We start from the raw sequence: 48296 nt of genomic DNA on the forward strand, positions 1-48296 counted from the left end.
GGCGCCGACTTCCGGATTCGTTTGTCAGTGGGTTGCACCACAATGGGGCAGGCGTGGAGCAATGCGTGGTCTGCGGCCGGGCGCCCACGCACCCCGCACGGCACGACGGAACGGCACGGACAGGAACGGCGGACAGCGATGGCGGTATGGGACGACGTGGTCGGCCAGGACCGGTTGACGGCTCAGCTGGCCGCGGCCGCGCGCGATGCGGACGCCCTCGTGACCGCGGAGCACGCCGGAGCGGGGCCGCGGTCCGGTGAGCAGCCGGAGCCGCAGACGTCCGCCGACCGCAGCAGCGCTTCCCAGATGACGCACGCCTGGCTGTTCACGGGCCCGCCGGGTTCCGGCCGCTCCACCGCGGCCCGCGCCTTCGCCGCCGCCCTCCAGTGCGTCAGCCCGGACCGCGCCCTCGGAGGTGCCCCCGGCTGCGGCTTCTGCGACGGCTGCCACACCAGCCTGGTCGGCACGCACGCCGACGTCGAGATCGTCCGTACGGACGTGCTGTCCATCGGCGTCAAGGAAACCCGCGACCTGGTCCGCCGGTCCTCGCTCTCCCCGGCCGGCGGCCGGTGGCAGGTGATCGTCCTGGAGGACGCCGACCGCCTCACCGAAGGCGCCGGCAACGTCCTCCTCAAGGCCGTCGAGGAGCCCGCTCCCCGTACGGTCTGGCTGCTGTGCGCGCCGTCCGTCGAGGACGTCCTGCCCACGATCCGCTCGCGCTGCCGCCATCTCTCCCTGCGGACGCCGCCGGTCGCCGCGGTCGCCGACGTCCTCGTCCGGCGCGACGGCATCGAGCCGGAGGCCGCCGACCGGGCCGCCCGCGCCACCCAGGGGCACATCGGCCGGGCCCGCCGGCTCGCCACGGACGAGCGTGCCCGCGCCCGTAGGGCGGCCGTGCTCAAACTCCCGCTCCGCACCGACGACATCGGCGGCTGCCTCAAGGCGGCCCAGGAGTTGATCGATGCCGCGGGGGAGGACGCCAAGCAGGTCGCCGAGGATGTCGACACCAAGGAGACCGAGGAGCTGCGCGCCGCGCTCGGCGCCGCTGCCGGCACGGGCGGACGTCTGCCGCGCGGCACGGCCGGCGCCATGAAGGAACTCCAGGACAAGCAGAAGCGCCGCTCCACCCGTACCCAGCGCGACAGCCTCGACCTGGCCCTGGTCGACCTCACCAGCTTCTACCGCGACGTCCTTGCCCTCCAGATGGGCGCCTCGGTACCCCTCGCCAACGACGAGGTGCGCGACAGCATCCACCGCATCGCCGGGTCCTCGACCCCCGAACGCACTCTCCGCCGTATAGAAGCCGTGATCGCCTGCCGCGAGGCCCTGGACCGCAATGTGGCCCCCCTCCTCGCGGTCGAGGCGATGGCGGTCGCCCTCCGCGCCGGCTGACCACCACGCCACCCACCGCAGCACACCGACCCCGCCGGTCACCCGGCCCCGCACGCAAGGAGACGCACACGCAACGTCCCCCTCCGGATACTCTCCGTTCGAACGGTCGCGGCAACCGTCGCGGCAACCGCCTCGGCATCCGTCGCCTGACACCCGCCACATCGACAACCGCCACCTGACAGCCGTCAGCTGACACCCGCCACCGGCCATCCACCACCCGCCACCCGCCCCAATCCCGGGCCCGACTTCCCACCCGCCCCCGCGCGCTCTCACCACCAGGGCCGGCGTCCTGCCACGGCGGCAGCCGCAGCCCAGCAAGCACCACCGCCGACACCAGCACCACCAGCCCCGCTGGCACCTGCACCACCGCCGACACCAGCACCACCGCCGACACCAGCACCACCGCCGACACCAGCACCACCGCCGACACCAGCACCACCGCCGACACCAGCACCACCGCCGACACCAGCACCGCTGCCGACAGCAGCACCACCAGCCCCGCCGCACCGCACCGCCGCCCCCGCACCGCCACCCGCACTCCACCTTCCAGGGACCGACACCGCCTCCACTTCCAGGGACCGAGACCAAGGACCGCCCATGGCCACCAGCCGTCTGCTCCGCACCTCCGCCGCTCTCCTCGCGGCCACCGCTCTGCTGATCTCCGGCTGCTCCTCGGGGAGTTCGTCCCCCGATGCCGAGGCGTCCCCGGGCCCCACCACGGAAGCCGGCGCCCAGCGCCCCGCCGCCGACGCCACCCTCGCGCCGCTCCCGTCCGCGACCCCGGCCGGCCTCCGCCCGTACTACGACCAGAAGCTGAGCTGGCATCCCTGTGGGGGGAGCGGCTTCGAATGCACGACGATGAAGGCGCCCCTGGACTACGCCGACCCCGGTGCGGGCGACATCAAACTCGCGGTGGCCCGCAAGAAGGCCACCGGCCCCGGCAGCCGGATCGGCTCCCTCCTGGTCAATCCGGGCGGCCCCGGCGCGTCGGCGATCGACTACCTCCAGCAGTACGCGCCCCAGCCCGCCGCGGTCCGGGCGCGCTACGACATGGCGGCGGTGGACCCGCGCGGCGTGGCCCGCAGCGAGCCGGTCAAGTGCCTCAGCAACAAGCAGATGGACCGCTACACCCAGACCGACCAGACCCCGGACACCCCGGCCGAGGTCAACAAGCTCATCAGCGCCTACCGCACCTTCGCCAAGGACTGCCAGACCCGCTCCGGCAAGGTGCTCTCGCACGTCTCCACGATCGAAGCCGCCCGCGACATGGACGTGCTGCGCGCCGCCCTGGGCGACAAGAAGCTCTACTACGTCGGCGCTTCCTACGGCACCCTCCTCGGCGCGACCTACGCCGGCCTCTACCCCTCCCGCGTCGGCCGCATGGTCCTGGACGGCGCGATGAACCCGGCGATCGACTCCCGCACCACCAACATCGACCAGACCGCCGGCTTCGACACCGCCTTCACGGCCTTCGCCGCGGACTGCATCAAGCACAAGAACTGCCCCCTCGGCACCAAGAGCACCGAGGACGCAGGCAACCAGCTCTCCGCCCTCTTCAAGAAGCTGGACGCCCACCCGGCAGCAACGGGCGAGGACCGACAGCTCACCGAGTCCCTGGCCACCACGGGCGTGATCGCCGCCATGTACGACGAGCGTGCCTGGCCCCTCCTGCGCGACTACCTGGCCCAGGCCAAGGCCGGCAACGGCCGCGGGCTGCTCACCCTCTCCGACAGCTACTACGAGCGCGATCCGAACGGCTCCTACGCCAACCAGATGTACGCGAACCCCGCCGTCAACTGCCTCGACCTCGCGTCCGCCTTCACCACCCCCGACCAGGTCCGCGCCGCGCTGCCCAGCTTCCGCAAGGCCTCCCCGGTCTTCGGCACAAGCTTCGCCTGGGCCGCTCTGAACTGCGCATACTGGCCGGTCAAGCCCACCGGCACGGCCCACCGCATCGAGGCCAAGGGCGCCGCCCCGATCCTCGTCGTCGGCACCACCCGCGACCCGGCCACCCCCTACGACTGGGCCAAGGCCCTCGCCTCCCAGCTCTCCAGCGCCACCCTGCTCACCTACGAGGGCGACGGCCACACCGCCTACGGCCGCGGCAGCGACTGCATCGACACCGCGATCAACAACTACCTCCTCAACGGCACTGTCCCCCCGAAGAACAAGCACTGCAAGTGACCCGCCTCACACCCCTTCACCCCCCTCCCCGCCCTCCCTTGACCAGCTCCTAAACGGGTTACAGAGCACCCCTCTGTGATGTGTAGACTGGGCCGCGCACCACGCCGCCTTAGCTCAGTTGGCCAGAGCAACGCACTCGTAATGCGTAGGTCTCGGGTTCGAATCCCGAAGGCGGCTCTGTGGAAAAGCCCAGGTCAGATATCGCTGACCTGGGTTTTTTGTTGGGTGCGTTCAGCAGTGCGGGAGTGGCCGGTGCAGAGGCCACCGGCGGACGGTGTGAGGCCGTCGGCGGTCGAGGTCGCGGTGGTTCAGGTGTGCTCGGGTGTCAGGTGGACCGTGGCCAGGGCGCCGCCGGTGGTGGGGTTTTCGTAGGTGACCTTGGTGTTCAGTAGCCGGGCCTGGCCGGTGACGATGGTGAGGCCCAGGCCGATGCCGGCGCCGCGTTCGCGGGCGCCGGTGCGGAAGCGCTGGGGGCCGTGGGTGAGCAGTTCGGCGGGGAAGCCGGAGCCGTTGTCGTGTACGCGGACCGTCGTTCCGTCGACTTCCAGGGTCACCGGCGGGGCGCCGTGGAGTTGGGCGTTGGTGAGCAGGTTGGCGAGGATGCGCTCGGCGCGGCGGGGGTCGGTCGAGACGGGCGTTTCGTTGTGGACCGTGACTTCGACGTCGCCGCCCGTCAGTGCGACGGCCCGGTGCGCCAGGGTGCTCGGGAGGATCTTCTCGTGGTGCGCCTGCTCGACGCCCGGCACGTCCAGCCGGGCCACCTCCAGGACGTTCTCCACGAGAGTGCGCAGGGTGTCCACGCCCCCGCTGACCAGTTCGGCCGGGCGGCCGGGCGGCAGGAGTCCGACGGCGGTCACCAGGCCGGCGACGGGGGTGCGGAGCTCATGGGCGATATCGGCGGTGACCTGCCGTTCGGCCTCCAGGCGGGCGCTCAGCGCGTCGGCCATGGTGTTGACGGCGGCGCCGAGCCGGGCGATCTCGTCCTTGCCCTTGGGCCGGACCCGGTCGGTCAGATCGCCGTCCGCGATCCGCTGCGCGGTGTCCGCGGACGCGGTGATGCGCCGTCCCGCGCCGGCCGCCGCGACGACGCCCAGCACACAGCCGAGCGCGGTGACGGACGCGCCGGAGCCGACCAGCACCCGGTCGAGATCGGCGAGGGCGCGGGCCTGCGGGGCGTAGGAGCGGCGGACGGCGAGGAGGTCGTGGCCGCTTCGGGTGGCGGCCCACAGCACCGGGGCCCCGGAACCGCCGGTGTTCTGGAGGCAGGTGGCCCGCACGGGGCGGTCGGTGACGGTTCGGCGGAGCACGGCGGGCAGGTCCGGTGGATTGACCAGCGCGCCGCTGTCGATTCCGGAGGAGTAGGCGCCGACCGCCGCCACGAGCCGGGCGTCGGCCGCACGGCCGGCGTTCTTGCGCTGGTCCTCGGCGGTGAGCTGGTGCACCAGCAGACCGATGAGGGTGGCGACGATCGCGGCGGTCCCCGCGATGACCAGGGCGGTCTTGGTGCGCAGCCCCATGGTGGTCAGGGCGCGAGCTTGTAGCCGAAGCCGCGGACGGTCACGATGCGCCCGTGGCCGATCTTGGCGCGCAGCCGTTGCACATGGACGTCGACGACACGGGGGTCGCCGCCGCACGCGTAGTCCCATACGCGCTCCAGCAGCGTGGTCCGCGAGAGCACGATGCCGGGCTCGGCCGCGAATTCGAGCACCAACCTGCGCTCGGTGGGGGTGAGTTCGAGCAGCCGGCCCGCCCGGTGGATGTCCATGGACGCGGTGTCCACCGTGAGGTCGCCGAACCGCAGCAGCGTCGGATCCTCCCGCGGGCCGGTCTCGGGGAAGTCCGCGGTGCGGCGCAGCGCCGCACGTATGCGAGCGACCAGCACCGGAATGTCGTACGGCTTGGTGAGGTAGTCGTCGGCGCCCGCTTCGAGACCGAGGACGACGTCCACCGGATCGGTGCGGGCGGAGAGCATCAGCACCGGCAGCCGGCTCACCTCACGGATGCGGCGCACCACGCTGACCCCGTCGAGGCGCGGCAGCATGACGTCCAGGAGGGCGACATCGGGGGCGCGGTCGCGGAACTGCGCCAGCCCGGCGTGGCCGTCGGCGGCCGTGCGCACCTGGTATCCGTAGCGTTCCAGGGACAGTTGGGTCGCCTCCCGCAGCAGGGGGTCGTCCTCCACGAGCAGCACATCGGTCATCGCTTGCGTTCCTAGGGCTCGGGGACGGGCAGCCGGACGTCGCGCAGCTCGGCTGCCCGGTCGGGAGGGAGGTGGTGGGAGGAACGTACGACCGCGCGGCTGTAGTACGAGACGTTCTCTTGATGCTGTAGGCGGCTGAGTTCGACGGTGGCGGGATATCCGTTGGCGGGGCAGTGGGGGATGCACCACATGCCTCGCACCCGCCCGGTGGCGACGGCTTTCGGCTTTCCCCAGGAGCGCCAGCTGAGCCCGGAGACCGAGGAGAACTCGGTGAGGGCGAACTTCGTGGGGCGGGTCAGCGGATGGCCCAGGGTGTCGGAGACATAGACCGGTCCTGAGACCTGGGTGGGTCTGGGTGCGGGGCCCTCGACGTGGGGCTGTTCGGGGTTGCCGCACCCGGTGAGGCCCACGGCCGTCAGCACCAGCGCGAGGCCGGCGGCCGCGGCCGTGGGCTTGTTCATCGGGAGGGTCTCACGTCAGCTGGTGGCGAGCGGGCGCTTGCCCTGGAGGTCCTCGGAATCGTACGCACCCGAGCCGTCGGCCAGCTTCAGGGTGAAGGAGGAGAAGACCTTCTTGCCGTTCACGGTCTTGGGGTCCGACAGCGTGAGGGTGGCCTTCAGCGGCTTGTCGAGGCAGGTGTCCAGGCACCACATGCCGGTGACCTTGCCGGTGGCGACGGCCTTCTTCGTGTTCCACTGCTTCCAGTTGAGGTCCCTGGCCGAGGTGAACTCGGAGAGCACCAGGCGCTCGGGGCTGCGCTCGGCCTTGCCCTGGTCCGCGTTCTCCTCGCCGTAGTGGTTGACGACGTAGGGGGTGTTGCCGGTCTGGGCGACACCCGCGCTGTGGGCGTGCGCGGCGTGTGCCGGGGCGGTGGCGGCGTTCGCACTGGTGGCGGTGGCGAAGGCGCCGAGGGCGGCGACACAGGCCAGGCCCGCGCCTATGGCCGTCTTGTGGCGCCGGATCAGGCTCGTGTTGCGGTTCATGATCTCGCTCCGGTTCCTGGGGATCGGTCGACGTGTCAGAAGCTAGGAGCGACGCTTCTCGATGGCCTGTCAGCCGTGTAACAGCCGTCCATCGACGGCTGTTACGTGATCTACATACGGGCCGGATCTGCAATCGGGCGGGATCTGGATACGGGCGGGAGGCTTCCTGGTCAGAGCGGTTCGCTCGCCGTCCCTGGTCACCGCGATGCCCTTGGGAACCTTGACCTTGAACCGGGCGTCACAGAGGGCGATGCCGGTGCGGCCGGCGTCGATGTCGGGGGTGTCGCCCTGGAGGGTCCAGGTCAGCCGCTCGCTGCCGGCGGCCGCGTCGAACCAGCGGGTGACCTTGCTGTCCTTGCGGTCGGTGGCGACCAGGTCCGTGGAGACCTCGTGCGTCGTCAGCTTCAGGGAGGTGCCGGTGTACGGGAAACTCTTCGATTCCGGTGTCGCCTTCGTGGCGTCCACCGAGCGGCCGGTGAGGCCGAGGGCGGCTACTGCGGCCGCCGCGACGACGAGGGGGACGGGCCGCTTCGGGCCGCCTCTCGGGAGCGGCCCCCGTAATCCTCCGGGGTCAGAAATGGGGGACGAGCAGGGCCAGGGTGCGGACGCGGCCCCACGGCGCTTCGGCGGCGCCACGTGCCCGGATGGAGGGCAGCCCGGCGACCCGCGCCACACCCGCCCGATCGCCCTCCCCACCCCACCTGACCTGGGAAAAGTCGACCGGCGTGGCGGAGTCGCGGACAGCGGCCGCAGGGATCCTCGCGTGGCGGGTGACAAGGGATGCGGGCATGTTGAGGAGACAGCCGCATTCCTGCACGGGAGGGCTGCACGGAAGGACCGGACGGAAGGACCGGACCGAAGGACGGGACGGAAGGAAGGGCCTCAGGGGGCACACCTGACGCGGACGCGGCCGTCCGCGGCCGAGCGGACCAGGAGGCTCCCGCATGCTTCGGAGATCGCTGCGGATCCCCGCGGCCGGCGTCGCCTATCTGGTGGCGGCCGCGGTGTCGTCGTCCGCGATGGCCTCCGGCCCGGAGGAGTACGCGGATGTCGCCGTCAGCAGCGGGACACGGGCCGGCCCCGGCACCGCGGCGACGCGGGTGATAGCCCACCGTGGCGCCTCCCGTTACGCCCCTGAGAACACCCTCGCCGCCGTCGATGCCGCGCACCGCCGCGGCCTCATATGGGTGGAGAACGATGTGCAGCGCAGCAAGGACGGCCGGCTGGTGGTGGTGCACGACGCCACGTTGAAGCGGACGACCGATGCCGCCAAGGTGTTTCCCGGGCGGGCGCCATGGCGGGTGGGGGACTTCACGGCTGCCGAGATCGCGCGGCTGGACGCCGGCAGCTGGTTCGGCAAGCGGTTCGCGGGGGAGCGGGTGCCGACGCTCGCCGCCTATCTACGCCGTCTGGACCAAAACGGGCAGCGCCTTTTGCTGGAGATCAAGGCGCCTGAGAAGTATCCCGGAATCGAGGCGCAGGTCATCCGTGAACTACGGGCACGCGGGTGGCTGGATCGCGCCCATGTCCGGAGCCGGCTGGTGGTCCAGAGCTTCTGTGTGCCGTGCGTAATGGCCGTGCACGAGAGGGCGCCACAGATACGTACGGGGATTCTCGGGGCGCCCGAGATAGGCAGACTGGCGGGCTATGCGCGGTTCGCGGATCAGATCAACCCCCGTGCGTCCGCGCTCAGTTCGCGTTGGCTGGCGGCCGTGCACCGGCTGCGGGGCCCGCACGGGCGCCCGTTGGAGGTCTATGCGTGGGACGTGGCGAAGAACACCAGCGCCCGGTCGGTGAGAGCGCGCGGTGTCGAAGGTGTTATTGAATAACGGGCAAGGGCCGGGGATTAGAGGGGCATTGTCCAGATCTTGTGGGGTGCCGCACTCCGCTCCGGGCCGCGCCGCCGCCCGCGGCACCGTGAAGGAGCTGTGGAGGGCGGATGCGCCGGGTGTGGCCGCCGCAGTCGGGGATTTACGTGATTCCCGCCGCGGGGCTAAGGTGCCTGAGATGTTCGACGCCGCCACACTCCCCGTAAAAGAACTAAGACGCAGGATTTGGCTTTTGGGTTCCGATTTGCGGCCCGGTGCGGGCCAGCGTTCAGCACTTCCCCTGGGATCGTTCCAGGAGGCTCCTTGACGAACGATTTTCCGTCGTACGGCGAACGGCGGGTGCCACTTCCCCCGCAACGGCAGACGCCGCATGACACGCTGAGTCCGGCGGGCGCACCGGCACCGGCCGGGACCGGCGGTGCGACGGCGACGATGGCACCGCCGACGGCGACCGCGCCCGGACCGGCGACGGCCCGTCAGCGGGCGGCCCCGGGCAACGCCTCGCATGCCAAGCCCCGAGGTCACGCCAAGGGCCGGGGCGCGGACCCGGGCAGGAATGCCGGTGCGGCCGATGCCAAGGCGAAGCCCCGCGATGCCTTCTTCGACAACGCGAAGTATCTGGCCATCGTGCTCGTGGCGATGGGCCACTCCTGGGAGCCGCTGCGCGACGGCAGCCGGACGGCGGCGGCGCTCTACGTCACCGTCTACGCCTTCCACATGCCGGCGTTCATCATCATCTCCGGTTATTTCTCGCGCAGTTTCGATATGCGCAAGGACCGGCTCCAGCGGCTGATTACCGGGGTTGCGGTTCCTTACATCCTCTTCGAAGTCGCCTACACGCTCTTCAAGAGGTGGGCGGACGACGATCCGGGTTATCCGATCAGCCTGATGGATCCCTGGTATCTGACATGGTTCCTGGCCGCCCTGTTCATCTGGCGGCTGACCACCCCGCTGTGGAAGATCGTGCGCTGGCCGGTGCCGCTGGCCCTGGCCGTGGCCGTGCTCGCGTCGCTCTCCCCGGACATCGGCGATGACCTGGACCTCCAACGGGTGCTCCAGTTCCTGCCGTTCTTCGTGATCGGGCTGTCGCTGCGGCCGGAGCACTTCAAGCTGGTGCGCCGCAAGAAGGCGCGGATGCTGGCCGTGCCGGTCTTCGCGGCCGCGCTGGTCTTCGCCTACTGGGCGGCGCCGCGGATGAACGCCGCGTGGTTCTACCACCGCGACGCCGCGCAGGAGCTGGCCGCTCCGTGGTGGAGCGGTGCGGTGATGACGCTGGCGATGTTCGGCTGTTCACTCGTGCTGGTGGCCTGTTTCTTCGCCTGGATCCCGGGCCGCACGATGTGGTGCACGGCGCTGGGCGCGGGCACCCTCTACGGCTATCTGCTGCACGGCTTCCTCGCCAAGGGGTCGCGCTTCTGGAACTGGTACGACGCTCCGTGGGTGCACACGCCCTGGGGCGCGGTACTGCTGACGCTCACCGCGGGCACCGTCATCACGGTGCTGTGCACACCCCCCGTACAGCGGGCCTTCCGGTTCGCCATGGAGCCCAAGATGACCTGGGCGTTCAAGAAGGATCCGGTGGGGATGGCCCGCGGCCGGAACTGAGCGGTCGCCAGCGGGGTTTCGAACAGCGTCAGGGGCGCTCGTTCCACCGGGAGACCGGTGGGGCGGGCGCCCCTGACGCATGCGGAGGGGGTTGCGGCCGACGCGCCGCCGGCGTCGTGAGGCAGACGGGACGGTGAAGACCGGCCCTAGCGGACGACGGCGATGCCTTCGATCTCGACCAGGGCCGTCTCGTCCCACAGGCGGGTGGCGCCGATCACCGCCATCGCCGGGTAGGCGCCGCCGACCAGGCGCTTCCAGACGGCGCCGAGGTCGCGGGCATGGCGGCGGTAATCGGCGACATCGACGGCGAAGACCGTGAGTTTGGCCAGGTCGGAGGGGCCGGCGCCGGAGGCCGCCGCGACGTCCAGGAGGTTCGTCAGCGCCCGCTCGAACTGCTCGACGATGCCGTCGCCGACGATCCGGCCCGATCCGTCGAGAGCGGTCTGTCCGGCGAGAAAGACCATGGTGCCCGGGGCGGCACGCACGGCATGGCTGAATCCGGTCGGCGGCGCGAGATGCGGCGGATTGATGCGCTCCAGCTCGCCGCCGCCCGTGCCACCGCCACCGCCACCGCCCGCGGCCGTGCCGCGCTCACCGTTCTGTGCACCCATCCCCGCTCCCGCGCTCGTCCCGCTCTCAGCACTCATTCCCGCCGGCCTCCCTCCGCCGCCAACTCGTATCGCACACCCAGGGATTGAAGCGCGTCCCGTTCCTCCTGGGGAAGCTCTTCATCGGAGATGACGAGATCGAAGTCGGCCAGCGGCGCGAGTTCGTAGAGCGCCTGGCGGCCGAACTTGGAGTGGTCCACCAGCAGCACCTTGCGCCGGGCAGCGGCCATCAGTGCCCGCTTGACCAGGACGTTCTCCTGCGCCTGGTGGTAGCAGTGGCCGTTGTCGACCGCGGAGGTGGACAGAAAGGCGACATCGGCGCGGAAGCTGCGGGCGCTGTCGGCGGTGGACATGCCGAGGAAGGCGTTGAACGCCGCGTGATACTCGCCGCCCAGCGCGATCACCCGGATGTCGGGCTCCTCGGCCAGTTCGTTGATGACCTGAAGGGAGTTGGTGATGACGGTGTAGGCGCCGCGCCCGGAGAGTGCGCGGGCCAGCGGCAGTGCCGTACTGGAGTCATCGATGATCACGGCCTGGCCGGGCTCGGCTATGGCCAGCGCGGCCGCGCAGATGGCCTCCTTCGCCGCCACCTGCTCATTGCCGCGCCAGCGCGCGTTGGACTCGAAGAGGGCGTTGGGCGCGGCCGTGGCGCCGCCGCGTACCTTCCGCAGCCAGCCCTGGTGCTCCAGGGTGTCCAGATCGCGGTGCACCGTCATCTGGCTGACGCCGAGCTCCCCGACCAGCTCCTCGATGGTCACCTGGCCCTCGGCCAGCACCCGGTCGGCGATCCGCTTCCGGCGGTCCCTGGGGCTCAGTTTGGTGACCGACGGATCAGTCGCGTCCGAGGCGTCGGCGGCCCCTTCGGTGTCGGTCAACGCTGGTCCCTTCCCGGATCACATCTCGGCCGTTCGCCCGTGGCAGGCCCCTACCCGGGGAGTTTAGGGCGTGCCCCCGCGGATCCACGCGGGCCCGCGGCGCTCCCCAGGGGCGCGGGCCGTACGCCGGGCACCGGAAGCCACCTGGCGCTGCACCGCGTCTCCTAGCGCGACGCCCTCACCGCCGCCGCCACCGGCTCATGGCCGTCCAGCGCGCCCCGGGCGCCGTAGGGGCGGAACCGCACAAACGCCGATTCATGGTGGAACGGATCCGCCCGGTCCTGCCTGACCGCTTCCTGGTGCGCGGGCCGGTCGGCGCCGTAGGCGTACTGGCGCATCGCCGACAGGCTCTGCCACAGGGAGAACGTGCCGACGAAGCGGGGCGGTCTGGCCAGCGCGACCGACGCGATCAGCGAAGGATCGGCCGCGGCCCGGCCGGAGGCGTGGGAACTGGCGCGCAGGAACGGCAGTGCGCGGCGCAGCCGCAGCTGTCCGAGGGTGAGGACGGCGACCGGCCCGTCCTCCTCGTCCCCCGCGGCACCGGGGTCGATCTCGACGGGCATCGCGGGCCACGAACCGGAGACCCGCAGCGGCTGAAGCCGCACATGCCAGCCGCCGGCCAGCCGCCGCGCCATCGGGTCCTCGGCGAGAAAGCGGTCGAGCGCGGCATCGTCCTCCCACGCGGCGAGCAGCCCGGCCCGGCCGGGGCGCACCCGGGGCGGACCGGCCGCGACGGCGCCGGTGAGCGTGGTCTGGGCGTACCGGAGGCCGGGGGTGTGGTCCGGCCGTGGACGCTCCCGGAGGACGGCACGGACAGCGCGGACACCGACGTCGGCGAAGTGGACGGAAACGATCACGAGGAGCCCCCGTTCCTAGGTTACTCATGCGTATACCAAGTGGTACACGATCCAGTATCCTTTATCGCAGCGGCCATGGCGAGCCGAAATCACCAGCCGGAACAAGCCAGATCGCAGGATGGAGCACATGAGCGAGATCGAGCGGAGCCGCGCCGCGCGCGCCGAGGCCAGGACGCGTATCGAGGACACGGCCGCCCGGCTGTTCGCGGAGCGCGGCTTCGCGGGCACGACCATCGGGGAGATCGCCGCCGAAGCGGGCCTGAGCAAGCCGATGCTCTACCGCCACTTCGACTCCAAGCAGGAGCTGCACCTCGCCCTGCTGGAGCGGCACCGCGACGAGCTGGCCGCCGCCCCGGTCCGCGAACTCCTCCACGGCGAGGGCGACCTGGCCACGAGGATGACGGCGATGTACGACGCCTGGTTCGGGTATGTGCAGAGCCATCCGTACACCTGGCGCATGATGTTCCGGGACACCACGGGGGACGCTCAGGTGGCGGCCTTCCACCATGAGCTCCAGCGCAGACAGCGGGAGACGGACATGGCGCTGCTGCGCGAGTTCGTGCCCGGCATCCCCGAGGCGGAGCTGGAGCCCCTCGGCGAGGCGATCCGCAGCTCGCTGTACGGGCTCGCCCTGTGGTGGCTGGAGCGCCCCGACCGCCCGCGCGAGCTGCTGGTCGCGGCGATGGTGCGGATCACCCGTGGCCTGATCTCCACTGTCGAGGCCCCGGGCGGCGAGCATCAGAGCATCGAGACGCCCACCGGGCAGGGCACCCCCGGCGTGCCGGACGGGACGAACTGAGCGGCCTCACACCACCGCCGGACACGTCGGATACAACGCCGCCTTCAGCTGCCCCGTCCAGTGCGCCGCCATCTCCTTCGCCACCCCGGTGTCCGCCGCGTACAGCTCGAAGCCGTGCCAGGCACCGGGCACATTGCGGACCGTGACCGGCACCCCCGCATCCATCAGACGCCGGGCGTAGGCCAGCCCCGCGTCGCGCATCGGATCGAGATCGCAGACCAGAACATGGGCCGGCGGCAGCCCCGACAGCTCCGTGGCGCGGGCCGGCGCGGCATACGCCTCCGCCGTCGCCGTCCCCTCCGGAAGGTAGTGCTTCCAGGACGTCTGGACGCCGCGCCCGTCGAGCACCCGCGCCTCCCCGGCCCCTTCCGCGTCCGCCGCCTCGTCCGCCCCGACCCGGTCATCCAGATCCGGTACGCACAGCGACTGGAAGGCGAGCGCAGGACCACCCCGGTCGCGGGCCATCAGGGCAACAGCGGCACTGAGCCCACCGCCCGCGGACTTGCCCGCCACAGCGATCCGCCCGGGATCGATGCCCAGCGCGGCAGCCCGCCCCGCCGCCCATTCCAGGGCGAGATAACAGTCCTCCACCCCGGCCGGGTAGCGGTGCTCCGGGGCGAGGCGGTATTCGACGGTGAGGACGACAGCGGGCAGTTCACGGCAGAGTTCGATGGCCACGCGGTCCTGGCCCGGCAGCGACCGGCCGAGGGCGAACCCACCACCGTGGAAGTGCAGCACGGCGGGCAGCGGGTCACCTCCGCTCCCGGGGGCGGCGCCGTTCGCGCCCTCTTCCGGGACGGCGCCCACCGCCCCCTCCGGACGGTAGACCTCGACCATCAGGACGCTGCCGTCCGCCCGCGGGATGCCGAACCGCTCGCTGCACACGCCCGTACGGTCGGCCGGGAAGGATGCCAGCATCTCGTGGAACTCCTGGCGCGTGGCCTCGATGTCCGCATACGGATCGGGGAGCCGCGGCAACGACGCGAATGCCGGGACGAGTTCGGGATGCACGCGTCTCGCGGTCCGGTCGGTCATCTCGGGCTGGACGCTCATACGGGGCGCTCCTCCTTCAGGACGGACGTACCAGGGCTTCTGCTCACGATCGCCACCCGCACGCCCGCACCGGCCCTGCGGTGCCGGCCGCCCGGATCACTTCGCGTCCGCATAGCACTCCACCACCGCCGTGGTGAACGGGAAGCGGACCGGCGTCTCCCCGAACGCGATCCGCCCTGCCGCCGCGGCCGCCTCCGTGACCGCCTCGGCGACCGTCGCCGCCTCCGAGGCGGGACAGTGCACGATCACCTCGTCATGCTGGAAGAAGACCAGCTCGGCGCGGAGCCCGCCCGCCGACAGCGCGCGGCGCAGCGCGGCCAGCATCAGCAACGCCCAGTCGGCGGCGCTGCCCTGGACGACGAAGTTGCGGGTGAAGCGGCCACGGGCGCGGGCGGCGGCCGAGCTGGAGCCGTACGCCGCGGACGGCTCCTCCTCCTGGGGCAGGCCCGCCTCGTCGGGCGGCGCCACGGACGCGGGCGGGCAGGTACGGCCCAGCCAGGTGCGCACCAGCCGCCCCTCCTCGCCCGCGCGCGCCGCCTCGTCCACATATGCCACCGCGGCCGGATAGCGGCGGCGCAGATCGGCCATGTGCTTGAGGGCGTCGCCGGAGGTCTGGCCGTAAATGGCGCCCAGCAGGCCGAGTTTGGCCCGGGCGCGGTCGCCGCCGAACGCGCGGGCCGCCAGATCCGCGTACAGATCCTCGCCGCTGCCGGCCACGTCCATCAGGCCCCGGTCACGGGAGACGGCCGCCAGCACCCGGGGTTCCATCTGGTCGGCGTCGGCGACCACCAGGCGCCACCCCGGGTCGGCGAGCACGGCCTGCCGGATCACCTTGGGGATCTGGAGCGCGCCGCCGCCGTTGGCGGTCCAGCGGCCGGAGACCGTGCCACCGGGCAGATACTCGGGGCGGAAGCGGCCGTCGTGCACCCACTGCTGGAGCCATGACCACCCATGAGCGGTGTACAGACGGTAGAGCGTCTTGTACGCCAGCAGCGGCGCCACAGCGGGGTGATCGATCTGCTGCAATTCCCATTTGCGGGTCGAGGTGAGGGAAATCCCGGCACGGGCAAAGGCCTTGATGATGTCGTTGGGCAGATCAGGGCGCACCCGCGCGCCCTCCCCGAAGGCCCGGGACACCTCATCGGCCAGCTCCGCCATCCGGCGTGGCTCCCCGCCGCCCGGATAGCGCTCGCCCAGCAGCCCGTCGAGCAGCTTGCGGTGCACATCCGCCCGCCAGGGCACCCCGGCCCGCCCCATTTCCGTGGCGACCAGCGTGCCCGCGGATTCCGCGGCGAGCAGCAGCCGCATCCGGTCCGGATGCTCCGCCTTCTCCGTACGCGCCACCTGGCCGGCGTAGACCTCCAGCAGCGCCGTCAGCTCGTCCGTGCCGGGCGGCAGCGGCACCGGGCCCGGGTCGAACAGCGACGGCTGGGTCTGTGCCGTACGGACGGGCGGATCCGGCGGGACGGGCAGGCCGTGCCGCCGGGCCCAGGCGGCGGCCAGCGAACGCGGCTGACCGGACTGGCCCTCCTCATGCCCGATCAGCAGCGCCTCCGCGGCCTCCACGTCGTAGCACCGCTCGACCCGCACCTCCGCCGCCAACAGCCTCCGGTAGATCTCCGCGGTGGACCGCCACACCCACCGCTCGACCTCGGGACGCGAGCGCACGGCCTCGGCGAGTGAGGGCTCCCGCAGCACCGGTCCGGCAGGCCTGCCGTCCTGGGCGAGCGGGCAGAGACGAGCACCCCCGTCGCCCGTCTCCACCACCGCCCATCTCATGTCCCTGAGTCTTCCACCAGGGTCTGACATTCACCCTGACCAGCGCGGACGACACGATCCCCGCCCGCGACGCAGCGAGCGCGCACCGGTCCCGGCACCGCCCGTGCCGTACGTACGGCGAGCGGGCGATCACGCTCTGTGTGGCGGGCGAGGTGAACGACTCCTGCCTCCAGGCGCCCCGGCACAACCTCCCCGCCCAGGCGCAGGGTTTGAGGACAGCGCCACGGCGAGCGCCGCCGCACGGTCACGTCATCCGGCATCTTCTGTCCAACGCCAGGGCCGAGTTCGGCGACGGAGCCGACCTGGCCTGCACCCCGGCCGGTCAGCGCCCGACGAGCTCCTCGACCGGGGCGCCCGTCCCTTGGCGCCGGACTCTGCTGCAAAAGACATCAGGAAAACACCTGTGCGCGGAACACCTTCATGGCGCCATTGCGCGCGAATCCCGCGACAATCGGCGCTGGCCGTAGGCGGGTTGGGGTGACGCGTCTCCATGAGGGACACGGAGTCGCCGCCTCCTTTCGGACAAGCAAGCGCCGTATTCACCCGATTGAACCGCTACTTTTGCCCGAGTTGGTGAGTTGAGCAGCTTGTCGCTCTAAGCGGCGCGTACAGATACCTGAATGCTGCTCAGTGAAGAGGTTCACCGTGAAGTTTGTCTCGAAGGCCGCCGTCCTGTCCGCTGCCGCGGGCATTGCCGTTGTGGGCGGGGCCGGTGTGGCCAGTGCCCATGGCGGTGCCGGCGCCGCGGGTGTCGCCCAGAACTCCCCCGGTGTCATCTCCGGCAACCTCATCCAGGTCCCGGTCGACGTGCCGGTCAACGTGTGCGGCAACACCATCAACATCGTCGCCCTGCTGAACCCGGCGTTCGGCAACACCTGCCTCAACACCTGATCCTCGCACAGCACTTGAGGCCCGGCCCGCAAGGTCGGGGCTTTCGATGCCAAAGGCCGGTACGGATTCTTCGTACCGGCCTTTGAAATGCCAAATGGCGCCCCGGAGGGTGAACACCGCCCGGGTCCAGTGATATGTATCTATGGTTTCGTGGCATTCGGGTGAAACGGCGAAACCGCACCCCCAGAAGCGAGTTGACCAGAGCGCTCCGTATACGGGCACTCCGCTTCTAGAAGGGTAAATCGTGATCAAGAAGGTCCTGGCCACGACGGCTGTAGCCGCGTCCATCGTCGGCATTTCGGCGGCGGTCGCCCCCCAGGCGATGGCTGTTGGCAACGACAACGGCACCTCCACGGTCAACGGCAACGGCGCCGCTTCGGCGTTCGGAAACTCCACCACCAGGGGCAAGATGAGCCCGCAGCTGGAGCTCGTCCAGGGTTCGCTGAACAAGCTGTGCCTCGCCCTGCCCAAGGTGAACGCCGGCATCGCCCCGCTGGCCGTGGTGCAGGACATCAACGTCCTGTCGTCGCCGCAGAACCAGCAGTGCGTCGAGAACTCGAGCCAGGCGAAGGGCGACGAGCCGCTGTCGCACATCCTGGACGACATCGCGGTGCTCTCCGCCAACGGAGTCGGCAACCGCTGACCCGGCCATCGGTCGCAGGCCCGGCCGCCGGCTCTCTCTTCCTGAGCGGTCCGGGCCCGCGACACCCCCTTACGAGCCGTAAGACCGAAGATTTTCCTGCCTTTTCCGGCGGGAATTGTTATTCGGCGGGTGCCTCGCACGTTCGAACTCCGGTGTTTTTTCCGCGTCGTATGCGCGGTGGCAATCTCCTGAAACGTTCTTGCACCCTTCGGGCGATTCCTCCGAAAACTTCCCGGTAAGAGTTTCGTCCACGAGGAGAAATCGTTACCAATATCGGCAGCGGCGTTACGGGCGAGCAGATCAGCGCCCGAGCGACACGACGGTCGTGTTCGCTACGGACCCGCTGCAGGAAGGGCTCAAAGTGAAGTACGCAAAGGTCGCAGCAATCACTGCCGGTACGCTCATGGCGGTGGGCTCGGCTGCGCCGGCGTTCGCCGACGCGGGTGCCGCGGGTGGCGCCAAGAACTCTCCCGGTGTGCTCTCCGGAAACGCCATCCAGGTGCCGGTTCACATCCCGGTCAACCTCTGCGGCAACACCGTCAACATCGTTGCGCTGCTGAACCCGGCGTTCGGCAACAACTGCCTGAACCACTGACTCGAAGAGATTCGAGCCGTGTTCATTTGATCCGGTCCCGGTGTGCGCTGTCGTCTGCGCACCGGGGCCGGTCGGTGTTCGGCCCCGGCCCCGGCCGCTGAAATCGCAAAAGCCCGCACCTTTTGAGTGGCGTGGTCAAGAATGCGGAACTTCAGAGTTTCTCCACGAGACGGCACTCGTTAGTCAGGGTGAATGCGGTGATCCGAGCAGTGAAGTGAATGCTCACGCGGCGCTTGTGCCGCGGCACCTTCAAGCACCGCCCGAGAAGGGACAGTTGAAAGTGAAGTACGCGAAGTCTGCCGCAATTGCTGTTGGTTCCGTCATGGCGCTGGCTGCGGCCGTGCCCGCTTTCGCCGCCCAGCCCGGCGCTCCGACCATGAGCCTCAACGGCGGTCTGACGGACGCGCTGAGCAGCAAGCAGCTGGACGGTCACCAGCTTGCACCGCTGGTCAAGACGGTCAAGACCACGACGGACAAGGTCAAGTCGACCAGCGCGAAGAAGCTGCTCGGGAACGTCACCGGAGCCGCCGCCAAGAACGGCAAGCTGCTCGGCGGTCTGCCCCTCGGCAAGTAATTCCCGGGCGCGCGGCCTCGTCCGCCGGCCGAGCGGGCACCGAGCAGTTCGCCGGTGCGGGACGTGATGTTCGTGAACCTCGCCTCACCGGCGGATTGCTCCCCGGCCGACCGGCGCGGATATTCACGGTTCATCGTTTCCGGATTCCGCAGTCGCCGAATGCTTCGCGAGCCCCGGCCGAAGCCTCTACTCGGGGGCCCGTGGCCCTTCGAATGCGTCCCGCCTGTATGTCCCGGGCGGTTCCCCTTCTCGGTATGACCGACCAGGGGCAAGCTCATTTGAGTGAATCAGCACAACCCAACTCAATTCTTTCGAGTTGGGCAGCGTGCCCGTCCCAGGGCAACCCGAAACACGAAGGACTATCAATGATCAAGAAGACACTTGCGACCGCAGCTGTAGCTGTGTCCATTGTCGGAATTGCCGCCGCTGCCGCCCCTCAGGCGATGGCCACCGGCAACGACCACGGAACCTCGACCGTCAACGGCAACGGTGCGAAGCAGTTCTACGGCAACTCCACCACGTACGGCTACATGAGCCCGCAGATCGGCTTGATCCAGGGCTCGCTCAACAAGCCGTGCCTGGCCCTGCCCAAGCTGAACCTCGGCGGCGCCGGAGCCGTCATCCAGGACATCAATGTCCTGTCGTCGCCGCAGAACCAGCAGTGCACCGAGAACTCGACCCAGGCCAAGGGCGACGAGCCGCTGTCGCACATCCTGGACGACATCGCGCTGCTCTCCGCCAACGGTGCCGGCAACCACTGAGCGGCTGAGTAAGGCCCGGGCCGCCCAGCCCTCCTTCTTCTGGGCGGCCCGGGTTTTTGCTGCCATGGTTGCGCGAATCGGGTGCGTCCGGAGCGGCAGCGGTGGACACCGGTGCGCGGAATTGTTATTCGCCCGTGACTGATATTCGGCGCACCGGATCGTTGAGAAGGATGTGTGGAGGGAAGCATGCCAATGCCCTTGTGAAATTGATGGGGTCGCCAGGGCATTGGCATGCCGGCCGAGAACACAGGGCAGGGCCTGCGTATCCGTTCATCGGCGGCGTGGGCCCTTTGTCATACCGTCCGCCCGGAAAGCTGCTCCCGGTCCGAGGAATGAAATTCGGTTCACCCGACCGGTTCGGAAAGGGTGACGCCGGGCGATATGGGTCCACTTAGTGCACGTGACGTCTTTTCCGGGAAAGCCATCGCCGTCTGTTCGGGTGATGATGCGGAACCCGTGCGGGTGTGACGGGTTATTCAAACAGGGCTCCCGTGCCGGGAGTTCGTTCTCCTGAAGGGTTTGCACGATGAAGAAGATGATGGCGGGTGCGGCAATTGCGGCCTCGCTCGTGGGAATGTCCGCGGCGGCCGCCCCGCAGGCCATGGCGATCGGCAACGACCGCGGCACGACCACGGTCAACGGCAACGGTGCCAAGTCGCTCTACGGCAACTCCACCACGACCGGCCAGCTGAGCACCCAGCTCGGGCTCGTCCAGGGCTCTCTGAACGACCTCTGCCTGGGCCTTCCGAAGGTCAACGCCGCTCTCGCGGGGCTCGTTGCCCAGGACATCAACATCCTGTCGTCGCCGCAGAACCAGCAGTGCGTCGAGAACTCGAGCCAGGCGAAGGGCGACGAGGCGCTGTCGCACATCGTGGACGACCTCGCGGTGCTGTCCGGCAACGGCGTCGGCAACCGCTGACGGCGATCCGGCTCCGGCCGGTCCACCGCTTGCGACTCCGGGGGGTCGGCTCCGCTCACGCGCTGCCGACCCCCCGGTCGCGCGAGCACCACCGGCGTGCGGGCGGCAGCTCGTACGCCATGACGGAGACGAGGGGTGAGAGATGCGACAGAGCCTGAAGACGTGCGTGTTCGTAGTGGCGGCGGCGTCGGGCGTGCTCGGCGCGGGCGGCGGCGTGGCGTATGCGGATGCCGGCGCCGGGGGCGGCGCGACGAACTCTCCCGGGGTGCTGTCCGGGAACAACATCCAGGTGACCGTGGACACCCCGGTCAATGTGTGTGGCAACTCGGTCGACGGGGGCGCGGCGCTCAACCCGGCCATGGGCAACACCTGCGGGAACGGTGCGCCGCCCGCGGCGGCCCTGCACCGGCCTCCGCCGGTGCAACGGACCTCGGTGGCCCGGCAGCCACTGGGGGCCGAGCAGGCCCCGGGGGTGCATTGGACGACCCCGGAGGCGGAGCACCGCGCGGAGCCGGAGCGGCGACCGGCCCCGGAGCGGGCCGAGCACCCTGCCGCAGCGCCGGTGGCGCCCGCCCCCGGGCCCGCCCCGCGGCTCGCGCAGGAGGAGCGGGCGGGAGCGGTGGCGCGGGCCGGGGCGTCGGCGGGCTCCGCGCTGCTGGCGTCCACCGGGCCCGGTGAGCTGGGCGTGATGGCCGGTGCGGGCGGCGGTCTGCTGGTGGGCGGGGCGCTGCTGCTGCGCAGGGGCCGTGCGCGCCACAGGTGAGCGCGAGGAGCCCAGGCGGCGGGCCGGGTGCTCCCTGGGGTCTCCAGGGGCTCGGCGGCCGGCCGAGCGGGTCCGGCGGGCCGCTCGGCCTGGGCCGCCCGGTCGAGCCGGCCGTCGGAATTTCCGGACGGCTCGACCGGGCCGTCGTACCGCTGTCGCCGGGCGGTGCTGCGGCTGGAAGCGGCCCTGCGGGGGGTACGACGGATCGTGCAGATCAACGCGCGGAAGCGGTGTCCGGTACGGGGAGGATCGTTCTTTCGCTCATTGGTGGGGACCCGTCTTCCGGGTGTTTGAACCGGTGCGGAACCGGGAGCGCCGCGGGGGCCGTGCCGCTCTCCTCAACCTCTGGCAAAATTGGGATGAAAGCCACAAAAGTAATGGGTCGATGAGGTGGGGCCATGCTCATTGCGCTGGCGCAGACGGACTGTGTGCTGGGCGAGGTGGCGGAGAACCTCGATGCCGCCCGTGAGCAGATCGAGCAGGCGGCGGCGCAGAGCGCGGATCTCGTCGTCTTTCCCGAACTGAGCCTGCACGGTTACCACTTGGGCGCGCTCAAGCGCGACGAGGCCCTGGAGGCCAGCGATCCGCGGCTGCTGGGGCTCAGTACTCTCGGCCCCGATGTGCTGGTCGGCTTCCACGAGCACACCAGCCTGCGGGCGTACAACACCGCGGCGCACTACTCGGCCGGCGAGCTGGTGCATGCGCACCGCAAGCTGTACCTCCCCAACTACCTGGCCTGGGAGGAGCGCAAGCACGTCAGCCCGGGGCAGTCGCTGCGGGCGTACGAGCTGAAGCGGGCCAGGAGCGGCGGCCGGGGCGCGACGCTGGTGTGCAACGACGCCTGGCAGCCGACGCTGCCGTGGCTGGCGGTGCAGGACGGCGCGGAGGTGCTGTTCGTCCCGACCAACAGCGCGGCGAGCCTGGATCCGGAGGCGATGGACACCGGCCTGTACTGGGACACGCTGCTGTCCTATACGGCGCGGATGCTCCAGTGCTGGGTGGTCTTCGTCAACCGGGTGGGCAATGAGCTCGGCGCGACCTTCTGGGGCGGCTCACGGGTGGTGGACCCGCGGGGCGCGGTGGTGGCGCAGGCGCCCAAGTGGGAGCCCTCGCTGGTCACCGTCGAGATCGATCTCGCCGAGGCGCGGCGGCAGCGGCGTGCGGTACCGCTGGTCGCCGAGGCCCGGCTGGGGCTGATCGACCGCGAGGTGCGGCGGCTGATCGACGAGGGCGGCGACCACTAGGGGTCCGGGCGGCGACCGCCAGGGCCCGTCCGGCGGGTCCGGGGCGGGCGGCGGCCCGGTGTCAGTGGCGGGCGGCGGAATCCGCGTGGGGTGTTCCGTCCGGGCGGTCGTCCTTGAGGGACTTGGCCTCGGACTTGAGGATGCGCATCGAGCGGCCCAGGCCGCGCGCCATGTCGGGCAGCTTCTTCGAGCCGAAGAGCAGCACGAGGACCGCGATGATCAGGAGCAGATGCCAGGGCTCGAAGGCGTTGCGGAGCATGAGCGCGCTCGCTTTCGTCGGGGATGCCGGCGGACGTTCTGTCCAGTATTACCCGAACGGTCCGGCCGTCCGGTCCAGGGGGGCGTCCCCGGGGCCGGACGGCCGGCGGCGCGTTACCAGCTCGACTTGCGGACCCCCGGCAGATAGCCCGCGTGCGCCTGCTCGCGCAGCCGTACCCGGGAGAGGCCGAAGGCGCGGAAGTAGCCGCGCGGGCGCCCGTCGACGCTGTCGCGGTTGCGTACCCGGGTGGCGCTGGCGTCCCGCGGCTGGCGGGAGAGTTCGCGCCGGGCGGCGGTGCGCTCCTGCTCCGGCGTGTGCGGGCTGCGGATGACGGCCTTGAGGACGGCGCGCCGGGCGGCGTAGCGGGCGACGGTCGCGCGGCGCTTCTCGTTCTTGGCGATCTTGCTCTGCTTGGCCATCAGACCTTCTCCCCTCGTGCGCGGATACGGGCCACGGCGGCCTCGATCCCGATCATGTCCACGGTCTTGAGGCCCCTGGCGCTCAGCGTGAGCCGGATGTGGCGGCCCTCGCTCGGGAGCCAGTAGCGCTTGCGCTGGATGTTGGGGTCGAAGCGGCGCGAGGTGCGGCGGTGCGAATGGGAGACGGAGTTGCCGAAGCCCGGCTTGCGGCCGGTCAGCTGGCAGTGGGCGGACACGGTGCGGTCCTTCCGGTCGGGGCCCCTGGTGGGAGCCTATTGAAAATGGAAACCATTTCCGTATACTAACCACATGGCCCGCAACGAACTACGCCCGGTCGTCAAGCTCCGGTCCACCGCCGGCACCGGCTACACCTACGTGACCCGCAAGAACCGCCGTAACGACCCCGACCGCCTGGAACTGCGCAAGTTCGACCCGGTGGCCGGCCGTCATGTCGCCTTCCGAGAGGAGCGCTGAGCACCGTGCAGTCCGGAATCCACCCCGCATACGAGCCGGTCGTCTTCCGCGACCGGGCCGCCGACTTCGCCTTCCTGACCTGCTCGACCGCGACCAGTGACGCGACGGTCGAGTGGACGGACGGCAACACCTATCCCGTCATCGACGTCGAGATCTCCTCGGCGAGCCACCCCTTCTACACGGGCACCGCCCGGGTGCTGGACACCGCGGGCCGCGTCGAGCGGTTCGAGCGCCGCTACGGCAAGCGCGAGGCCCGCTGATGGAACGGCTCCCTGTCGTGCTGGTGGGCGGCCTGCACGCGGAGGCGCGGCGGGCCGCCGTCGAGCGGCTGCTGCGGTCCGTCCCCGGCAGCGTCGCCCTCCACCACGACCTCGCCTCCGCCGCCGAGGGCACCGTGCGGCGCACGGTCCGCGATGCGGGCGGCATCCTCGACACCGGATCGGCACCGCTGGTCAACGACTGTGCCTGCTGTGCGCTGCGCGAGGACCTGGTGCCCGAGCTGGAGCGGCTGGCCGCCGGCCGCACCTGCCGGCTGGCCGTCGTGGAACTGTGGGACTCGGTCGAGCCCAAGGCGATGGCCGAGGTGGTCACCGCCTGCGGCAGCGAGAACTTCGCACTCACCGGTGTCGTCACCGCCGTCGACCCCGCGCTGCTGCTGCCCTACCTCGGCTGCGGCGACGACCTCGCGGAGGCCGGCCTCGCCGCCGCGGCCTCCGACCAGCGCACGGTCGCCGACACCTGGGCGCGACAGCTGGAGTACGCGCCGGTGCTGGCGATCGCCACGGGGGAGGAGGCGGCGGAGCCGGCCGACCTCGCCCTGCTCGACCAGCTGCATCCGATGGCCCTCCGGGTCCCCGTGGAATCAGGGGAGTTGGCGGCCGCGGCGACGGCTGGTTTCGATGTGGCGGCGGCCGCGGCGCGCCAGCACCCGGCCTGTGCGCTGCTGCCGCAGGAGGCCGACGCGGAGGGCGTCGGCACGCTCGTATGGCAGCAGACCCGGCCCTTCCACCCCGAGCGGCTCTACGGCGCGCTGGAGGATCTGACCTGTGCGGCCGCGCGCAGCCGGGGCCGGTTCTGGCTGGCCGACCGCCCGGACACCCTGCTGTCGTGGGACGCGGCCGGCGGCGCGCTGTGCGTGGAGAACGCCGGGCCGTGGCTGGCCTCGCTGCCGGACGCCGCATGGGAGATGGTGCCGCCGATGCGCCGGGCCGCCGCCGCGCTGGACTGGCACCCCGAGCACGGGGACCGCGCCCAGCATCTGGTCTTCACCTCGCCGGGCCTGGACCGTGAGGGACTGGAGTCCCTGCTGGAGTCCTGTCTGCTCACCGACGCCGAGTACGAGGGCGGCCCGCCGGCCTGGAAGAGCCTGCCGCCCGCCTTCGACGCACTCCTCGACCCCGTTTCGTAGGAGGGGCCGGGGCCGTCCGTACGGAACCGGTCGTTCCGGCACGGGCCGGTCGCCCCGGCGCACACATCAGCACCTCTCACCCCGCACGTACAAGGAAGTTCTCATGCCCCGTCGGCACGACCCGCGCAGGACGCCCACGCCCCGCCCCAATCCGCTGGACGCGGCGGGCATCACGTACATCGACTACAAGGACACCGGTCTGCTGCGGAAGTTCCTCTCCGACCGCGGCAAGATCCGCAGCCGCCGGATCACCCGGGTCAGCGCGCAGCAGCAGCGGCAGCTCTCCCGGGCGATCAAGAACGCGCGGGAGATGGCGTTGCTCCCGTATGCGTCACGGTGACGGTCGCCTTCCGGTGACGGCCGCCGCTCGGTGACGGGTGCCGTCCGGTGACGGGCGGGAGGTCCCCTGCGGGTGACGCGCAGGGGGCCTTCTCGTGTGTACGGGGCCACTCGGCAGGGCGGGCCGGCCGGGCGACCGCCCGGACCCTGGAACCCGTGCGGCGTGGCATACGTCTCTCCCTCGGCGATGAGGGCTTGGGCCCGGTCGGCCCGTACCAGGTGTAAGAGGCATCGGATCAGGGGCGATGGCCTGCGGCCGACGGTGCGCAGGGGGCCGGACCGGGTGCTCGACGAGCTGTGACGGCCTCGGCACCCGTTGTCGTGCACGTGCATCTGCGCATGCATCCGCATGAGAACGCAGCTATGCTCCCGGGCAGTTGACACCATTTATCACCGGGAGACCCCTGTGCTCCACGCATACAACGGCATGGCCGCCACGGATCTCCGCGATGTGGCATGGCAGAAGAGCAGGCACAGCAACTCCCAGGGCTCCTGTGTGGAGTTCGCCAAGCTGCCCGGGGGTGACATCGCGGTGCGCAACTCCCGCTTCCCGGACGGACCCGCGCTCGTCTACACACCGGCCGAGGTCCAGGCGATGCTGCTCGGCATCAAGGACGGCGAGTTCGACCATCTCGTACGGGACTGAGCGCCCGTCGGCGGCCGGGCGGCCGCCGGAGTGCGGGCCCCGTATGCGGCGCGGTGCGCGCACCGGGCGGCACAGCGCAACCGGGCGCCCGTAGGTGACGGTGCGCCCGGTGTGAGGAAGCGGCTACGGCAGCCGGAACTGCGCCCACACGATCTTGCCGTGTGCGGCACCGGCCAGCGGATGCCAGCCCCAGCTGTCGCTGAAGGACTCCACGAGATACAGCCCGCGGCCCGACTCCGCGGCGGAATCCGCCTCGCCGGCGACCGGTGAGTCATCGCTCGGGTCCCGTACGGCACAGATCAGCCGCGAGGACCAGCGCATCAGATGGATCCGGGCGGGCGGCGCGGCGTCGGGATGCTCCGGGGCGGCGAGGATCGCGTGCCGCAGGGCATTGGTGACGAGTTCGGAGACCACCAGGGCGACCGAGTCGAAGAGGTCGTCCAGATCCCAGCCCTGAAGGGTCTCGCGAGTGAACGCACGTGCACAGCGCACCGATTCATAGCGAGCCGGGAGTGTGCGGGATGCGGAGCCGGAGACAGCCAAGGGGTCGACGGGAGGAAAGCCCTGCCATAACGGCTCGAGCATGGTCAAAACCTTGGTCCCCATGCGAGGCACTCCTGGCGTTCGCGGACGTCATGACCCTGGCCGGTCAGCCGGATCTGGCGGATCTTTCACGAGCGTGCATGCGTGCGACGCCTATGGTTCCCAATGCGCGGGACAGATGCAAGGGCAGATGCACGTGCACGTGACGCGATTGCACCGGCACGGGATGATTCCTCCGGAATTCTTCCTGCCGCTTCGCGTGGAGGGCTTGCGGGAGCCTCACATATCAGTAACCGGATGAGCACTCAACGAAGCCCGAACGTGGCAGACTGCGGCCCACTGTTGGGACAGGGCGGGGTCACAGGAGGGTCTGAGAGGTGTCCGCAAGTGAGTCGAGCGGGTCGGTGGTGCGGCGGATCCTGCTCGGGTCGCAGCTCCGCCGGCTGCGTGAATCGCGTGGGATAACCCGTGAGGCGGCCGGCTACTCGATCCGTGCGTCCGAATCGAAGATCAGCCGCATGGAGTTGGGCCGCGTGAGCTTCAAGGCACGTGATGTGGAGGACCTGCTCACGCTGTACGGCGTCGGTGACGAGCAGGAGCGCGAGGCGCTGCTGTCGCTGGCGCGGGAGGCGAATGTCGCCGGGTGGTGGCACAGCTATACCGATGTGCTGCCCGGCTGGTTCCAGACGTATGTGGGTCTGGAAGGCGCCACGTCCCTCCTCCGCGTCTACGAAGTCCAGTTCGTGCACGGTCTGTTGCAGACGGAGGCCTATGCGCAGGCCGTCGTCAGACGCGGCATGCCGGATGCCGGGCCCGCCGAGATAGAACGTCGCGTCGCGCTCCGTCTGGAGCGCCAGAAGCTGCTGGTGGCCGAGCGGTCTGCGCAGTTCCACTGTGTGCTGGACGAGGCCGCGCTGCGTCGCCCGTACGGCGAACGTGCCGTCATGCGCGAGCAGATGAAGCATCTGATCGAGGTGTCCGAGCGCCCCAATGTGCGGCTTCAGGTGATGCCCTTCAGTCTGGGAGGGCATGCGGGCGAGAGCGGAGCCTTCACCATGCTCGGCTTCCAGGAGTCGGGTTTGCCGGACGTCGTCTATCTGGAGCAGCTCACGAGTGCGCTCTATGTCGACAAGCCCGAAGAGGTGGCGCAGTACGCGCGGGTGATGGACCGCCTCCAGGAAGAGGGGCCGAATCCGGCCGAGACCAGGGACCTGTTGCGTGGTCTACTCCAACTGATGTGACGCATCGGTAGGATGGCGCACCATCAGGAGTCAGCACCCCCCAATGCGGCGCCCTGAGCGCCCTGTTCTCCAGATCGGGATGGCATGTCCTACTTCGACGAGTTGGCGTATCAGTTCATCGACGGCGAGTGGCGGGCCGGCAGCGGCTCATGGGACATCGTCGACTTCAATCCTTATAACGGCGAGAAGCTGACCTCCATACCCGTCGCCACGGTCGAGGAGATAGACCAGGCCTACCGCGCCGCGGAGCGCGCGCAGCGGGAGTGGGGCGCCACCAATCCGTACGCCAGGCGGCTCGTCTTCGAGCGCGTGCTGCGGATCATCGACGACCGCGAGGCGGAGCTGGCCGAGACGATCGCCGCCGAGGTCGGCGGCACGCTCGTCAAGGTGGGCTTCGAGCTGCATCTGGCGCGGGAGTTCCTGCGCGAGGCGATCCAGCTGGCGCTGCGCGCCGAGGGCCGCATTCTGCCCTCGCCCATCGACGGCAAGGAGAACCGTCTCTACCGGCTGCCGGTCGGTGTCGTCGGGATCATCAGCCCCTTCAACTTCCCCTTCCTGCTGTCGCTGAAGTCCGTTGCGCCCGCCATCGCCCTCGGCAACGCCGTCGTCCTCAAGCCGCACCAGAACACCCCGGTGTGCGGCGGCGGTCTGGTCGCCAAGATCTTCGAGGAGGCGGGGCTGCCGGCGGGCGTGCTCAACGTCGTGGTCACCGACATCGCCGAGATCGGTGACGCGCTGATCGAGCACCCGGTGCCCAAGACCATCTCCTTCACCGGCTCCGAGAAGGTCGGCCGGCATGTCGCGACGGTCGCCGCCGCGAACTTCAAGCACTCCGTGCTGGAACTGGGCGGCAACAGCGCACTGGTCGTCCTCGACGACGCCGATGTCGACTACGCGGTGGACGCGGCCGTCTTCAGCCGCTTCGTCCACCAGGGCCAGGTCTGTATGGCCGCCAACCGCGTGCTCGTGGACCGCAGTGTGGAGCGGGAGTTCACCGAGAAGTTCGTCGCCAGGGTCGCGGCCCTGAAGGTGGGCGACCCCACCGACCCGCAGACCCATATCGGCCCGCTGATCAACGAGGGCCAGGCCGAGGCGATCACCTCGCTGGTGGACCGCGCGGTCGCCGACGGCGCCTCGGCGCTCCTGCACGGCGAGACCCGGGGCACGCTGGTGGCGCCGAGCGTGCTGAGCGGGCTGCCGGACGACTCCCCGCTGCTGCAACAGGAGATCTTCGGGCCCGTGGTGGTGCTGGTTCCGTTCGACGGCGACGAGGAAGCGGTGCGGCTCACCAACGCGACGCCCTACGGGCTCAGCGGTGCCGTGCACACCAGGGACATCGAGCGCGGGGTGCGGTTCGCCAAGCGCATCGAGACCGGGATGTTCCACGTCAACGACGCCACGGTCCACGACGAGCCGATCGTGCCCTTCGGCGGCGCGAAGAGCTCCGGGGTGGGGCGGCTGAACGGCGACGCGATGGTGGAGGCGTTCACCACCACCAAGTGGATCTCCATCCAGCACGGGCGGTCGCAGTTCCCGTTCTGAGAAGTGCGGGGATCCGGGGCGGTCCGCGGCGAGTTGCGGACAGAAGCTGACCGCAAGGGCTCCTACCTTGAGTGATGTCGAAAGGCGGACGGCGAGAAGCCGGCCGCCGACGGATGTCAGGAAAGGCGGATCCCATGCCCACTCACGTTCTTGCCGAGGCCCACGGCGACGAGGCCGGCGCGCTGCTGGCCTTTCTGGAGGCCCAGCGCGGCGGGCTGCGGCGCTCGGTCCTGGGGCTGACCGATGCCCAGGCGGCCCGGCGGCCGAGCGTCAGTGAGCTGTCACTGGCCGGACTGGTCAAGCATGTCGCGGAGACCGAGCAGACCTGGGTGGAGACCGCGCAGGAACGGCCGCACTCCATCGAGCGGAACGCCGAGACCTGGCACCTGAGCTTCGCGCTCGGGGACGGCGAGAGCCTGGCGGAGGTGCTGGCGTTCTGGGACAAGGTCGCCAGCCGCACGGAGGACTTCATCCGCTCCGTGCCGAGCCTGAACGACACCTTCCCGCTGCCCGAGGCGCCCTGGTACCCGCCGCAGGCCCGGCATTCGATGCGCTGGCTGGTGCTGCATCTGATCGAGGAGACGGCCCGGCACGCCGGCCACGCCGACATCCTCCGCGAGTCCCTGGACGGCAGGACGGCCTTTGCGCTGGTGGACGAGGAGCAGCAGGCGCAGCGGGGGTGAGCGCCCCGCCCTGCCGGGGCGTTCTAGGCTGACGGCAAGGGCGCGTGAGGGATAGAGGAGACGATGTCGGCGATCCGGCTGTTGGTACTGGGCGCCGTGCGGCAGCACGGCCGGGCGCACGGCTATCAGGTGCGCAACGACCTGGAGTACTGGGGTGCCCATGAGTGGTCCAACGCCAAGCCGGGCTCGATCTACCACGCGCTCAAGCAGATGGCCAAGCAAGGGCTGCTGCACGCCCATGACATCGCGCCCAGCACCGCCGGCGGTCCGCCGCGTACCGAGTACGAGCTGACCGCGGCGGGCGAGGCGGAGTACTTCGCGCTGCTGCGCGCCGCGCTCGCCCAGCACGACCAGAAGGTCGACATGCTCAGCGCGGCCATCGGCTTCGTCGTCGATCTGCCGCGGGCCGAGGCGGTGGCGCTGCTCAAGGAGCGGGTGCGGGCGCTGGAGGAGTGGCGGAGCACGGTCACCGAGTACTACACGCCCGAGGAAGGGCCCGAAACGCTCGGCCACATCGGCGAGATCATGAATATGTGGGTGCACTCCGCGGACAGCGGCGCCGTGTGGACGCGCGGGCTGATCGAGCGGATCGAGGGCGGGGCGTATGTCTTCGCCGGCGAGGGGGAGCCGTTCGTCGGCGTGCTGGCGGACGGGCAGGAGAACCCGTACGCGGCGAAGAGTGCGCGCTCCCAGGGGGGCGTGGAGCCCGGAGGCGACGGGGCCGCCGGGCGCGAGGGCGGCGACGGCGCCGCAACGGAAGCTCATTAATCAAGTTTGACTAACCGAGCGGGAGGAATTACCTTTCGGGCGCACGTAGTCAAACTTGACTACAGCCGGGAGGAGATGTCGTGACGGACCGCGATCATGCGATCGTCGTCGAAGAACTGCACAAGCACTACGGCACCAAAGCGGCCCTGGACGGGCTGGACCTGACCGTTCCGCACGGCGTCGTGCACGGTGTCCTCGGACCCAACGGCGCGGGCAAGACCACTCTCGTACGGATCCTGTCCACGCTGCTGCGGCACGACGGCGGCCGGGCCGAGGTCGCCGGCTTCGATGTGCTGCGCCGGCCGGACGAGGTGCGGCTGCGGATCGGGCTGCTCGGCCAGCACGCGGCGGTCGACGAGGAGCTCAGCGGGCGGCAGAACCTGGAGATGTTCGGGCGGCTCTTCCACCTCGGGGCGCGCAGGGCGGGCGAGCGGGCGGACGAGCTGCTGGGGCGGTTCGGGCTCGCCGATACCGGCCGCAAGGCGGTGCGCCACTACAGCGGCGGGATGCGGCGCCGGCTCGATCTGGCGGCGAGCCTGGTGATGGCGCCGCGGATCCTGTTTCTGGACGAGCCCACGACCGGGCTCGATCCGCGGGGCCGTACCGAGGTGTGGCAGGCGGTGCGCTCGCTGGTGGACGGCGGTACGACGGTGCTGCTGACCACGCAGTATCTGGAGGAGGCCGACCAGCTCGCGGACCGGATCTCGGTGGTGGACGGCGGCCGGGTGGTCGCGGACGGTACCCCCGACGAGCTGAAGTCCGCGACCGGAGGCGACCGGATCGATGTCGTCCTGCACGACGCCGGACAACTGGGCCGGGCGGCAAGCCTGTTGGGAGAGGCGCTGGGGAGCGCGGCGGGCGGCGGTGCGGTCGCCGCGGACGCGGAGGGCCGCCGCCTGAGCGTGCCCGTCGCCGACCGGATGGCGGGGCTGGCGGAGGCCGTACGGGTGCTGGCCGCGGCGGGGATCGAGGCCGCGGACCTCGCGGTGCGGCGGCCGACGCTGGACGAGGTGTTTCTGCATCTGACGGGGGACGGGGCGGCCGGCGGCACGGGCGGTGCGGGCGGCACGGGCGGTGCGGCCGGTGCGCGCCCGTCGGCCGCCGCGGCGGGGTACGCCGACAAGGAGGGCACGACGGTATGAGCGGCATGGTGTGGGCGGTCACCGACTCCTGGACGATGACCCGGCGCGGTCTCGCGCACTGGGCGAGACAGCCGGTGCAGGTCATCGTCCAACTGGTCTTTCCGGTGCTGCTGTTGCTGATGTTCGGGTACTTCCTGGGCGGCGGGATGGCCGTGCCGGGCGGCGGCGACTACAAGGAGTACCTCGTCCCGGGGATGTTCGCGCTGACCATGGCGTTCGGGCTCGAATCGACGATGATCGCGGTGACCCAGGACCTCGGCAAGGGGGTGCTCGACCGCTTCCGGTCGATGCCGATGGCGCCGTCCGCGGTGCTGGTCGGACGCAGCGTCCTGGACATGCTCCAGTCGGCGCTGAGCCTGCTGGTGATGATCGGCGTGGGGCTGGCGATGGGCTGGCGCCGGCACGGTGGTGTGCTCGACGCGCTGGCCGCGGTGGGGCTGCTGCTTCTGCTGCGGTTCGCGATGCTGTGGATCGGCATCCATCTCGGTCTGCTCGCGGGCAGACCGGAGCTGGTGCAGGCGGTACAGATCCTGGTCTGGCCGGTGGGCTTCCTCTCCAACGCCTTTGTCTCCGCCGCGTCGATGCCCGGCTGGCTGGGCGCGGTCGCCGAGTGGAACCCGATGTCGGCGACCGCGAGCGCGGTGCGTGAACTGTTCGCCAACCCGCGGTGGTCCGGGGACAGCTGGGCGGCGGGGCACGCGGGGCTGCTGGCCGTGGTGTGGCCGCTGGTGCTGCTCGCGGTGTTCTTCCCGTTGGCGGTACGGAGGTACCGGCGGCTGGGGCGCTGAGAGCGCCCGGGTCCGCACGCCGTCGCGGGGGAGACCGTTTCCGCCGCGACGGCGTGCGGCCGTGGTGCGGCGGGCGTCGCGGCGGGCGTGGGGGCGGGTGCCGGGGACGCGGCGGCCGCCTCCGGCCGGAGCCGACGGGCGTCCCCTGGGGTGACGCCCCTAGGGGGTGTCCGCAAAGTCCCGCCTGGCTCGCGACGCTCCCCCAGCTAACGCTGGGAGGTACCCCCAGGCACGCACGCTCGCTGCGTTGTCGGGATCGTCCACGTAGGCCCACTACGAGGACGACCCTCCGCCTTGCGAGCGCACGCACCAGACGCCGCGAGCCCCGCCCTCCGGGCGGACGACGGGACTTTGCGGACACCCCCTAGTGGTGGAACGCCGTCGCGACGTTCTCCGGGCGCTGCAACGGGCCCGGCTGTTCGCGGAATTCGGGCAGCAGCGCTTCCAGGTCCGCCATGAACAGATCGGCGAGGTCCAGGGAGAAGCCGTTGCGGCAGACCACCCGCAGGACGGACAGGTCCTCGCGCTTCGGGGGGAAGGTGTAGGCGGGGATCAGCCAGCCGCGCTCCCGCATCCGCCGGGAGACGTCGAAGACGTCAAAGGCGGTGACGTCGTCCGCGGTGGTGAAGGCGAAGACCGGCAGCTCGTCGCCGTGGGACAGCAGCCGGAAATCGCCCAGCGCGCCGATCCGTTCGGCCATCGAGCGGGCCACGTCGCGGGTCGCCTGCTGTACGGCGCGGAAGCCGGACCGGCCGAGCCGCATGAAGGTGTAGTACTGCGCGGCGACCTGGGCGCCGGGCCGGGAGAAGTTCAGCGCGAAGGTCGGCATGTCGCCGCCCAGGTAGTTGACGCGGAAGACCAGCTCCTCGGGCAGCGCGTCCGTATCGCGCCACAGGGCCCAGCCGACGCCCGGGTAGACCAGGCCGTACTTGTGCCCCGAGGTGTTGATGGAGGCGACCCGCGGCAGCCGGAAGTCCCAGATCAGCTCCGGGTCGAGGAACGGAGCGATCATGGCGCCGGACGCGCCGTCCACATGGACCGGGATGTCCCAGCCCTTCTGCTGCTGGACCTCGTCGAGCGCCGCGCAGATCCCGGCCACCGGCTCGTACGATCCGTCGAAGGTCGAGCCGAGGACCGCCACCACCCCGATGGTGTTCTCGTCGCACAGCCCGGCGGCGGAGGCCGCGTCCAGATGGAAGCGGTCGCCCTCCATCGGGACCATGCGCGCCTCGACCTCCCAGAAGTTGCAGAACTTCTCCCAGCAGACCTGGACGTTGGCGCCCATGATGAGGTTCGGCCCGGCCTCGCCCGGATAGCGGTCCTTGTTGCGCCGCATCCAGCGCCGCTTGAGGGCCATCCCGGCGAGCATGCAGGCCTCGCTCGACCCGGTGGTGGAACAGCCGATGGTGGCCGACGGATCGGGGGCGTGCCACAGGTCGGCGAGCATCGCCACACACCGCCTCTCCAGTTCGGCCGTGCGCGGGTACTCGTCCTTGTCGATCATGTTCTTGTCCCGGCACTCCGCCATCAGGACGCCGGCCTGCGGCTCCATCCAGGTCGTGACGAACGTCGCCAGATTCAGCCGGGAGTTGCCGTCCAGCATCAGCTCGTCGTGGACGAACTGATAGGCCGTGTGCGGGGAGACCGGGCCGTCGGGCAGGGTGTGCCGCGGCGGCGCGGTCTCCATACCGGCGACCGGGTCGGCCTCGCCGTAGAAGGGGTTGACCGGGTGCTCGGTGTGCTTACGGTCGGATGCCGATGCGCCTTTGTGCAGAGTCATCTGTCGCCACTACCCGTCAACTCGCCGGTGAGAGACCGTGCTTGATGGCCTTCGTGAACTTCACGACGCGCTCCGCCTGGATGCGGGCGGCGGTGCGCGCGTCCTCGTCGAGCGGGGTGTCCGGGCCGCCGACGTGGGAGGTGCCGTAGGGGTTGCCGTCGCGGAACTTCGCCGGGTCGGTGTAGCCCGGTGCCACGAGGATGCCGCCGAAATGGTGGATGGTCTGGTAGAGCGCGAGCAGGGTGGACTCCTGGCCGCCGTGCTGGGTGGCGCTCGCGGTGAAGCCGCTGTAGACCTTGTCGGCCAGTCTGCCCTGCTGCCACAGGCCGCCCAGGGTGTCGAGGTACTGCTTGAGCTGCGAGGTCACATTGCCGAAGCGGGTGGGGGTCCCGAAGATCACCGCGTCCGCCCAGAGCATGTCCTCGTGGGTGGCCTCCAGGACGTCCGCGGTGGCCGCCGCGTTCGCCGCCCAGGCCGGGTTGGCGTCGATCGCGGCCTGGGGGGCGAGTTCCGCGGTCCGGCGCAGCCGCACGTCGGCCCCCGCGTGCTCGGCGGCGTCCGCGATCCGCCGGGCGAGCTCGGCGACGGTGCCGGTCGACGAGTAGTAGATGACGGCGACATGCACGTCGTGCACGGGCATGGACGTACCTCCTCGAACCCGACGATAAGGGCATAAGGGGTACGTGGCCTCCAGGGTTCACCCAGTGGATGGGCGACGGGCGGGCGGCCGTCCCGAAGGACCGCCGCCCGCCCGTTTCCGCGTCCGCGCGAAGGTGCCGGGCCCGCCCGGCGCCGGGTCAGCCCGCGCTCGCCAGCGACAGCTTCGCCGCGAAGCCGAGGAACGCCGCACCGGCGCCCGCGGACAGCCCCGCCGTCAGCCGCTTGCGGCGGCGGAAGGTCGCCGCCAGGAACGTCCCGCTGAAGATCAGGACCGACAGGTACGTGAAGCTGAACAGCTGCGCCCAGGCGCCCAGCGTCAGGAACGACAGCACCGGGTGGGCGTAGGACGGGTCGACGAACTGCACGAAGAAGGAGATGAAGAACAGGATCGCCTTCGGGTTGAGCAGGCTGACCACCAGCGCCCTGCGGTACGGCCGCTCCACGCTCTCCTTCGGCGCCTCGGCCGCCCCGTCCTGCCGCTCGGCCCTGCGCGCCTCCCGGCCGCGCCAAAGCGCCCAGGCGCCGCGCAGCATCCCGACCGCCAGCCACGTCAGATAGCCCGCGCCGGCGAACTTCACGACGGCGAACAGCACCGGGCTGGTCTGGAGCAGCGAGGCCACCCCGCCGGCCGACAGCGTCATCAGCACCGTGTCACCGCACAGCACTCCGGCCGCCGCCCGGTAGGCCACCCGCGGGCCGCGCCGGGCCGCCACCGAAACGACGTACAGCGAGTTGGGACCCGGCAGCAGAATGATCAGCGCGAGCCCCACCAGATACGTGGACAGATCCGTTATCCCCAGCATGTGCGGCAGGATCTCATCCCCCCGTCCGCCGCCTCACCGGCTTTTCATGATGCGGACTTGCACCTCACGTGACGTGAGGACACATCGTGGAGCGCGTACCGAGAAGGGAGCGGAAGTGAGCTATTCGGTAGGGCAGGTCGCCGCCTTCGCCGGGGTGACGGTGCGCACCTTGCACCACTACGACGAGATCGGGCTGTTGCTGCCCGGCGAGCGCAGCCACGCAGGTCACCGGCGCTACGGCGAGGACGACCTGGACCGGCTCCAGCAGATCCTCTTCTACCGGGAGCTCGGTTTTCCGCTCGAAGAGGTCGCGGCCCTCCTGGACGACCGGGACGCCGACCCGCAGGAACACCTGCGGCGCCAGCACGACCTGCTGACCGGGCGGATCGGCAGACTCCAGGAGATGGCCGCCGCCGTCGAACACGCGATGGAGGCACGCAGGATGAACGTACGGCTCACACCGGAGGAGAAGTTCGAGGTCTTCGGGGACTTCGACCCCGACGCGTATGCCGCGGAGGCCGAGGAACGCTGGGGCGGCACGGACGCCTACAAGGAATCGCAGCGCAGGGCGGCCGCGTACACCAAGGACGACTGGAAGCGGCTGACGGCGGAGTTCGACGCCCTGCACCGCGCGATGGCGGATCTGCTCGCACAGGGTGTGCCGGCGGACTCCGAGGCGGCCATGGACGTCGCGGAGGAGCACCGCCGGTTCATCAGCGGCACGTACTACGACTGCCCCTACGAGATGCACAGCGGACTCGGCGAGATGTACGTCACCGACGAGCGGTTCACCGCCACCTACGAGGCCATCAGGCCGGGCCTCGCCGTCTACATGCGGGACGCGATGCTGGCCAACGCCGTCCGCCACCTGTGATCCGTACGGGCCGGGGAAGCGCGCCCCCGGCCCGTACGGCCCGGCCCCGGCCGGATGCGGGCCCCGGAGCCCGCCTGGAACCAAGGGGAGTCACCCGGCGTTGATAGTTTTGGGCCGCACACGCGCCTGCACCCTCGTCGCTTCGCTCGTCGCACCGCACGATCCGGCGCCCTCGACCCAGGAGCCTTCACCCCGTGAATACTCTCGCGCTCGGCCCCCAGTGGCTGGACCCGGACTATCTGATCGCGACATTCGGCCTGATCGGCGTCCTGGTCATCGTCTTCGCGGAGTCCGGCCTGCTGATCGGCTTCTTCCTGCCGGGCGACTCGCTGCTGTTCACCACCGGTCTGCTGGTGACGACGAACAAGCTGGACCGGCCGCTGTGGCTGGTGTGCTCCCTGATCGTCCTGGCCGCCGTCCTCGGTGACCAGGCGGGCTATCTCTTCGGCCGCAAGGTCGGACCCTCGCTCTTCAAGCGCCCCGACTCCCGCCTCTTCAAGCAGGAGAACGTCGAGAAGGCGCACGAGTTCTTCGAGAAGCACGGCCCCAAGTCGCTGATCCTGGCCCGCTTCGTACCGATCGTGCGGACCTTCACGCCGATCATCGCCGGCGTGAGCCGGATGAACTACCGCTCCTTCATCACCTTCAACTTCATCGGCGGCGCGCTGTGGGGCGCCGGTGTCACGCTGCTGGGCGCCTCGCTGGGGAACATCGCGTTCGTCCACCAGCACATCGAGCTGATCCTGGTCGCGATCGTGCTGATCTCCGTCGTGCCGATCGCCATCGAGTACCTCCGCGCCCGCGGCAAGGCGAAGAAGGAGCAGTCCGCCCCGCCGTACCCCGCGGACCGCCCCCAGGGCCCCGCCCCCGACACCCGCCGCGGCCGCCACGCCAAGCGCTGACCACCGGCCGCGAGCCACCCGGCCGCTCATTTGCGACCGGTAGCCAAAACGTCGCCCCCGAGCACGCGCCGTGCATCCCCATCAGGCATCGTGTCCTTGTCATCCGTCAGGAGGCTTACGAGGAGAGCGAAGACCCGTGGCGTCGGACCCACAGCGCGGCCAGCGGGGCGCGAGCGGCAGCAGCAGCGCCTCGGACCAGAGCGGTTCCGAGGAGCGCAAGCCCCAGCCGGACGAGGCGCACAGCGCCTTCACCCCGCCGCTGGGCGTGCCCTACCCTCCGCTCCCCGAGGACGAGCACCCCACCTCCGAGTTCGCGCTGCCCTCCGGCCTGCGCCCGGAGACCCCGGCCGAGCAGGAGGGCTCGGCGTTCACGCCGCCCAGCAGCACCACCGGCCAGACGCCGATGCCCGCCGGCTCCACCGCCCTGAGCTACGCGTTCACCCCGCCGCACGGCATCCCTGCCGTCCGCCTCACCAAAGAGGCTCCCTGGCAGGACCGGATGCGGACGATGCTCCGGATGCCGGTGGGGGAGCGGCCGGTCCCCGAGCGCCTGGAGCGGGCCGATGACGAGACCGGTCCGGCCGTACCCCGCGTACTCGACCTGACCCTGCGTATCGGCGAGATCCTGCTCGCCGGCGGTGAGGGCGCCGAGGACGTCGAGGCGGCCATGTTCGGCGTCGCGCACGCCTACGGGCTGGAGCGCGTCGAGCCGACCGTCACCTTCACCCTGCTGTCGATCTCCTACCAGCCCTCGCTGGTCGACGACCCGGTCACGGCCAGCCGCACGGTCCGGCGCCGCGGTGTCGACTACAACCGGCTGTCCGCGGTCTTCCGGCTCGTCGACGAGATCGCCTCCGAGGGCATCACCCTCGAAGAGGCCTACCGCGGCCTCGCCGAGATCCGCCGTAACCGCCACCCGTACCCGAGCTGGGCGCTGACGGTGGCCTCCGGGCTGCTGTCCGGTGCCGCCTCCATGCTGGTCGGCGGCACGATGCTGGTGTTCGTCGCGGCCGCGGTGGGCTCGATGCTCGGTGACCGGCTGGCCTGGCTCGCGTCCGCGCGCGGGCTGCCGGAGTTCTACCAGTTCGTGGTCGCCGCGATGCCGCCCGCCGCGGTGGGCGTCGCCTTCGGTCTGGCCCACCTCAATGTGCAGGCGTCCGCGGTGATCACCGGTGGGCTGTTCGCGCTGATCCCGGGGCGGGCACTGGTCGCGGGCGTCCACGACGGGCTGACCGGCTACTACATCACCGCCGCCGCCCGTCTGCTGGAGGTCGGCTACCTCATCGTCGGCATCGTCGTCGGCGTGCTCAGCGTGCTCTACATCGGTCTTCAGCTGAACCCCGGCCTGCGGCGGCTCAACCCCGAGCAGTCGCTGGGGGACTACAACGAGCCGTTGGTGCAGATCGTGGCGGCCATGCTGCTGGCGCTGGCGTTCTGCGTGCTGCTCCAGCAGGAACGTCACACCGTGGCGTTTGCGACCCTGAACGGTGGCGTCGCCTGGGTCGTGTACGGCGCGCTCACCTACGTCGCCGGGATGAACGCCGTGCCCGCCACCGCGATCGCGGCCGGACTGGTCGGCCTCTTCGGCCAGTTGCTCTCCCGCTACCGCTATGCGTCCGCGCTGCCGTACGTCACCGCGGCCATCGGCCCGCTGCTGCCCGGTAGCGCCACGTACTTCGGCCTGCTCAACTTCGCCCAGGGGCACCTGCCGCAGGGCCTCACGTCGCTGGTCCAGGCCGTCTCGCTGGCGCTGGCCATCGCGGTGGGGGTCAACCTCGGCGCGGAGGTCGCCCGGTTGTTCCTGCGGGCCCCCGGCATCGAGGAGGCCGGCGCCCGCCGCGCCGCCAAGCGCACCCGCGGCTTCTAGAGCCTGTTCCAAACGACAGGCTCTGGGCGGCCACCGGGCCCCGACACGCACGACGGGCGGCAACCCAACTGGGTGCCGCCCGTTCGCGTACGAAAATCAGCCCGCAGATCCCGGCGCGCCGCGGTCGGGAAAACCCCGCCGCACGCCGGGACGGCACGACTGCGTCAGTGCTTGCCGCCCTGCGCCTCGAGGCGCTTGTACGAGGCCTCGATCTCGGCCTCGGCCTCGGTGCGGCCGACCCAGTTGGCGCCCTCGACGGACTTACCGGGCTCCAGGTCCTTGTAGACCTCGAAGAAGTGCTGGATCTCCAGGCGGTCGAACTCCGACACGTGGTGGATGTCCCGCAGGTGCTCCACACGCGGGTCGGACGCCGGCACGCACAGCAGCTTGTCGTCGCCGCCGGCCTCGTCCGTCATCCGGAACATGCCGATGGCGCGGCACTTGATGAGGCAGCCGGGGAAAGTCGGCTCGTCCAGGATGACCAGGGCGTCCAGCGGGTCGCCGTCCTCGCCCAGGGTGTTCTCGACAAATCCGTAGTCCGCCGGGTAGCTGGTCGAGGTGAAGAGTCGACGGTCCAGGCGGATCCGACCGGTCTCGTGGTCCACCTCGTACTTGTTCCGCGAACCCTTCGGGATCTCGATGGTGACGTCGAACTCCACGGGTGGCTCCTCCATGATCAACACATACGTCTGGTGATTAAGTGTCCCCCACGCAGGTGTGTGGTGGCGAAAGGGGCTGGTCCGAGGTGCCGGAGACCGGAAAGTGGCAGGTCAGATGGCAGTCGGCGGAGCGGTCCGCGCGGGCGGCGACGCGCGCTGCGGTCCGCTCGGCGCAGACAGCGGTCGAGGCGGCGCGAAGCGCGGTCGATGCCGCGCGGCAGGCCTGGGAGGCCACACCGCGCCATACCCAGCAGACCTGGCGGCTGACGGTGGTCTCCGCAGCCACCGGTCTGGCGGTCGCGCTCGTCGCGGTGGCGGCGGCCGGGCCGTGGGACTCGGGTCAGCGTACGGCCGAGCGCACGGAGGCGGGCTCGATGGACGGTGCCAGTGGCGAGCATCACGCCGCTGACCCCGGGCCGGCGCCCAGCGCACCCCCCGTACTGCCCGCGCTCGGCGCCACCGCTCCCGGCTCCGCGGGCCGTGGCGCCGCCCCCGTACCCACCGGCGCCGGGCTGGCCGACGCGCTCGCACCGCTGCTGAAGGACCCGGCGCTCGGCCCGCTGCGGACGGCCTCCGTCCTGGACGTCGCCGCCGGCCGCGAGGTCTTCGGCGAGCACCAGGGCACGGCCGCCACCCCCGCCTCCACCGTCAAGCTCGCCACCGCCGTCGCCGCGCTCTCCGTACGCGGACCCGACCACCGCATCGACACCACCGTCGTCATGGGCGGCAAGAACCGCATCGTCCTGGTCGGCGGCGGTGACCCCACCCTCACCGCCCGCGCCCCGCGGAAGGGCGCCGAGGAACAGCCCGCGAATCTGCGCACCCTGGCCGACGCCACCGCCCGCGCCCTCAAGCACCGCCACCTCACCAAGATCGGCCTCGGCTACGACACCAGCGCCTACTCGGGCCCCGCCGAACACCCCATCGGCCCGAACGAGAACATCGCCCCCGTCACCGCGCTGATGGCCGACGAGGCGCGCCTCGACGACACCGACCACGGCACCGCCCCCCGCGACACCGACCCGGCCCGCGCCGCGGCCCGCGCCTTCGCCGGGCTGCTCCACCAGCGCGGCATCACCGTCGACGGCGACCCCGCCGGGGCCAAGGCCCCCAAGAAGGCCGACCGGATCGCCGCCGTCCACTCGCTGCCGCTGTCCGCGCTCGTCGAGCGGATGCTCACCTACAGCGACAACGACATCGCCGAGGCCCTGGCCCGCCAGACCGCCCTGGGCTCGCGGCAGCCGGCCAGCTTCGCCGGCGCCGGAAAGGCCGTCCGCGCCGCCCTCGAACGGCAGCATCTGCCCCTGTCCGGCGCCGTCTTCGAGGACGGCAGCGGCCTGGACCGCGACGACAAGGTCACCGCCGCCCTGCTCTCCCGCCTCCTGCTCCAGGCCTCGTCGCCCGACCGTCCCGCCCTGCGCCCCGTCGTCACCGGCCTCCCGGTGGCCGCCTTCACCGGCACCCTCAGCAACCGCTACCGGGGCCAGAGCGCCGGCGCCGGCGCCGTACGCGCCAAGACCGGCACCCTCACCGGCGTGAACACCCTGGCCGGCACCGTCGTCGACGCCGACGGCCGGCTCCTCGTCTTCTCCTTCATGACCACCGGCACCACCGACCCCCAGGGCGCCCAGAAGGCCCTCGACAAACTCGCCTCGGCAGTGGCCAATTGCGGCTGCCGCTAAGGCGCCAGGCACCCGGGCAGCTACCCATGGACGTCTCCCGACCCCCACCCACGTTCACTTTCTCCACTCACGGGAGGCCCGTCACCGCACCCACAGCCCCGCGCAGCGGCCCCTGCCCGCCGCAGGCGCAACGGCGAGACACCCCTACGGCGGGAAAGCCGACAACGTGGGCAGAGCCAAAAACGTGGTCCGCTACCCCATAGCGGAGCGCCCACGTACGGTGAACTCATGACGAGCATCGGTGGGACCGAGATGGTCGACTGGAATCTCGCGGTCGCGACCGCGACCCGGTTCGTGCGGCCGGGGCCGGAGGTGAGCCGGGACGAGGCGCGCGCGATCGTCGCCGAGCTGCGCAAGCACGCCAAGTCCTCCGAGGCCCATGTCCGCGCCTTCACGCGGATGGCACAGCCCGACGCGACGGGCGAGGCGCCGCATGACACGCCGGTCCTCGTCGTGGACCGGCCCGGCTGGATCAAGGCGAACGTCGCCGGGTTCCGGGCCGTGCTCAAGCCGCTGCTGGCCAAGATGGAGGACCGCCGCTCGGCGGCCCCCGGCGGCGCGGTGCTCGGCGCGGTGGGCGGCAAGGTCACCGGCGTGGAGCTGGGCATGCTGCTGTCGTTCCTGTCCTCCCGTGTCCTGGGCCAGTACGAGACGTTCGCACCGGCCTCCCGGGACCTGCCGGCCGCGGCTCAGGGCGGGCGGCTGCTGCTCGTCGCGCCGAACATCGTGCACGTGGAGCGCGAGCTGGAGGTGGAACCGCACGACTTCCGGCTGTGGGTGTGCCTCCATGAGGAGACCCACCGCACCCAGTTCACCGCCGTCCCGTGGCTGCGGGACCACATCGAGGGCGAGATCCAGGCCTTCCTCGGCGAGACGGACATCGACCCGGGCACCCTCCTGGAGCGGCTGCGCGAGGCCGCCCAGTCGCTGGCCGGCGCCAAGCCCGTGGGCGAGGAGGGCGAGGACGGCAGCCGCTCCCTCGTCGATCTCGTCCAGACGCCCGCGCAGCGCGAGATCCTCGGCCGGCTGACCGCGGTGATGTCCCTGCTGGAGGGGCACGCCGACTACGTGATGGACGGTGTGGGGCCCGACGTCGTGCCGTCGGTCGCCGAGATCCGCGAGAAGTTCCAGAAGCGGCGGGCCAGCGGCGCGGGCCGGCTCGACCAGGCGCTGCGCAAGCTGCTCGGCCTCGACGCCAAGCTGCGGCAGTACCGCGACGGCGAGCGGTTCGTCAGCGCGGTCGTCGACGAGGTCGGCATGAACGGCTTCAACCGCGTCTGGACGTCGCCGAACACCCTCCCGACCAAACAAGAGATCGCCAAACCGGCGGACTGGATCGCACGGGTGCACCGCAAGGCGGACGGGGCACCGTAAGCGAACGGCGTGAGCTGGGCACGCCGGGTGGCAGTAGAGCGCCCCTTCAATCACCCGTCTGAGGGACCGATACGGATGGATAGGCGTGCAATGCTCGGGGAACCGCTCGCCTCTGTCACCATCTAGGCACTCTGTGTGACGAGAAAGCCCTCACCGGCCCGAGGCTCCCCAGCTGAACGATTGGAAACGGACATGGGTCCCCATCCAGCGGTCGCCGCGATACGCCTGGCGGTCCGCCGCGTACTCCACGACGTCCTCACCCATCACTGCACCCAGGACCGGCACGAGCCCCCGCTCGTGCTCGTCGCCTGCTCCGGCGGCGCCGATTCGATGGCGCTCGCCTCCGCTCTCGCCTTCGAGGCCCCCAAGCTGGGGGTCCGCGCCGGGGGCGTCACCATCGACCACGGCCTCCAGGAGGGCTCGGACCTCCGCGCCGCCGAGGTCGCCCTCCGGCTGCGGGGCCTGCGGCTGGACCCCGTCGAGGTCGTCGCCGTCGACGTGAACGAACCGAACAGGGTGGCGCACGGCGCCTCGTACCGGGGTGGTGGCGGGCGAGGGTCGGGCGGGCCGGAAGCCGCCGCCCGCGACGCCCGTTACGCCGCCCTCGACGACATCGCGGAGCGCCACGGCGCCACCGCGGTCCTCCTCGGCCACACCCGCGACGACCAAGCGGAAACGGTGCTGCTCGGTCTCGCCCGCGGCTCCGGGACCCGCTCGCTCTCCGGGATGGCCGCGACCAGCGGCAGGGACGGCCGCTACCGCCGGCCCTTCCTCGACGTGGACCGCCAGACCGCCCGCAAGGCCTGCCTGATCCAGTCGCTGCCCGTCTGGGACGACCCGCACAACACCGACCCCGCCTACACCCGTTCACGGCTCCGCCACGAGGGGCTGCCCGCACTGGAGAAGGCGCTCGGCAAGGGCGTCGTCGAGGCGCTCGCCCGTACCGCCCAGCTCTCCCGCGACGACGCCGACGCCCTGGACGCCTGGGCCGCCGACGCGGAGGGCACGGTCCTCGACGACACCGGAACCCTCGACATCGCCGCCCTGTTCGTGCTGCCCCCCGCGGTGCGCCGCCGGGTGCTGCGCCGGGCCGTCATCGGCGCCGGCTCACCGGCCGGTTCGCTCTTCGCCCGCCACATCGAGGAAGTGGACCGGCTGATCACGGCCTGGAGGGGGCAGGGGGCCATCAACCTCCCCGGGCGAGTGGGTGTGCGACGGCAGGGTGGCAGACTGGTGATTCGGCAGGGCTGAGCCGCAGACGCTGCCCCGCATCCGAAGTCTCACGACTGACGCGAACACCGAACAGAGCGAGAGTGGCACGGGTGGACGACAAGGACATGGGTTCCGACCTTCAGTCGGTACTCATCAGCAAGCAAGAGATCGACGCGAAGCTGGCTGAGCTGGCCGCGAAGATCGACGCGGAGTACGCGGGCAAGGACCTGCTCATCGTCGGTGTCCTCAAGGGCGCCGTGATGGTCATGGCGGACCTGGCGCGCGCGCTGTCCACCCCCGTCACGATGGACTGGATGGCCGTGTCGTCGTACGGCGCGGGCACCCAGTCCTCCGGCGTGGTCCGCATCCTCAAGGACCTCGACACCGACATCAAGGGCAAGCACGTCCTGATCGTCGAGGACATCATCGACTCCGGCCTGACGCTGTCGTGGCTGCTGTCGAACCTCGGCTCGCGGGAGCCGGCCTCGCTGGAGGTCTGCACCCTGCTGCGCAAGCCGGACGCGGCCAAGGTCGCCATCGACGTGAAGTGGATCGGCTTCGACATCCCCAACGAGTTCGTGGTGGGGTACGGCCTCGACTTCGCGGAGAAGTACCGCAATCTGCCGTTCGTCGGTACCCTCGCGCCGCACGTATACGGCGGCTGAGGGCGCTCCCCGTGCCCGTCCGGCCGATGCGGCCGGGCGCGGCCCGGACCTGCCGTCGCGGGCCGGCGGGAACCCTTCGGGGCCTTCCGCCGTTGGAGCAGGGAGGACGGAATCCTCGGCCGCATGTTCACCGTCGGCGCAGGCGCCGGGTGACAATGCTGGGGTACCGTCCGAAGGCAGTTCTTTTTCGGGCCAGTAATACACCGTACGCACGACCAGCCCTCCCAAGGGCGTTGTGCCTCACTGTGGCAGGAGGGACGGGGCCTCAGCGGCTCCGTATGGATGGACGTGAAGCGATACTTCCGTGGGCCGGTCATGTGGATCGTGCTGGCCGTCCTCGCCGTGGTCGTGTTGATGCAGGTCGTCGGCTCGTCCGGCGGCTACAAGACGGTGGACACCGGTCAGGTCGTCAAGGCGATCGCTGACAACAAGGTGAAATCCGCCGAGCTGACGACCGGTGACGAGAACAAGATCAAGATCGAGCTGTCGGGCTCCAACAAGATTGAGGGCTCGAACAAGCTCCAGGCGAGCTACATCGGCGACCAAGGCGTCGACGTGGCCAAGAACCTCCAGGCCAAGTACCAGACCGGCGAGATCAAGGACGGGTACACCGTCTCCCCGTCGAAGCAGAACCCGTTCGTCAACGTTCTGCTCTCGCTGCTTCCCTTCGTCCTCATCGTGGTCGTCTTCCTGTTCCTGATGAACCAGATGCAGGGCGGCGGCTCCCGGGTGATGAACTTCGGGAAGTCGAAGGCGAAGCTGATCACCAAGGACACCCCCAAGACGACGTTCACCGACGTCGCGGGGTCGGACGAGGCCGTCGAGGAACTCCACGAGATCAAGGAGTTCCTCCAGGAGCCGGCGAAGTTCCAGGCCGTCGGCGCCAAGATCCCCAAGGGCGTGCTGCTGTACGGCCCGCCCGGAACGGGCAAGACGCTGCTGGCGCGTGCCGTCGCCGGCGAGGCGGGCGTCCCGTTCTACTCGATCTCCGGCTCCGACTTCGTCGAGATGTTCGTCGGTGTCGGTGCGTCCCGTGTCCGTGACCTCTTCGAGCAGGCCAAGGCGAACGCCCCGGCGATCGTCTTCGTCGACGAGATCGACGCCGTCGGCCGGCACCGCGGTGCGGGCCTGGGCGGTGGCCACGACGAGCGCGAGCAGACCCTCAACCAGCTCCTGGTCGAGATGGACGGCTTTGACGTGAAGGGCGGCGTGATCCTGATCGCCGCCACGAACCGTCCGGACATCCTCGACCCGGCGCTGCTGCGCCCCGGCCGTTTCGACCGGCAGATCGCCGTCGACCGTCCGGACCTCCAGGGCCGTCTCGAAATCCTCAAGGTCCACCAGAAGGGCAAGCCGGTCGCTTCGGACGTCGACCTCTCGGCCGTCGCCAAGCGCACCCCCGGCTTCACCGGTGCCGATCTGTCGAACGTCCTGAACGAGGCCGCGCTGCTGACGGCCCGGGGCGACGAGAAGCTGATCAACAACCACTTCCTGGACGAGGCGATCGACCGCGTCGTGGCCGGACCGCAGAAGCGGACCCGGATCATGTCCGAGAAGGAGAAGAAGATCACCGCGTACCACGAGGGCGGACACGCCCTGGTCGCGGCGGCCTCACCGAACTCCGACCCGGTCCACAAGATCACGATCTTGTCCCGCGGCCGGGCCCTGGGCTACACCATGGTCCTGCCCGACGAGGACAAGTACTCCACCACCCGCAACGAGATGCTCGACCAGCTGGCGTACATGCTGGGCGGGCGTGCGGCGGAGGAGCTGGTCTTCCACGACCCGACCACCGGCGCCGCGAACGACATCGAGAAGGCGACCGCCACGGCCCGCGCGATGGTCACGCAGTACGGCATGACCGAGCGGCTCGGCGCGATCAAGTTCGGCACCGACAACTCCGAGCCCTTCCTGGGCCGTGAGATGGGTCACCAGCGCGACTACTCGGAAGAGGTCGCCGCGCTGGTCGATGAGGAAGTCAAGAGGCTCATCGAGACCGCGCACAACGAGGCGTGGGAGATCCTGGTCGAGAACCGCGATGTGCTGGACAACCTGGTGCTGACGCTGCTGGAGAAGGAGACCCTCAACAAGGAGGAGATCGCCGAGCTCTTCAAGCACGTGGTCAAGCGCCCGGCCCGCCCGGCGTGGACCGGCTCCTCGCGCCGTACGCCCTCCAGCCGCCCGCCGGTGCTGTCGCCGAGGGAGCTGGCTCCGGCCAACGGTTCGGTGACCACGACCGCCACCGTATCCACGGAGAAGGCGGAAGCCCCCGAGGACAAGCGTCCCGAGAGCTGATCCCGAGGCCCCGGGCCCCGGAATAGATGCCGCGCCCCCCAGGTTTAACCTGGGGGGCGCGGCATTCCGCGATTCCACCGCGATTTCGAGCGGGCGCAGAAGGAACGAGGCACCACATGACGGACCCTGTGACGCTGGACGTCGACGGCAAGATCGGGACATTCGACGAGAAGCGCGCCGAGAACGCCGTCCGCGAGCTGCTCATCGCGGTGGGCGAGGACCCGGACCGCGAGGGCCTTCTGGAGACGCCGGCGCGGGTGGCACGGGCGTACAAGGAGTTCTTCGCCGGACTGTGGCAGAAGCCGGAGGACGTGCTCACCACCACGTTCGACCTCGGCCATGACGAAATGGTGCTGGTCAAGGACATCGAGCTGGTTTCCAGCTGTGAGCACCACCTCGTGCCCTTCGTCGGTGTGGCACACGTCGGCTACATCCCGTCCGCCGACGGCAAGATCACCGGCCTGTCCAAGCTGGCCCGGCTGGTCGATGTGTACGCCCGGCGTCCGCAGGTCCAGGAGCGGCTGACCACGCAGATCGCGGACTCGCTGATGGAGATCCTGGAGCCGCGCGGCGTGATCGTGGTCATCGAGTGCGAGCACATGTGCATGACCATGCGCGGGGTGCGCAAGCCCGGTGCCAAGACGACGACGTCGGCCGTGCGCGGCCAGCTGCGTGACGCCGCCACGCGCGCCGAGGCGATGAGCCTGATACTCGCCC

General features: G+C 70.6%; 51 protein-coding genes and 1 tRNA gene. 34 read left to right on the forward strand and 18 right to left on the reverse strand.

Annotated elements, in window-relative coordinates:
- Window positions 1–138: 138 nt before the first annotated feature.
- The 3 genes from M8I34_RS35885 (at window position 139) to M8I34_RS35900 (ending at window position 3753) form a co-directional block, all read left to right on the forward strand.
- Window positions 139–1392, forward strand: a complete 1254-nt coding sequence (locus M8I34_RS35885) for a DNA polymerase III subunit delta' (protein WP_250056978.1) — start codon at window positions 139–141, stop codon at window positions 1390–1392.
- A 597-nt stretch (window positions 1393–1989) separates the two neighbouring features.
- Window positions 1990–3576, forward strand: a complete 1587-nt coding sequence (locus M8I34_RS35895) for an alpha/beta hydrolase (RefSeq protein WP_250056980.1) — start codon at window positions 1990–1992, stop codon at window positions 3574–3576.
- A 103-nt stretch (window positions 3577–3679) separates the two neighbouring features.
- A tRNA-Thr gene (locus tag M8I34_RS35900) sits at window positions 3680–3753 on the forward strand.
- Window positions 3754–3884: 131 nt separating this feature from the next.
- Here the strand turns inward: M8I34_RS35900 and M8I34_RS35905 are convergent.
- The 5 genes from M8I34_RS35905 to M8I34_RS35925 form a co-directional block, all read right to left on the reverse strand.
- On the reverse strand, window positions 3885–5093 hold the full coding sequence (locus tag M8I34_RS35905; protein WP_250056982.1) for a HAMP domain-containing sensor histidine kinase: 1209 nt from the start codon (window positions 5091–5093) through the stop codon (window positions 3885–3887).
- 5 nt (window positions 5094–5098) lie between these two features.
- Window positions 5099–5776, reverse strand: a complete 678-nt coding sequence (gene cseB, locus M8I34_RS35910; RefSeq protein WP_250056984.1) for a two-component system response regulator CseB — start codon at window positions 5774–5776, stop codon at window positions 5099–5101.
- 11 nt (window positions 5777–5787) lie between these two features.
- Complete coding sequence (locus M8I34_RS35915) at window positions 5788–6237, reverse strand: hypothetical protein (protein WP_250056986.1); 450 nt, start codon at window positions 6235–6237, stop codon at window positions 5788–5790.
- Between the two features lie 15 nt (window positions 6238–6252).
- A complete protein-coding gene (locus tag M8I34_RS35920) occupies window positions 6253–6759 on the reverse strand; it encodes a hypothetical protein (protein WP_250056988.1) in 507 nt (168 codons plus the stop codon).
- Between the two features lie 69 nt (window positions 6760–6828).
- The gene (locus M8I34_RS35925) at window positions 6829–7224 is read right to left on the reverse strand and encodes a hypothetical protein (protein ID WP_250056990.1); all 396 of its coding nucleotides are present in this window, start codon (window positions 7222–7224) and stop codon (window positions 6829–6831) included.
- Between the two features lie 479 nt (window positions 7225–7703).
- Here M8I34_RS35925 and M8I34_RS35930 point away from each other — a divergent pair, with 479 nt between their 5' ends.
- The gene (locus M8I34_RS35930; RefSeq protein WP_250056991.1) at window positions 7704–8588 is read left to right on the forward strand and encodes a glycerophosphodiester phosphodiesterase family protein; all 885 of its coding nucleotides are present in this window, start codon (window positions 7704–7706) and stop codon (window positions 8586–8588) included.
- A 303-nt stretch (window positions 8589–8891) separates the two neighbouring features.
- Window positions 8892–10193 carry an acyltransferase family protein gene (locus M8I34_RS35935; RefSeq protein WP_250056992.1) on the forward strand — a complete coding sequence of 434 codons (1302 nt, stop codon included), beginning with the start codon at window positions 8892–8894 and terminating at the stop codon, window positions 10191–10193.
- Between the two features lie 146 nt (window positions 10194–10339).
- Here the strand turns inward: M8I34_RS35935 and M8I34_RS35940 are convergent, their stop codons facing one another.
- The 3 genes from M8I34_RS35940 to M8I34_RS35950 all read right to left on the reverse strand — a co-directional run bounded on the left by M8I34_RS35940 (window position 10340) and on the right by M8I34_RS35950 (window position 12533).
- Entirely contained in the window at window positions 10340–10804 is a 465-nt protein-coding gene (locus M8I34_RS35940; protein ID WP_250057041.1) for a RidA family protein, read from the reverse strand.
- 32 nt (window positions 10805–10836) lie between these two features.
- Window positions 10837–11676 (reverse strand): DeoR/GlpR family DNA-binding transcription regulator, encoded by an 840-nt coding sequence (locus M8I34_RS35945; RefSeq protein WP_250056993.1) that lies wholly within the window; start codon window positions 11674–11676, stop codon window positions 10837–10839.
- A 164-nt stretch (window positions 11677–11840) separates the two neighbouring features.
- Window positions 11841–12533, reverse strand: a complete 693-nt coding sequence (locus tag M8I34_RS35950) for a spheroidene monooxygenase (protein WP_250056994.1) — start codon at window positions 12531–12533, stop codon at window positions 11841–11843.
- Between the two features lie 127 nt (window positions 12534–12660).
- Between M8I34_RS35950 and M8I34_RS35955 the strand changes: the two genes are divergently transcribed.
- Window positions 12661–13332: a TetR/AcrR family transcriptional regulator gene (locus M8I34_RS35955; protein WP_250056995.1), complete on the forward strand. Its 672-nt coding sequence runs from the start codon at window positions 12661–12663 to the stop codon at window positions 13330–13332.
- 6 nt (window positions 13333–13338) lie between these two features.
- On the opposite strand, the gene M8I34_RS35960 is transcribed toward M8I34_RS35955, so the two are convergent.
- Both M8I34_RS35960 and M8I34_RS35965 read right to left on the reverse strand, forming a co-directional pair.
- Window positions 13339–14385: an alpha/beta hydrolase gene (locus M8I34_RS35960; RefSeq protein ID WP_250056996.1), complete on the reverse strand. Its 1047-nt coding sequence runs from the start codon at window positions 14383–14385 to the stop codon at window positions 13339–13341.
- A gap of 96 nt (window positions 14386–14481) precedes the next feature.
- The gene (locus tag M8I34_RS35965) at window positions 14482–16164 is read right to left on the reverse strand and encodes a bifunctional 3'-5' exonuclease/DNA polymerase (RefSeq protein WP_250056997.1); all 1683 of its coding nucleotides are present in this window, start codon (window positions 16162–16164) and stop codon (window positions 14482–14484) included.
- Window positions 16165–16809: 645 nt separating this feature from the next.
- Here M8I34_RS35965 and M8I34_RS35970 point away from each other — a divergent pair.
- From M8I34_RS35970 to M8I34_RS36005, 8 genes are all read left to right on the forward strand, one after another.
- Window positions 16810–17055, forward strand: a complete 246-nt coding sequence (locus tag M8I34_RS35970) for a chaplin (RefSeq protein WP_030992081.1) — start codon at window positions 16810–16812, stop codon at window positions 17053–17055.
- A gap of 244 nt (window positions 17056–17299) precedes the next feature.
- A complete protein-coding gene (locus tag M8I34_RS35975; RefSeq protein WP_250056998.1) occupies window positions 17300–17698 on the forward strand; it encodes a rodlin in 399 nt (132 codons plus the stop codon).
- Window positions 17699–18059: 361 nt separating this feature from the next.
- Window positions 18060–18293 (forward strand): chaplin, encoded by a 234-nt coding sequence (locus M8I34_RS35980; protein ID WP_030992077.1) that lies wholly within the window; start codon window positions 18060–18062, stop codon window positions 18291–18293.
- A 322-nt stretch (window positions 18294–18615) separates the two neighbouring features.
- Window positions 18616–18867: a hypothetical protein gene (locus M8I34_RS35985; protein ID WP_048828870.1), complete on the forward strand. Its 252-nt coding sequence runs from the start codon at window positions 18616–18618 to the stop codon at window positions 18865–18867.
- Between the two features lie 365 nt (window positions 18868–19232).
- A complete protein-coding gene (locus M8I34_RS35990) occupies window positions 19233–19628 on the forward strand; it encodes a rodlin (RefSeq protein WP_250057000.1) in 396 nt (131 codons plus the stop codon).
- A 526-nt stretch (window positions 19629–20154) separates the two neighbouring features.
- Window positions 20155–20547 carry a rodlin gene (locus tag M8I34_RS35995; RefSeq protein WP_250057002.1) on the forward strand — a complete coding sequence of 131 codons (393 nt, stop codon included), beginning with the start codon at window positions 20155–20157 and terminating at the stop codon, window positions 20545–20547.
- Between the two features lie 142 nt (window positions 20548–20689).
- Window positions 20690–21310, forward strand: a complete 621-nt coding sequence (locus M8I34_RS36000; protein ID WP_250057004.1) for a chaplin — start codon at window positions 20690–20692, stop codon at window positions 21308–21310.
- Between the two features lie 398 nt (window positions 21311–21708).
- A complete protein-coding gene (locus M8I34_RS36005) occupies window positions 21709–22554 on the forward strand; it encodes a nitrilase-related carbon-nitrogen hydrolase (protein ID WP_250057006.1) in 846 nt (281 codons plus the stop codon).
- A 61-nt stretch (window positions 22555–22615) separates the two neighbouring features.
- Here M8I34_RS36005 and tatA read toward each other — a convergent pair whose 3' ends face one another.
- The 3 genes from tatA to rpmB all read right to left on the reverse strand — a co-directional run bounded on the left by tatA (window position 22616) and on the right by rpmB (window position 23468).
- Window positions 22616–22813: a Sec-independent protein translocase subunit TatA gene (gene tatA, locus M8I34_RS36010; protein WP_037840173.1), complete on the reverse strand. Its 198-nt coding sequence runs from the start codon at window positions 22811–22813 to the stop codon at window positions 22616–22618.
- Between the two features lie 113 nt (window positions 22814–22926).
- Complete coding sequence (rpsN, locus tag M8I34_RS36015; RefSeq protein WP_030992065.1) at window positions 22927–23232, reverse strand: 30S ribosomal protein S14; 306 nt, start codon at window positions 23230–23232, stop codon at window positions 22927–22929.
- Entirely contained in the window at window positions 23232–23468 is a 237-nt protein-coding gene (rpmB, locus tag M8I34_RS36020; RefSeq protein ID WP_030992063.1) for a 50S ribosomal protein L28, read from the reverse strand. The genes rpsN and rpmB overlap by 1 nt, the downstream gene beginning before the upstream one ends.
- A gap of 73 nt (window positions 23469–23541) precedes the next feature.
- Here rpmB and rpmG point away from each other — a divergent pair, with 73 nt between their 5' ends.
- The 5 genes from rpmG to M8I34_RS36045 all read left to right on the forward strand — a co-directional run bounded on the left by rpmG (window position 23542) and on the right by M8I34_RS36045 (window position 26099).
- Window positions 23542–23706 carry a 50S ribosomal protein L33 gene (gene rpmG, locus M8I34_RS36025; RefSeq protein WP_250057008.1) on the forward strand — a complete coding sequence of 55 codons (165 nt, stop codon included), beginning with the start codon at window positions 23542–23544 and terminating at the stop codon, window positions 23704–23706.
- Window positions 23707–23711: 5 nt separating this feature from the next.
- The gene (locus tag M8I34_RS36030) at window positions 23712–23966 is read left to right on the forward strand and encodes a type B 50S ribosomal protein L31 (RefSeq protein WP_250057010.1); all 255 of its coding nucleotides are present in this window, start codon (window positions 23712–23714) and stop codon (window positions 23964–23966) included.
- Complete coding sequence (locus tag M8I34_RS36035; RefSeq protein ID WP_250057012.1) at window positions 23966–25114, forward strand: GTP-binding protein; 1149 nt, start codon at window positions 23966–23968, stop codon at window positions 25112–25114. Before M8I34_RS36030 ends, M8I34_RS36035 begins: the two co-directional genes overlap by 1 nt.
- A gap of 103 nt (window positions 25115–25217) precedes the next feature.
- Window positions 25218–25454: a 30S ribosomal protein S18 gene (gene rpsR / locus M8I34_RS36040; protein WP_250057014.1), complete on the forward strand. Its 237-nt coding sequence runs from the start codon at window positions 25218–25220 to the stop codon at window positions 25452–25454.
- A 405-nt stretch (window positions 25455–25859) separates the two neighbouring features.
- On the forward strand, window positions 25860–26099 hold the full coding sequence (locus M8I34_RS36045) for a DUF397 domain-containing protein (protein WP_244419517.1): 240 nt from the start codon (window positions 25860–25862) through the stop codon (window positions 26097–26099).
- A gap of 123 nt (window positions 26100–26222) precedes the next feature.
- On the opposite strand, the gene M8I34_RS36050 is transcribed toward M8I34_RS36045, so the two are convergent.
- Complete coding sequence (locus M8I34_RS36050; protein WP_030992055.1) at window positions 26223–26705, reverse strand: ATP-binding protein; 483 nt, start codon at window positions 26703–26705, stop codon at window positions 26223–26225.
- Window positions 26706–27019: 314 nt separating this feature from the next.
- Between M8I34_RS36050 and M8I34_RS36055 the strand changes: the two genes are divergently transcribed.
- From M8I34_RS36055 to M8I34_RS36080, 6 genes are all read left to right on the forward strand, one after another.
- On the forward strand, window positions 27020–27883 hold the full coding sequence (locus M8I34_RS36055) for a helix-turn-helix transcriptional regulator (protein WP_078889781.1): 864 nt from the start codon (window positions 27020–27022) through the stop codon (window positions 27881–27883).
- Window positions 27884–27967: 84 nt separating this feature from the next.
- Window positions 27968–29425, forward strand: a complete 1458-nt coding sequence (locus tag M8I34_RS36060) for an aldehyde dehydrogenase family protein (protein WP_250057016.1) — start codon at window positions 27968–27970, stop codon at window positions 29423–29425.
- A gap of 134 nt (window positions 29426–29559) precedes the next feature.
- On the forward strand, window positions 29560–30108 hold the full coding sequence (locus tag M8I34_RS36065) for a DinB family protein (RefSeq protein WP_250057018.1): 549 nt from the start codon (window positions 29560–29562) through the stop codon (window positions 30106–30108).
- A 63-nt stretch (window positions 30109–30171) separates the two neighbouring features.
- Window positions 30172–30876 carry a PadR family transcriptional regulator gene (locus M8I34_RS36070; protein ID WP_250057020.1) on the forward strand — a complete coding sequence of 235 codons (705 nt, stop codon included), beginning with the start codon at window positions 30172–30174 and terminating at the stop codon, window positions 30874–30876.
- A gap of 80 nt (window positions 30877–30956) precedes the next feature.
- A complete protein-coding gene (locus M8I34_RS36075; RefSeq protein WP_250057022.1) occupies window positions 30957–32018 on the forward strand; it encodes an ATP-binding cassette domain-containing protein in 1062 nt (353 codons plus the stop codon).
- Window positions 32015–32806 carry an ABC transporter permease gene (locus M8I34_RS36080; RefSeq protein WP_250057024.1) on the forward strand — a complete coding sequence of 264 codons (792 nt, stop codon included), beginning with the start codon at window positions 32015–32017 and terminating at the stop codon, window positions 32804–32806. Before M8I34_RS36075 ends, M8I34_RS36080 begins: the two co-directional genes overlap by 4 nt.
- A 364-nt stretch (window positions 32807–33170) precedes the next feature.
- Here the strand turns inward: M8I34_RS36080 and M8I34_RS36085 are convergent, their stop codons facing one another.
- From M8I34_RS36085 to leuE, 3 genes are all read right to left on the reverse strand, one after another.
- Window positions 33171–34586 (reverse strand): glutamate decarboxylase, encoded by a 1416-nt coding sequence (locus tag M8I34_RS36085; RefSeq protein ID WP_250057026.1) that lies wholly within the window; start codon window positions 34584–34586, stop codon window positions 33171–33173.
- A 16-nt stretch (window positions 34587–34602) separates the two neighbouring features.
- Window positions 34603–35226: an NAD(P)H:quinone oxidoreductase gene (gene wrbA, locus M8I34_RS36090; RefSeq protein ID WP_250057029.1), complete on the reverse strand. Its 624-nt coding sequence runs from the start codon at window positions 35224–35226 to the stop codon at window positions 34603–34605.
- Window positions 35227–35383: 157 nt separating this feature from the next.
- A complete protein-coding gene (gene leuE, locus M8I34_RS36095) occupies window positions 35384–36049 on the reverse strand; it encodes a leucine efflux protein LeuE (protein ID WP_250057031.1) in 666 nt (221 codons plus the stop codon).
- 115 nt (window positions 36050–36164) lie between these two features.
- Between leuE and M8I34_RS36100 the strand changes: the two genes are divergently transcribed.
- From M8I34_RS36100 to M8I34_RS36110, 3 genes are all read left to right on the forward strand, one after another.
- Window positions 36165–36923: a MerR family transcriptional regulator gene (locus M8I34_RS36100; protein ID WP_250057033.1), complete on the forward strand. Its 759-nt coding sequence runs from the start codon at window positions 36165–36167 to the stop codon at window positions 36921–36923.
- A gap of 194 nt (window positions 36924–37117) precedes the next feature.
- Complete coding sequence (locus M8I34_RS36105) at window positions 37118–37825, forward strand: VTT domain-containing protein (protein WP_250057035.1); 708 nt, start codon at window positions 37118–37120, stop codon at window positions 37823–37825.
- A gap of 136 nt (window positions 37826–37961) precedes the next feature.
- The gene (locus M8I34_RS36110) at window positions 37962–39692 is read left to right on the forward strand and encodes a threonine/serine exporter family protein (RefSeq protein WP_250057037.1); all 1731 of its coding nucleotides are present in this window, start codon (window positions 37962–37964) and stop codon (window positions 39690–39692) included.
- A 164-nt stretch (window positions 39693–39856) separates the two neighbouring features.
- Here the strand turns inward: M8I34_RS36110 and M8I34_RS36115 are convergent, their stop codons facing one another.
- Window positions 39857–40351, reverse strand: a complete 495-nt coding sequence (locus M8I34_RS36115; RefSeq protein ID WP_030077125.1) for an inorganic diphosphatase — start codon at window positions 40349–40351, stop codon at window positions 39857–39859.
- A gap of 86 nt (window positions 40352–40437) precedes the next feature.
- Between M8I34_RS36115 and dacB the strand changes: the two genes are divergently transcribed.
- The 6 genes from dacB to folE all read left to right on the forward strand — a co-directional run.
- The gene (dacB, locus tag M8I34_RS36120) at window positions 40438–42033 is read left to right on the forward strand and encodes a D-alanyl-D-alanine carboxypeptidase/D-alanyl-D-alanine-endopeptidase (protein ID WP_250057038.1); all 1596 of its coding nucleotides are present in this window, start codon (window positions 40438–40440) and stop codon (window positions 42031–42033) included.
- A 228-nt stretch (window positions 42034–42261) separates the two neighbouring features.
- A complete protein-coding gene (locus M8I34_RS36125; protein WP_030992035.1) occupies window positions 42262–43407 on the forward strand; it encodes a zinc-dependent metalloprotease in 1146 nt (381 codons plus the stop codon).
- A 192-nt stretch (window positions 43408–43599) separates the two neighbouring features.
- Entirely contained in the window at window positions 43600–44658 is a 1059-nt protein-coding gene (gene tilS, locus M8I34_RS36130; RefSeq protein WP_030992033.1) for a tRNA lysidine(34) synthetase TilS, read from the forward strand.
- An 86-nt stretch (window positions 44659–44744) separates the two neighbouring features.
- A complete protein-coding gene (gene hpt, locus M8I34_RS36135) occupies window positions 44745–45284 on the forward strand; it encodes a hypoxanthine phosphoribosyltransferase (protein WP_250057042.1) in 540 nt (179 codons plus the stop codon).
- A 282-nt stretch (window positions 45285–45566) separates the two neighbouring features.
- Window positions 45567–47579: an ATP-dependent zinc metalloprotease FtsH gene (gene ftsH, locus M8I34_RS36140; protein WP_250057039.1), complete on the forward strand. Its 2013-nt coding sequence runs from the start codon at window positions 45567–45569 to the stop codon at window positions 47577–47579.
- Window positions 47580–47695: 116 nt separating this feature from the next.
- The coding region (folE, locus tag M8I34_RS36145; protein ID WP_250057040.1) for a GTP cyclohydrolase I FolE at window positions 47696–48296 on the forward strand (601 nt) is incomplete at its 3' end.

It is taken from the genome of Streptomyces sp. MCA2, assembly GCF_023544705.1.
Classification (GTDB): domain Bacteria; phylum Actinomycetota; class Actinomycetes; order Streptomycetales; family Streptomycetaceae; genus Streptomyces; species Streptomyces decoyicus.

Coding starts and splice junctions, on each gene's coding strand:
- M8I34_RS35995 (WP_250057002.1), top strand. CDS start 20,155: ATGAAGAAGATGATGGCGGGTGCGGCAATTGCGGCCTCGCTCGTGGGA.
- M8I34_RS36060 (WP_250057016.1), top strand. CDS start 27,968: ATGTCCTACTTCGACGAGTTGGCGTATCAGTTCATCGACGGCGAGTGG.
- M8I34_RS35985 (WP_048828870.1), top strand. CDS start 18,616: ATGGCGCTGGCTGCGGCCGTGCCCGCTTTCGCCGCCCAGCCCGGCGCT.
- M8I34_RS35905 (WP_250056982.1), bottom strand. CDS start 5,093: ATGGGGCTGCGCACCAAGACCGCCCTGGTCATCGCGGGGACCGCCGCG.
- M8I34_RS35940 (WP_250057041.1), bottom strand. CDS start 10,804: ATGGGTGCACAGAACGGTGAGCGCGGCACGGCCGCGGGCGGTGGCGGT.
- rpsR (WP_250057014.1), top strand. CDS start 25,218: ATGCCCCGTCGGCACGACCCGCGCAGGACGCCCACGCCCCGCCCCAAT.
- M8I34_RS36000 (WP_250057004.1), top strand. CDS start 20,690: ATGCGACAGAGCCTGAAGACGTGCGTGTTCGTAGTGGCGGCGGCGTCG.
- ftsH (WP_250057039.1), top strand. CDS start 45,567: ATGGACGTGAAGCGATACTTCCGTGGGCCGGTCATGTGGATCGTGCTG.
- tatA (WP_037840173.1), bottom strand. CDS start 22,813: ATGCTCCGCAACGCCTTCGAGCCCTGGCATCTGCTCCTGATCATCGCG.
- wrbA (WP_250057029.1), bottom strand. CDS start 35,226: ATGCCCGTGCACGACGTGCATGTCGCCGTCATCTACTACTCGTCGACC.
- M8I34_RS36065 (WP_250057018.1), top strand. CDS start 29,560: ATGCCCACTCACGTTCTTGCCGAGGCCCACGGCGACGAGGCCGGCGCG.
- M8I34_RS35960 (WP_250056996.1), bottom strand. CDS start 14,385: ATGAGCGTCCAGCCCGAGATGACCGACCGGACCGCGAGACGCGTGCAT.
- M8I34_RS35895 (WP_250056980.1), top strand. CDS start 1,990: ATGGCCACCAGCCGTCTGCTCCGCACCTCCGCCGCTCTCCTCGCGGCC.
- M8I34_RS35965 (WP_250056997.1), bottom strand. CDS start 16,164: ATGAGATGGGCGGTGGTGGAGACGGGCGACGGGGGTGCTCGTCTCTGC.
- M8I34_RS35915 (WP_250056986.1), bottom strand. CDS start 6,237: ATGAACAAGCCCACGGCCGCGGCCGCCGGCCTCGCGCTGGTGCTGACG.
- M8I34_RS36005 (WP_250057006.1), top strand. CDS start 21,709: ATGCTCATTGCGCTGGCGCAGACGGACTGTGTGCTGGGCGAGGTGGCG.
- M8I34_RS36125 (WP_030992035.1), top strand. CDS start 42,262: ATGACGAGCATCGGTGGGACCGAGATGGTCGACTGGAATCTCGCGGTC.
- hpt (WP_250057042.1), top strand. CDS start 44,745: ATGGGTTCCGACCTTCAGTCGGTACTCATCAGCAAGCAAGAGATCGAC.
- M8I34_RS35930 (WP_250056991.1), top strand. CDS start 7,704: ATGCTTCGGAGATCGCTGCGGATCCCCGCGGCCGGCGTCGCCTATCTG.
- M8I34_RS36050 (WP_030992055.1), bottom strand. CDS start 26,705: ATGGGGACCAAGGTTTTGACCATGCTCGAGCCGTTATGGCAGGGCTTT.
- tilS (WP_030992033.1), top strand. CDS start 43,600: ATGGGTCCCCATCCAGCGGTCGCCGCGATACGCCTGGCGGTCCGCCGC.
- M8I34_RS35955 (WP_250056995.1), top strand. CDS start 12,661: ATGAGCGAGATCGAGCGGAGCCGCGCCGCGCGCGCCGAGGCCAGGACG.
- leuE (WP_250057031.1), bottom strand. CDS start 36,049: ATGCTGGGGATAACGGATCTGTCCACGTATCTGGTGGGGCTCGCGCTG.
- rpmG (WP_250057008.1), top strand. CDS start 23,542: ATGGCCCGCAACGAACTACGCCCGGTCGTCAAGCTCCGGTCCACCGCC.
- cseB (WP_250056984.1), bottom strand. CDS start 5,776: ATGACCGATGTGCTGCTCGTGGAGGACGACCCCCTGCTGCGGGAGGCG.
- M8I34_RS36080 (WP_250057024.1), top strand. CDS start 32,015: ATGAGCGGCATGGTGTGGGCGGTCACCGACTCCTGGACGATGACCCGG.
- M8I34_RS36070 (WP_250057020.1), top strand. CDS start 30,172: ATGTCGGCGATCCGGCTGTTGGTACTGGGCGCCGTGCGGCAGCACGGC.
- rpsN (WP_030992065.1), bottom strand. CDS start 23,232: ATGGCCAAGCAGAGCAAGATCGCCAAGAACGAGAAGCGCCGCGCGACC.
- M8I34_RS35990 (WP_250057000.1), top strand. CDS start 19,233: ATGATCAAGAAGACACTTGCGACCGCAGCTGTAGCTGTGTCCATTGTC.
- M8I34_RS35885 (WP_250056978.1), top strand. CDS start 139: ATGGCGGTATGGGACGACGTGGTCGGCCAGGACCGGTTGACGGCTCAG.
- M8I34_RS35920 (WP_250056988.1), bottom strand. CDS start 6,759: ATGAACCGCAACACGAGCCTGATCCGGCGCCACAAGACGGCCATAGGC.
- M8I34_RS36035 (WP_250057012.1), top strand. CDS start 23,966: ATGGAACGGCTCCCTGTCGTGCTGGTGGGCGGCCTGCACGCGGAGGCG.
- M8I34_RS36085 (WP_250057026.1), bottom strand. CDS start 34,586: ATGACTCTGCACAAAGGCGCATCGGCATCCGACCGTAAGCACACCGAG.